Raw genomic sequence first — 51,680 nt, 5'->3', positions numbered from 1 at the left:
GGTGCGTGACGGGTAGACGAGGGCTAGACCGGCTGCTGCAATCCAGCACGCTGTCCAGAGGCCGTGTCCGGGAGTGCTGTCGGCGCTGCCCCATTCGACCCAGAAGAATCCTGGGTCTGCCACAGGGCAGGCGATAACAACTGCTGCAACCGTCGCTACCCCTGCGGGAACCCAGGGAACGAGGCGTGCGACCACCAGAGCTACAACGACGAGAGCGAGGGCGCCCCAGAGATACAGAAGGGGCATGAGGTCGTATGACGACATGGCCTCAGCGCAGGACGGGTTCATTTCATTCCATCTAGCGCCTGTGCATGGCTGCCAGTAGGACGACGTCGTCCAGGTCACCCACAGTGAGATGCCCATGAGCGTACCCGCGCACGCCAACCGGACTAGAGCCTTAGTGTGCTGGCGTCGCCCCATGCTGAAAATGCTAGTCCGCCGACCGTCCCGGTGGACGATCGTTCATCGGTGCACGCAGACGCGACACCGAGCGCCTGTCGTTCCTCACGGTCGCCTGCACAGCTCGTCGCTGCGTCCCAAACCTCGTGCAGATGACCGTGAACGTTCAGGTCTTCGAGTTCGTCTGCACAACCGACGTGAGCGCGCCGGAATCGTCAGCCGCAGTAGTGATGCTCGAGTACTTCACCCCTCGAAGAAGTAGTGCAGCACTCACCCCGCCGACTACAGCCGCCACGACACCGAGACCGACAGCGATCCCCGCCGTCATCGGATCACCCACGACGGCAGCTACGCCGGCCGCAACAACCCACGGAACGCTCGACCCTACGGCCGGCCCAATAGGGCTGATCAGCGGGGACGACTCGGTGGCTCGTCCCGACCGCAGAGTGATCAGAATCGCCACGAATCCTCCGGCGACGGCAGCCAGGGCACTGACCCCACCGATAATGGCGCCCACCATAATCAAGTAGGCGAAGGCGCCCCACCCGCCCTGTTCGCGGAAGTCGGAGTTACCCGTAAGGACCAATCCCAGACCGAGCAGCGCACCCAGCACCACGCCGACGGGTACAGCACAGAGAGCGGCCCTCCGATGAAGATGGACGATCTGCCGCATGTAGCCACGTTAGCCGGAGAGTCTCCCGGTCAGCGCAATGGCCGTCCCGTAAGAGGATCGTTCACCGATGCGGATCTGACCCGAGTGGTCCAGCGCGCTCCTGCCGTTCACCCGTTGGTCCGATAGTGATGTTGTGCAGACGCTGTCGCTCAAGGCTTCCGCAGCGATCGCGGGCGCAATCACTCTCCTCGCCCTCGTCGCGGGCGTCTTCCTCGACGGATTCTCGTTCGCGTGCAACGAGTCCCTTCCGCCTCAGTGCACGGGGTTTGACGTCGCGTGGCCGGCTCTGTGCTCTGTCGCCCTCGCGACCCTTGTTCTCCTGGTCGTAGCGATGCGCGCCAGCAGGCGCTCTCACGCTCGATGGAGGTCGCTGCTGCTCGCCTTGGGCGTGGTCGGCGCCGTCACCAGCTGGGTTCTCGCTCTGCGTACCGCCATGATCATCGGTTGAGCAGCCCACGGCACGGTCGAACGACCGCTTGTTCCGTATGGAGATCGTTCATCGGGGCGAGGGGGCGGTGGCCTTCGCTTCGACCGTGTGGATCTAGCTCAGGTTCACCTTCGAGTTCTATGTTGAGCCCATGAAGCGACTCGCGACGTCAGGCCAGTTGGTTGGATGGACAATCGCCTTGCTCGGGGCTGCTGGTGCCGCCGCGTTCCTGGTGCACTGGAGCTCGTGCCTCGGTGGCCTGAACGAGGGTTGCTACAGCGCCACACAGTCAGACTTCACGTGGATCGCCACAACGATCGTCTGGGCCATCGCCTTCCCGCTCGTGATATTCGGCGCCTTCGTACTCTCGCCAGGACGACCCGTCACGCTGATTGGTGTTGGGCTCCTCATGGTCATCAACCCCCTCACCGACCCTGGAGCGTTCTTTCTCCCGTGGGATGTCGCGGACACCTTGCCCTTTACCGGCGTCGCCACGTCGCTAGCTGCTGTGACTGCAGGTGTCCTCCTGGCCGGATCTTCCTACCGAGCCCGTCGGCCCGATCACAGCCGAGTCGGGAAGCCAGCGCCCGCTGACGTCGCCTACTGACCTTCGATCGGACTTGGGTCGTCCCGTTAGGGGATCGTTCACCGGTCGCGTATCCAGCTACGGGCAGCGGTAGGTCTTCGCGAAGTCGGTTGCCGTGAACTGCCTTCCCTCGGTCATAGAGGTCAGTGACGGGCAGATGTCGTTGTTGTGCGCCGCCGCTACGAAGGGGGTCGCTGCTTGTGGGACGCAGCCGTAGTCCTGGTCGGGCTGGTCGAGGATTCGCAGCTGACCTGTCTCCCCGGCGGCGAGGTGAAGATCGGACCAGGAGCAGGACCAGGTGAGTGAGGCTCCGGTGTCGTTGGTGATGCTGACGTAGTGGGAAGGGCCATGCACTCCGAACAGCAGATCACCCACCCACAGAACCGCGGCCGCCACGACGGCTAGAGCTCCCAGCGCGATCGACAGTCTCACCAACCGTCGTTGGCGGGGTGGTGTCTGCCGGTCCGGCGAGAGTCTGCTCGGGTCCCAACTGTCCAGGCGTTCAACCACGGCGTATCCACCCCTCGGCGCGACGTGAAGCGGCCTCGACCGCCGCCGAGCTCGTTACCTTGAGTTCTCCCACGGGAGAACAGTAGGCGTGACGCGGCTCTCACCACGAGGAGCTACCGACTCGCGACCGAGAGTGTCCTGTAAGGGGATCGATCCGCGGGACGCTTTCAGCGGACTGCTCGGAGGGGCTACTGCTCGTCTTTCCGGGCTGCTCGGCCGACGAAGTGCACGGACCGTCGAGCGTCGACGAGTTCGCGCTTCTCGAAGTGGCGAACGACGAAGGCTCCTGCGACGAACGAGTAGCCGATGCCCTCCGCGATTCGTGTGAGGACCGGGATGGTGCTGATGATCTGTTCGACGGTGGGTGATCCGTTGGCTTGGTAGGGGGCGATCCAGAACGGCACGATCGTGCCGAAGACGATGCCCAGGAGAATCCCGGCGACACCGATCCAGAACATGGAAGTGGACGAAAGTGCTCTGAGCATGGGATCCCCGGAATGTTCGGTGGGCGAGTCGAGAGGCGCCGCTGTCGGACGCGCCGTCCTCGCTCACGGCTGATCGGTCTGGTTACAGGCGCAGGTTGAGCGCGGCGAGGACGGTGACGAGGCCGGCCGCGACGACGACGACCGTCAGTGCAACGCGCCCCGCCGTACGGCGGAGAAGGCCGGTCATCGTGGCGGCGTCCGCCACGCGAGTCGCGATCACGAGGTCAGGAACGCCGGCCGGCGGTTGCGGTGGCGTCGTGGAGTCGTCTTCGCTGGCCGGGACGCTCACGGTCTGCTGAGCCGGCTCGATCCGATCGGGCAGCTTCTTGAAGCGGCCATCATTCGATTCGCCCACAGCGACCTCCCCAGCGGTCGCCGCATCGCGACCCTCCTTCGTGACTGTAGCCGTGCAACTCCATTGCGTCAGCGTGAGCGCGTAGCGGCCTAGAGCTGGAGACTGCTGCGGCGCACGTCTCCTCTCCACTCCTCGAGCGTCCACTGATCGGGTCCCGTAGAGGAACCTGCTGCTTCCCGAGCGCGCTGCTCGCTGCCATAGATTCCAACGACGTCGGTGGCGTCTGCCCAGAGGGCTGTCCTGAGGAGGAGGTAGTGCTCACCGTCACTGCTGTTCTTCACGCCTCGGATCCTCGTCGGTTCCGACGTCGTTCGGTCACCGTGGCGCGAGGTATCACAGTGCTGGCGCGCGTCCCGTATCGGGATCGACCACCGGACGCCTTGCGCCTCCGGCGCGAGGCGGAGGATGACCGGCTGATCGTTGACGTTTTGCACTGCGGCTAGTGCGCCGCGGCGGTCCAGTTCGTACGCTCAGCACATGACTGTTCGAGGGTACGCGCGGAGTCGACGTCGGCAGCTCCTGTTGTGGGTTCTGGCTTCGCTGGTGGTGTTTGCGCTGGTGACTCTTGTTGTCGCCTTCGTGGCAACCCAGCTCAATGCTTCTGCTTTCGCCAGACGCCCGGAGATCGAGAACTGGGCTGACCCGAGCAGGGGAACATTCACGCTCGGGCTGGGGTGGGGCTTGGTCGCCGCCGCAGTCACCGTCGCGGTCGGCGTCACCGTCGATCGTCTGCGGATGCGCAGCGCTAGGTAGAACGACGTCCCGTAAGGGGGTCGTCAACCGGTCGCACGCGAGTTGCGTGCGCCGCCGCGGCGTGGCGCGGGCGGGGCCGTCTCGTTAGACCTGTCCGGTGGTGATTCCGCTGAGGGGGCGTGAAACGGGGCAGGGAAGGCCGAGCGCCAGGCCGGCTTGTCTATCCCGGGTTGGGTGGTTGCGGGGCTGTGTCGTTGAGGCGGCGATAGTAGGCGACGTCGAGCGCGCTGAGGTGGGTGAGGAGGCGTCCGGCGCGGTCGTGCATGGTCATGGAGCCGTCGTGGAGGCTCGCGATGGCGCCGACGCGGTGCAGCATCAGCACTGTGTCGAGGCGTTCGGCGTAGTGCAGTTCCAGGAAATACACCAGCGGCGGATTGCCGGCCCGGCCTGGGGTGAAAAGGGCGGTGGGCTGGTGTCGGGTGACGCCGGTGTCGCGGTTGAGCTCGCGGAAGATGTACCGCTCGCGCAGCCACGGCCCACCGAGGATCATCGCGACGAGGACGACGACCCCGGTGATGACGAAGGGGTTGAGAAGAACGGCGAGGTCGTTGCCGGTCATCATCCGAGCATGTCCCGGGGGCGGTCGCGGTCCTCGGCTGCTTCGGTGTCCGCGGCCAGCTGCGCGACTCGCGCTTCGATGTAGACGGTGCGCATCGTGGCGTCATGGTCGAGTTGCAGGACTTGCAGGAGGCGGTGCAGTTGTACGGTGCCGGCCGAGGTTTTGCCGGTCAGGATGCGTCGGACGGTGCGCGGTCGGAGCCGTGCGAACACGGCTACCTTCTGTGCGCTCCAGCCCTGCGCCTGCACGGCTGTGGTCAGTACCGTGCCGAGCGCGGTGTCAAAGTGCTGGGGCGCCAACCCGATGAAGTCCACTCAGCCAGGCTAGCCATGCGATTCGTACGCGAACGTGGGTTCAGAGGACGGGTGGTGGCGACCCGTCCGGTGGGGAGCCAGGTGGCGGGGCGTCTAACGAAGCAGTTGGAGCCGCTCGTCAGGTTCGGTCGTTCGTCGTTTCGTCGTCGCCTGTTCGGTCTGGCGAGTTGGGGGTGCGGAGGGGCCAGGCGGGCCACCAGCCGTTGTCGAGTTGGCGCAGGGTCGTGGTGGCGTGTTCGAGGTCGTCGGTGGTGAGGTCTCTGTCGGGGGCGCCACTGCTGCCGGTGTAGCCGCTGCCGTCAACGGCGTGGAGCTGGGTGTGCAGCCACCGGCGACTTCCGAGGGGGTACGTCTCGCGGAAGCCGCCCGCGGCGATGGAAAGGACGGCTTCTTCGAGGCGGTCGGCGGCGGTTTCTGCTGATTCGTCGCAGGCATCGCAGGAGCAGTTCGGCAGGGTGGCGCGGAAGAAGACGCCTGCTTCCACTTGGACTGATTCGTCGGTTGCAGTGACGGTGATCGGGGTTCCGGCGCGAGGCTGCAACCGGATCTGCTGTGTCCCGTCGTGGTCGAGGTGGCGGACGTCGACGGAGTACCAGCGGTGGAGGTAGTCGGCCAGGGCGTCGACGTCATGGCGTAGGGGTGCGAAGCGTTCTGGGTGGGAGACGCGGGAGTACGCGTCGTCAGGTGGGTGGTGGTCGGGCCAGCGCTGCCCGTATTCGATGACGTGGCCGTTGTCGTCGCGGAACTCGATGGGAGGGAAGGCGGCGCGTTGGAACGGAACCGGTGGAACCGTGAACGGCGGTGGAGTGACATCGTGAGCGAGCGCGGTGATTTCGCGGTCGTCGAGGTCTTCTTGATCCCAGGTGGACAGCATCTCGAGGAACGGTTCCCGCTGCTCGGGACGCTGCACCATGGTTCGCACGAGGGCGGCGACCGGAATGGAGCGGACGTTCGTCCCGATTTCCGGCTCGTTGGTGACTCGCCAGGTCGCCGCGGGATGCACCACCGCGATCACGTTCCCGACGAACCGGGCTGCGGCGTCGGCAATCTCTGGCGTCGTCAAGGCGGTCGGATGCTTGGCCAGGAAGAGCCACACTCCCGACACGTCACCAGCAAGGCTCTCTGGGTCCACGCCATGGCGTTGCAGGAACTGAACGAAGAGATCGAAGCCGTCGACAAACCGCACAGGAGTCGGAAGCTCTGTTGCGGGCCGGAACGTCGCAATCGCGGACGAACCCAATTCCGGCATCGACCCGATCTCGCCAGGGAACATCTGTGTTGTCATCAGCTTCCTCCCGCGCCATGAACGACTCCGACAGTGCTCACCATGTCAGCGCCCCGTCACTCTTCAGACGCTTGTAGCGCCGATGTCGAGGCGCGAAGGTAGGCGTACACCGTCTCCCGGCTGATGCCATATTTCTTTGCCAACGTCGTCTTCGGCACGCCGGCACCAGCCCGCTCGCGCAGCTCCGCGACCTGCGCGAGGGTAAGCGAGCGGGCGCGGCCTCGGTAGACGCCGCGCTGCTTGGCCAAAGCGATGCCCTCGCGTTGACGCTCCCGAATGAGTTCGCGTTCGAACTCTGCGAACGCGCCCATCATGTTCAGCAGCAGGTTCGCCATCGCGCTGTCCTCACCAGTGAAGGTGAGCTGTTCCTTGACGAACTCGACCCGGACCTTCTTGTCCGTCAGTCGGCGCACGAGCCGGCGGAGGTCTTCTAGGTTCCTTGCGAGCCGGTCCATCGAGTGCACGAGCACCGTGTCTCCGTCGCGGACGAACCCGATCATCTCTTCGAGCTGCGGACGGTTCACGTCCTTGCCGGAGGCCTTGTCCTCGAACACCCGATCCAGCGTCAGGCCGTCGAGCTGGCGCACCGTGCTCTGATCCAACGTGCTCACCCGCACGTACCCGACCCTCTGACCCGACATGCCGCCTCCGACCCCTACTTGTCCAGTTGAAGTCTAAGAGCCGCAGGGGCAAGTGTCAGACAAGGTCCGACACGGCCCTATTCGGACGCGCTTCGGCCATGGTGCCTGACGTCCGGTTGGGGTGTACCTCAGCTAGACGGAGCCCCCGTCACCCTCCGGTGCGGTCGCTCGCAGTGCGTGGCGGGCGCTGCTTCGCGCCTGGGTGGGAGGTGGGCGCTACGTGGCCGCTTCCTCCATTTCGGTGATGGGAGCCGTATGAGTGGCAGCGTGGAGGGTGTTCAAGGGAAGCAAGAAGAGACGAAGGAGTACATCATGCGCACCAGCACGAGCAACGAATTCGACACCAGCTCGGCCAACCGTCAGAACCACCCGGGACACGGCTTCCGCCGGTCCCGCATCGCTGCGGGCCTGCTCGCAGCATCACTCACCGTCGCAGTCCCGATCGTGGGCGCCGCGCCGGCCTTCGCGGACACCACAACTCAGACAACCACCGCCGTCGCTGACTCCGGCCGCGCCACTGGCGTTACCGAGGGAGCGAACAGCGGCGCTGCCGGTCAGTGCACATGGGGTGCGAAGGAAAAGTTCTTCGAGGCGACCGGGCTGCGTCCCGCCATCTACGGCAACGCCCTCGACTGGGACACCAGCGCCGCCGCGAACGGCTGGACTACCGTCCTGGATGCTCAGGCTCGCAGCATCGTCGTCTTCGAGCCCGGCGTGCAGGGGGCGGACCCCACCTACGGTCACGTCGCCTGGGTCGATTCCGTCGAGCAGCGCGCTGACGGCCTCTACATCAACATCACCGAGATGAACGGTGCCGCCGGACCTGGCGTCTACAACACGCGAACTGTGCAGGACGTCGTGGGCATGTCCTACATCCTGGCTCCGTAGGGTCACCGCAAGAGGCGCTCCGCGTCCGCGAGTGTGAAGGCGGGTGACCCATGGGCCGCCCGCCTTCACCCTGTCCGCGTACCTTCGGCCTCCCGATCGGTAGGCGTCGCTTGCACCGTAGAACGATGCGACGACTCGAACTCGGAGCGGATGGCAGGCGGCCTCAATCACTCACTGACGTCGCGATCGCTGTCCTTCGCGCTCTCCTAGGACGGTTCCTGGACTTTGGGACGGTTGATCGTGTCACCGTTCCACGACAGGTCGGAGTCCTCATCGACGGGGAAGGCCTCGAATCGGCCGTCAGTGAGGATCGCGCTTACGAGCGTGTGCGAGCCGGCGACGATGGTGGAGTCCCAGTCGATCTCGGTGGCGAGCACCCAGGCGTGATCTTCAGGCCAGAGTAGTTGCGGCGCTTCCTCGCCGCGGAGGCCAATCTCGGGACCCCATCCGGGTTCGGCAAGCTCCGCCATGCTCGTGGCGGCCAGTATGTAGTCGTATCGGTCAATGCTGACCGGCCTGCCGAGGAGGTTCTGGCCGGTCCCACCGACCCAGTACGCCGCGAGCGCATCGCCGGGCGTAGTGGTCGCCGAACTGAGGATGGGTGCGAGGGCGGCGAGTACTTGCGGATCGAGTCGTCCGACGTCACTTGTGCCGCCGCGCGGCTCGTCCCTGCCTAGGAGCCGTTCCCACTGGACGAGCGGGTGCATGACCTTGCCGGCAGTAGCAGCAACGTCCGCCCACCGCTGGCGTTCCCAAATGTCATCGCCGTCAGGTCGAGGGTGAAGGACACGGGCGTACGCCTCGAACCCGTATCCGGCGACCGAGCCGACTCGTGCCCAGCTTCGCTCTCGCTGCATGCGCAGCCCAAGCCATTCGGCCCGCTCGACATCATCTGTGATCTCCATGGCCATGACCCTGGCAGGCCGGCACGGCCACGCCAAGACGAGTCGTGGTCGACCTGACGCCGATCGGACGCCACGCCATCGAGCTGATGAACCGAGCTTGGCATCGTGGCGCGGCTGAGGGCGCGCCGTTCGGGTCGGCGCACCCCCGCCGGCGGGCTTGGCGCTCTCGCGTCACAAGCCAAAGATCGGCGGTCCAGGTCCCCGCTCAATCCATGCGGAATCATACACATCGGTTCCTGAGTGATCTGCCGAGCATCAGCCAAACGGGGGAGGGCGATGGGGATAGTGCGTGATGGTTGGTCGTTCAGGTCTGGTATCTCTGGTGAGCCGGGGTCGGGAGGACCTGTCGGCGGAGGGGAAGCGGTGGGGGCGTACGACGAGGCGGAGGATCTTCCTTCACCGCCGCGGCACCATCGTGGCGTCACCGTGGTCCTACTCGTTCTGCTGACGTCGGTGCTGGCCGGCGTCGTCGCTGTCTTCATGTTTGCGGTCGGGTCGCTCGATGACTCGACGTCGGGAGCGGTGCCGCCGTCGGGGAGTGGCCAGGAGCTGGTGTACGAGCTCGTGCCCGTGTTGAACGATGATCCGGCGATCGCGAAGCTTCTTCCCGCGAACACCGAGTCAGACAGTGCAGGCTTGCGCGATGCGTGCGGGGCGCTCGCGGACCGCGATTCGGAGTTCACGATCATCGACGGCGCGACACCTGCCACGTTTCGGGTCGCCCTGGACGCGGCCGCAGACGCGCCGGAGCCGCAGACTTGCTGGATTGGGTTCCGCTGGGTCAAGGACGAAGGCTGGCGCGCTTCCGCGATCCGTCACTGACCACAGCTGAGCGTGGACCACCGTCGGCGTCACGGCTTGTAGGGGGACCAGTCCTGTGAGGGAAGTTCGCGCAGCTCCTCGTTCACCCAGACGCGCCAGCACGTGTCGGTGCGCTCCTGAAAAGCGCCGCTGATGGTCTCGTGCGACCAGCCGTCACGCGATTGGATCCAGCGGACGAGCCAGACCATTTGACCGGCCAACGGCTCAGTGTTGCGCGACATGTGCTCATCATCCTGGACGTCTGCCCGCGCAACGTGTGCTCGTCAGTAGTGGAGCTGTGTGCTCCATCCGTCTCGGCCGCGACCGGTCCACTGGGTGTAGTACAGGCCGCGCTTGTTCAAGAACGGCCCCACGTAATCCAGGCCCGCCGGCCGGTCAGAGCTGGCGCGAACGAAGAAGTTCTCGGGGCCGAAAAGCGGAAGCCCGGTCTCGGCCAACGTGGTGCCGGTCCCGTCGAGAATCGTGAGGCGCCACTGGTCCTCGACGTACTCGACTGTCGCCATCTCGGCGGAGCTGAAGTCGATCATGCGCGGAGCATAACCACCGCACGTTACGCCTGGTGTCGTTTCGCTCGGGTGCGGCTTCTTCCCCTGGGAAGCGGCCCGACCCGGCATCCCCCGACGCGGGGCCGGGCCGCTACTCCCGGCTCAGGGGCCGAGCCGCATCCGAGCCGGGAGCACTGGGGCCGGAGCGAACGGCACTCCGTACATGCCCGACCATAGGTGCCGACTGTGCCCACGGGAGGAGGGTTGACGGCCCTGAGCAGCAGCCGGCGAGTGGTGCTCTCGGCCGCGCTGTGTGACGCGGCCGAGAGCAGAGCGACACCGACGACCCCTCGTCGGTCTGCCGCGCGCGGCGTCGAGGTCCCCACTTCTCAACCGCACCGCCACTTTAGACACGAAGTGCCGAGACGGTGAGCGTGAGCGGAGCGAGTCGAGCAACTCCTGTCAGCGCCGCTCGGCATCCTGACGGCTGGCCGCGCTTCGCTTGCGCAGCTCGCTGACTACCGACTTTGAGGCTGCCAGAAGGGCGCGCTCGTCTTGCGCGTCGGCATCGACTGGGACGACGACGAACGCGCTGTTGGCGTTCACCGTCATCCGTACTTCCATGACCTGCCCATCCACGCGCAGCGCGGGAATAGCGATCGACTCGGAGTGTCCGCCGGCGGCGATCGAACCGACGAAGGCGAGGAGGGCCGTGCACACGTCGTCGGTGGACGTGAACGTCGCGGAAGCTCTCATCCGTCGTCATCACCTACGCGATGTAGCGCTCCGGTGAGCGTCCGGCAGGGGCCGCTGATCGGAACTCTTCCCGAGGGGAGCATTCTCTGAGGCCATCCATCCGATAAGCGGCGCGATGCCGGAGGCGGGTGGCCGTCAGGAGTGCCCCGGAGGGGTATCCCGGAGGGACGCGCAGCGCTCTTGACGGTCGGCCGGCGCAGGCAAGAGTGAAGCGTCGGATGGACGGCCGGACCGCAGCCTGCGCGCACGTCGCGGGAAGGCAGAAGCCCCCGCGAGCGTGACTGCTCGAGCGGGGGCTTGCTACTCGACGAGGGCGGTCGTCGTGCGCGATCGACCTACTCGTTCGGCCACGACGCCAGAGCGTCATGGGGGACGATTGTCGGCACTCCGTCGACGGTCTGGATCGTCGTGCCGGGCTCTCCGAGTCCGGCGGCGTGCGCGATCGCCGCGAGGACCAGTCGCGTGTGTTCGAGGTCGAGCCCGGCGACGTCCTCGCGGAGGTCGACAGGGACACCCTGACCGAGCGACGACGCGATCCGCGCGACGCGCTGTTCGCCTCCGCTGAGCGCTCCGATTTCGTAGCCGAGGCGGTCGAAGTCGATTGCGCTCGTGTGCCAGGCGTTGTCGGTCTTCACCCACGGTGCTCCGGCGTACACGAGGCCCGATCGGATCAGCAGTTCGACGGCGGCCGTGAGCGGGTTGGCCCCCTCCGCCCAGGCGCGGACCTGGCCGTGGAGCGCGGCGGAGTCGTTGTCGGTCATGCAGCGTTCTCGATGGACGCGGAGCTGTCGCTCTCGGTCGAATCGGCGGGAATTCCCTCCGCCGACGTTGTGCGTCGCGCGCGGGTGACGCGAGCGCGAGTCTGCTCGGGTCGCGGCACTCCTGCTGCGCGGAGTTCCTTCTCCGACCATCCGGCGGCGAGGGCGTCCGCCCACGCCTTGCTGTGTCGGTTCTGCGCGTCGCTGAGGGTGGCGCGTGCGGTGTCGGTGTCGTTGGCTGCGGAGACGATCGTGCGGACCGCCTCGACGCGCTTCTCGACGCTCTGTTCGAGCAGTCGGCGGGCGGCGTCGGCGGCGTCGTCAGGGTTCCTCGTGTGGTCGCTCATGCGGAAAGGCTAGCCGCCGCCGCCGCCGTCATGCGGAAGGCGCGGACTCAAGCGTCTCGGGTTCGGCTTCGCCAGCCGAGACGCTCGGGTGTCCTTCGGACCCGAGTTACACCCAAGTCGCGCTCGGTGCGAAGATGGTTTGTGGAGCAAGCTATAGGTTTACCCGTGGTAAACCGCTTGCGCCCCTTCCGCTGCGCGGCCGGGTCGGCGCATACTGGTCGTATGGTCCCCGCCTGGGGGCGGGTTCGCTGCGCTGGGCCGGAAGGACGGTGAGGGTCGTGTCGGAGTCGTCACGAGAGGGTCGGTTGTTCGGCCGGCGCCGCCGCGCGAACGTGCCGGGTGTCGCTGCGCGGTCGAAGCGGTACGAGGTGTCGGTCACGCCCGAGGAGGACGCGCACCTGCGCGCCCGTGCCGAGGTGCTGGAAGTGACGGTGCCGCGGCTGCTGTTCGAGTCCGCGATGAACGCCCAGGTGCGCACGGACACGGAGTGGCGGTTGGTGGTTGCTGAGCTGTTCCGGGCGTCGAAGCTGTTGCAGAAGACGTCGGACAACATGAACCAGCTCGCGCGGTTCGCGAACAGCACGGGCCAGTTCCCGGCCGAGGCTGTTGAGGCTGCGGAGGAGTACCGGCGGGTGCGACGCCTGATCGAGGCGACGGCAGACCGGCTCGGTGGACGGTGAGAACGAACATCACGCGCGGCACGCGCATGCGTGGACTGATGGGCTACCTCGTTGGTCCCGGCAAGACGAACGAGCACGAGGAGCAGCACCTGATCGCGGGGGATTCCGCGATCATGGCTGAGTACGGGCATGAGGTTCTGGATGGCGCTGCGGCTGCGGCGATCGCTGCGGATCTGGACCGACCGCGGGAGCTGTTCGGCGTCGAGGTGACGCGCAACAAGGTGCGCACCGACGAGAACGGCGAGGCGGTTCGGGACTCGGCCGGCGCGATCGTGAAGGATCGCGTGGCGGCTGATGTGTGGCATTGCTCGCTGTCGCTGGCGGCCGAGGAGGGCCAGCTCACAGACGAGCAGTGGGGCCGAATCTCGACCGACTTCGTGCAGCGGATGGGCTTCGCGGGCGAGGACATCGGCAAGGCCGATTGCCGCTGGGTCGCGGTGCGTCACGGGCTGTCGAAGAACGGCAACGACCACGTACACATCGCCGTGTCGCTGGTGCGCGAGGACGGCACGAAAGCGTCGGTGCACAAGGACTACGAGCGGTCGCAGACGATCAGCCGTGAGCTGGAGCGCGAGTACGGGTTGCAGGTCTACCAGGCGCCGGAGCGCGAGTTCCCGGAGCGCGGTGTGCGGCCGGGAGCGCGTGAGTCCGCTGCACGTCGCGGGCACGTCGAGCCGGACATGCAGCGCCTCGAGCGCGCCGTACGCGCGGCCTCGTCCGCGTCCCAGGATGAGAGCGAGTTCGTTCGTCGTCTGCGTCAGGGCGGGGTGCTGGTGCGCCCTCGATTCGCGACGGGTCGTGACGATGTGATCGCCGGCTATTCGGTGGCGCTGCGGCCGACGAACGGCGAGAAGGCGATCTGGCACGGCGGCGGCCGGCTCGCTCGCGACCTGACCTTGCCGGAGCTGCGGAAGGGCTGGCCGGACCAGCCGGAGTCCGCGTCGGATGCGGCATCCGAATGGCGCGCGACAGCCAAGAATCCCTGGCAGTACACGCCGGTCAACCCTGGCCGGGAGACGGCGGAGCCGGCCCCCGAGCTGTTCGAGGCGTACGCCGCGGACATGGACCGGCTGCACGACTACATCAGGTCCGTGGACCCCTCCGACAGGGCCACGTGGGCGCACGTTGCGCGCGAGACGGCCGGCGCCTACGCGGCGTGGTCCCGGCGCATGGAGCCCACCCCGGGACCGCTCGCGGACGCTGCGCGATCGCTCGCCCGCTCGGCGCACCTGCGGGCGCACGAGACGCGCCCGCGGCCCGCGATGATGCCCTCGACGGCGGCGTACTCCGCATTGATCATGGCCGCGGCGGGGAATAAGAAGAATGCAGCCGCGGAGCTGCTGCTGCTGAACCAGTTCGCGCGCTTGACGCACGCGGTCGCGTCGGCTCATAAGGCAGCCGGTGATGCGCGACGGATGCGCGAGCTGTCGCAGACGTTGCGGGGTCAGTTGTCCGCTGTTCGCGACGGCTACCAGGTCGTCGTGAAGGCCGAGAAGGTCGCGGAGAACGAGCGGGCCTGGCAGGCGCTCCCGGAGGAGCTCAAAGACGTTCGCCGGCTGTCCCAGACCAACTTCGGGTCGGGCAGTCCCGTACCCACGAAGCTCACCAAGGCTGACCGGGAGCGCGAGGAAGCGATGCTCGCGGACCGCGCCCGACAGTCTCGGCAGGGACCTGACCAGGACCGCGGCGACCGTGGCCGATAGACGATTCACCAAGGCAAGGGGAGGAAGTCATGAGTGACGACGACGAGGTAGGCCAGGAGGTCGGTCAGAACGTCCGGATCGCGTTGACCATCGCGATGCAGATGGGCGAGAAGTTCGCCCGGCTGCGCGAGGAGCTGGCTCGCGACGCGCAGGCACGCTCCGCCGCGCAGGCGCGCGAGCTGTCGGCCCGTTTCGACGCCGAGCGCGGCGCTGCACGCGCGACGTTGCAGGTCGTGGACCGGCCCGACTGGTGGGAGAAGGCGAGCATCCAAGACATCTCGAAGGTCGCGGAGACGGCGCAGGCGTGGAAGAACCACGACCCGATCGCGGAGCGCGCGTCGGCCGTCGTTCAGCGCGAAGTGTTCGAGCGCTACGGCGTCGACACCGCCGTGCTGCGCGACGCCGCAGGTCAGGCGAAGTCGGAGCTGGACCGGGCGAAGGAATGGGCCACCAACTCCGCGCCGGAGCACTACCACCGCCACGACGACGACCGCCTCACCATGGACATACGCGGCCGCGCAGAGCCGGACGTGAACGCGGAGCGCGCTCTGATCACCGACTACCGCGCGGCGCTCGCGGGCGACGCCGGCACCCTCGAACTCTCCGCGGCCGAGGAATGGAAGCGCGACACCGACCCGGCCGGGTTCCAGGACTACCGCGTGCAGACGTCGATCGACTGGAACGACGGAGAGTTCCGCACCGCGGACCCCGCGGCCGTCGCTGCTGCACGAGCCGCGCTGGTCGAGGAGTGGAAGGACACGGTAGCTCCCGAGCGTGCTCGAGCGGGAGCGGAGGTTACGGAGGCACAACTACTGATCGCGGAAGCCGACCGCCTCGACCGCGCGAACGACGCCCGCAACCAGGAGGCCGCTCGAGAAACCCCCGGCGCGTCCGACGTCGACAACGGGCGCGCGGAGATGGCTGCACAGCTCGAAGCGCGCGCGAGCGACTACGACCGCGACGCGGCCGCCGGCGGCACCGCCAACGCGACTCCCGACGAGCTGCGCGAACTGGCCTCCGACGCGCGCGCTCAGGCACAGCTCTTCCGCGACGACGCCCCCGCAGAACGCCAGGAGGCCGCACAGGGCACCGGAGGCCCGTCCACGGAGTCGGCGCCGCCCGCGACAGATCCGCGCGCGTCAGCGTCGCGTGAGGCCGGAGAGATCGCTTACGACAGTGCCGAGCGTCGACAGTCGACCATTCAGGCGATGGAAGCCAAGGGAGTCCCCCCGCACGTCATCGAGGCGCGGATGAGCGCCGACAGCGCGCACGCCACCCCGCCCAGCGCCGCGGTGACGTCGAAGGCTCCGATGAGCACCGTCCCTCAGACGCGGCGCGGTCGTGGCCAGGGGCAGGGCGCCGATCGCGCGGACCTGAGCCGCTAGCCGGAGCGTCGACAACGAAGAAGGGGAGCACCGGACGGTGCTCCCCTTCTTACGTCCTCAGAGCGCCTCTCAGGCGTTTTCTCTGGATGGGCGCTGCGTGTACAGCGGCGGTTGTAGATCGGACGGGAAAGTGCCTTCTACCGGTGCCGTGTAAGGCAGCGGTTCACCGAGCCGGTTCTCGTCCGTCGAGTCCGCGAACGGCCCGTCCGCAGAGAGCAGGACGCTCATGTGCGGATCGCAGTGGTTGATCCACCACGCACTCATCCCGGCCTTCGGGTCGGCGCGTGCGGCCTCCCACGCCCGCCACAGCGCCTCGATGCGCTGCTGCGCTTCCTTGGACTCCCACCAGGCCGCTTTCCACCGCAGACCGCCACCGGAGCCCTGCGCCATGACTCGGCGCCGGTAGGTGCCGATGAGCTGCTTGCGCACGAACTCATCCGCCGACCCGAAATGCGTTGTCGGCTCCTCGCTCTCCGGGGCACTCGTCGCCACATCGTCCGCTGACGTGGGCGCGGCCTCGTCGTCCACGCCCCCATAGAAGTCCTCGCTCATGAGCCCGTCACCGGCGTGAAGCCGTGTCCCTGCTCCGGGGCCGGCGGCGGCGTCGGTGTCGGCGCTGCGCCCGGTCGGTGGTTCGCGATGGAGGCGTTGATCGCGGCCACGAGCGGCTTGGGACCGTCGAACCACGGCACCGTGCGCAGGATCGCGGCACGCGAGCCCGAGGACATCAGGATCGCCCGCCCGATCTTGCGCCCCTTCTTGGGCGTGGGGAGGTTCGCGAGCTCCGCGACGTCGAGGATCAGTTCGCGCTTCAACGCGCTGGTGGTCGAGCGCACGCCCTTGTTCATGCTCGCGGAGGTCGTCTCGCGATCGTAGGTGCCGATCAGCTCCGACACCATCCGCAGAAACCCCGTCTCCGAGATTCCGCCGGCGTAGATCTTCGCGTTCGCGGCCGACCACAGCTTGTCCATGCCCTCCCGCCCGAACACGCTCACGCCCTGCGACCAGGACTGGAACACCGACATGATCGGGATCCCCCGGGAGCCGTAGTGGCTGTAGAGGTCGGGCAGGTCGCGCCAGCGGCAGACGTTCGCCGCCTCATCGAGGACGCCGAGCATCGGGGTCTGCATCCGGCCGCCGGGCGACACCGCTGCCAGCTCCTCCGCGGCCTCGACGGTCGCGGCGGTGAGTGCGAGGACGAGGGGGCCGGCGCTGCCGGCACCCTCCTTGGACAGGCTGTAGAGCGTCCCGGTGGAGCGGACGAAGGCGCCCGGATCGAACTCCGGCCGGGTGTCTTTCTCGCCGGTGCGGTTCACCCACTGGCGGGTCCCGGAGTCCTTCAAGCAGGACGCCATGCGCCGGGCAGTGGAGTACACCGATCCGCGCTCCCGGTGCTCCAACCGCGTCGCGCCCTGCAAGCTCTTGGCCATCAACGGGAAATCGCTCGAGGCCAGAATGTCTCCGGCCGTCTCGTCGCCGGGTTTCGTCGTCCACTCGTAGACGTCCGTGATCGGTCGGCCATCGAGGGCCGCGGCGAGCAGGAAGCCTGCCAGCAGCTCGCGACCGGACGGCTCGAAGTGCGCATCCGAGCGCGCTCCGACCTCGCTGGATCCGGACGCGAAGTGCTGCGCGAGCTTCGCGGCCTTGGTGTCGTCGGTGACGTAGGAGAGCGGGTTCCACCACCACGACGGCGGCTCGACCGCGACGCGCTGCGGGTCGAACACCCACACCTGCCCCCGTGCTGCGCGGAGGTCGCGGGTCGCGTCGAGCACGTCGCGCTTGTTCGAGGTCGTGACCACGGACCCGGGAGCGTTGACAATCGCGGGGATGACGAACGACGTCGACTTGCCTACGCGGGGGCCGGCGAGCAGCAGCACCATGTCCTCGAACGAGGCGTAGATAGGTCGACCGTCGCTGAGGAGGTCACCCAGAGGGACGCCGAACGAGTCGGTCACGCCCAGTCGGGCCGACTTCTCCTTCGCCTCCTTGCCGCGCATGTGGCTCATTTCCGCGGAGGTGGCGGTGTGGCGGGCGGTCCAGTCGATCGGGGTCCGGTTCTTCTTCCCGCCGTTCTTCGCGATCAGGAACAGGGTGCCGAAGAAGACGACCACGGCGCCGATCCCGGCGACGATGAGGGTCGCGGTGCCCGGCCAGACGAGTCGGCCGCGGAACACGTCGACCACGACGGAGAAGAAGTTCGACGGGTCGGTGTCCATGTCGGGATTCACACCGTCGACCTGGGACCCGACGCGGACCGCGATGTAGATGGCCAGGGCGATGATCAGGACACCGCCGGCCGCGAACGCGACCCCGAAGCCGTTACTGGCCTTCCCGGGCTCTTTCCGGCGGTTGTTCGTGAGGCTCATGGTGCAACTCCTTCGGTCGGTGCTGGGCTGGTGAGAGTGGTCTGGGCGGGGATCGCGTGCTGCACCTGCGCGGTGAACGCGAGGGTGGCGGCCGTGGCCACGAGGACCGCGACAGCCAGGAGCCCGGCGACCGCGCCGACCTGGCCGAGCGGACCCCGCAGCAGCGCACCCCCGGCGCGGGCGGCGATCACGACATCGCCCGCTCGAGCAACGGAACAGATGCCGGCAGGAACCTGCGCGGCTCGCATCGCTCATAGATCGGCCCGTCGTAGGGGGCCGTCGTGTCGTCGCTGGTCGCCTGCCGGCTGGTGCCCCAGGTGAGGACGGCCTGGCCGTTGTCGACGTACTCGACCGGCAGGTCCGTCATGTGGTCGGTGTGCGGGAGCGTCGTCGTCATCGAGCAGCCCCAGAGGTAGCCGTCGTAGACGACCGTCGACGTGCAGCTCATGCGATCACCCGGTCCCACTGGTCCCAGGCGACGAAGCCCGCCATGAGGGCGACCCCGGTCCAGCAGCCCGTGAGCAGAAACCGGTCGCGCTCCGCCGCCCCCTGACGGCGGGCGGCGATCACGCTGACGATCGCGGCGCCGGCCGCGCCGAGCGCGACGCAGCTCGCGCCGAGGGCGACGAGGACGCTCACGGCAGAATCTCCACCATGACCGGATCGGTCGCCAGGGGCTCGTTCGCGCGGCCTGCGCGGCTCGTGGTGTGCCAGAGCTTGTTGGTGTCGTTGACGTCCTTCTCCGCTGCGGTCAGGTGGACGCGGACGGGGATGCCGGGACGGCCGCCCACCTTGATCAGGAACAGGCCACGGCCGGGCGGGTCCGCTTCCTTCCCGGAGACGCCATCCCAGGCCGGCGGGTCCTGCCAGCTCGTGAGCATCTCCTGCTCCTTCGCGGACAGCGGCACCGCCGACGTGAGCAGAGGCATCTCCGCACCGGGAAGGCCGCCGCAGATGACCATGCCGGAGCGCTCCACAAAGCCGCGGGCCTTCATCCGGTCCTCTTCGCTGGAAAGCGCGAGGAGGTCGGACATGGTGTGGCTGATCATCGCCAGGCCGACACCGCGGGCACGGTTGAGGCGGGTGAGCGCGTCGACGCGATCGACCATGCCCTTGCCCGCGCGCAGAGCCCGCCACAGCTCGTCCAGGATCACGAAGTAGTGCCGGCGGGGCTCGATCCCCGCATCGGCCAGCGCCGCGGCGACGTTGACCGTCCCGAACCCCGCGGACCAGCACGCGAGGAGGATCGCCGCCTGGAGGTCGCCTTCGGAGTCATCGATCGAGGACACGTCGTAGACCACCGGCCGATCCCGCCGCATCGGGGTCGTCGTCTGGCGGGAGAAGATCTCGCCCAGCCGGCCACCGGAGGTGAGGCCGATGAGCGACGCTTCGAGGTTCTCGGTGATTTCCTTGTACCGCTTGAGGTCGTTGCGGTCGAGCGCGACCTGTCGAATCTCGTCCGGCGCGGCCTGGATCACGGCGAGCAGGTCCGCGAGGACGGGGATGCCCTCGTGGTGCTCGTCCAGGTACTTCAACGCCCGGTCGATGATCGTCTCCTCCCGGTCCGTGGGCGGCTGAGAGCGGAGGATCGTCAGGAGCGCTGCGATCATCGTGTGCCGGCGGCCGTGAGCGTCCGCGAGGACCTGAGCGGCGAGGCGCTGCGCTTTCACCGCACGCAGGTGCAGCTCCTTGGAGTCGCCGCCGCGGGCGTCGAGCTCCGCGGCTTGCTCCAGCGCCTGGTCGGCGTCGTCTCGGAGGCGCTTTGCCGCGCTGGTCGCCTCGCCGGGGTCGAGGATGTTGAGGTAGCCGCGGTCGCGGCCGAGGGTGATGACCTGTCCTTCCATCGCGCGGATGAGGTCCACGTAGTCGGGCTTCAGATCCCCGAGGACCAGCGGGATGGTGCCGTACCCGGCGAGCCCGGTCGCCATGCGGCGGGTCAGCGAGGACTTCCCGAGACCCGGCTTGCCGAGGACGAACATCGACGGGTTGGAGATGAGCTGCGCCCGCTGGAACCAGCTAATCGGGTCGCACAACACGGAGGCCCCGGTGGTGAGGTTCTTGCCCAGCGGTACGCCGATCATGGGCGTGCCGGTGCCGACCGAGAATGGGTACAGGCCGCACACCTGCACAGTCGTCGCGCGGAATTCATCGGCGGGCTGGATCGAGACGACCTGTCCGCCGCCGCGGCCGAGCCATCCCGTCGACGTCGGCCGCATCGGTCGCTTCGGCGCCGATTCCTTCTCGGTCTTCTGCTTCCCGCCCTGGTGCGGGATCGCCCGCTTTTTCCGCGACCGCTTGGACGGCGTCTCGCGGGCGAGCGGCGAGGCCGCGGCGCGGGCCGCGGCACTCTCCTCCTGCACCTTCCGAGCGCGGCGAGACCCGGCCCGGCTGTCCGCCGTTGCTGACGCGGCAGCGTCAGTCGACGGGGAGCCGACCGCGCCCGTGGGCGTGGCCGAGTCGGGGGCGTCGACGTCGCCGGCCTCTTCGCTCTGGTCGACGTCGACGGCGCCGGTGGGCAGCTCGTCCCCGTCGACGTCGGCGGGGACGTCGACGGGCTCGGTGTCGCGGTGGCGGGAGAAGAGCTTGGTGGTGATGCTCACTGGGGGCCTCCAATAAGGGTCGGAACGGCGACAAAGACGGGTGAGGGCTGAGGGTTAAGCCGGGACGGCACCGGACGTGTGTCCAGTGCCGTCCTGGTGGTGGCGGGGTGTGTCACAGGATTTCCCGCATTTCGTTGGGGATGCGCAGGTGCCGAGGCAGGACCAGCCCCAGCGGGAGGGCGGCGGCGAAGGCGGAGTCCTGCGAGCCGAACGCCGGCCGCATCCGCAGTCGGGCGGCTGAGGTGAGGGAGTCGATCGCGGCGCGCGCTTCGGGCTCTTGGCCACGCTGCAGCGTGGTCGCGGTGACGATCAGGCCGAAGTTCATCAGTCCGGCGCCGGAGGCTTCCTCCGCGGCCGTGGCCTGCGCCGAGCGGGTCGAGAGCGTCGAGCGCGCCGTGGGCTTGGTGGACGCGGAGGAGTTGAACTGGGCGGCGTTGAGGTCCGCCTCCACGAGCGCTGCGGCGCGGGCGGGGTCGATGGGTCGGTAGAGCAGGGTGACGCGCTTGCGGGCGATGTCGCGGTGCGGTGCGAGCAGGCGGGCGAGGATGTTCGACTGGACGACGCCGCGCGGCGGGGCGGTCATGGTCCACGACGTCGACACCGCTCCGTCGTGACGGTAGGAGTCCCAGTGCGCTTCGGCGCCCGCGGGGCCGACGTCGGTCCAAGACAGGTCGGCCGTCTCGCCCTCTGCGCGCGCCTGATCGATCAGGAGCGCCGCGTCGGGGTCGTACGCGGTGCGGATGACTTCGCACAGCTCTTGCGCGCTCAGGGGCCGCGCTGCGCCCGCACCCGTCGCCGCGAGAGAAGACGTCAAGCCGGGGATGCGGGCGGAGAGGTCGGAGGCTACTTCCTTCGCGTTGCGGCGCTTCCCGTTGATCCGCGCGGTCGCCGTGAACGTGAGCGCGATGTAGGCGTGGATCGTGGCCGATCCGACCGGGTAGGTCTCTACGACCTCTTGGAGCATCGCTCGCGCGAACAGCGGCGCGTCCGGGTCCATCGACCCCTCGACCTCGCCGCGCAGGCGCGTGCCCGTGTCGGGGGCCGTCTCGACCGTGACCGAGGCGGCCTCGATGCCGGGCTCGTCTCCGAGGTTCGCGAGCCAGATGCCGTACTCCGCGACCTGGTTGTTGATCTGCTCCTGATCCACCAGCGCGGCGCCGTCCGGCTCCGTCGCGAGAACCACGGTGAAGTGCTTCGTCATCGGAGTGCTGATCAGAGCGAACCGGCGGCCGTGGGAGTCCTCGTGCTCGGTGAGCTGCGAAGGTGCGGCCAAGCCTGGGAGCTGGAACGTCCCCCACTTCGCGCGGCCGATCGGACCGGAGCGGTAGACGTTCGCTCCCTTGCTCTTGGTACGCCACCAGTTCACGCGGACCACCATCCTTCCGAGGGCGCTCTGCCCGTGCTTGTCCTTGACCGAGACGGTCAGGAGAATCCCGCCGAAGATCGCGGCGACGATCAGTGCCGGCCCGAGGCCGGAGAACATGGACGCGATGATCGAGGCGACGATGCCCACGAACATCACGAGGGTGGCGAGCTGTCCCAGCCCGCCGAGGCCGGCGGTCTGCGGCTTTCGCCAGTTGCCGTAGGTGCGAGCCTTGATCGGCTCGGTTGCTGTGCTCGACATGGGTTAGCTCCCGCTCTCGTTGCTGCCGGTCGCCTCTTCGGTGCCGGCCTTCACGGCCTGCGCGGCGTGCTTCGCGCCCTCCGCGGCCTTCGTCGCGACGGCGATACCGGCGCCGATCGGTCCGGCCGCGGCCGCGGCGCCGCTCGCGGCTGCCCCTGCACCGGCGCCGCTCGACGCGGCGGCTCCTGCACCGCTGGTCGCCGCGCTTCCGGCACCGGCACCGGCACCAGCGCCGCTTCCTGCCGTCGACGCCGACCCAGACGGGTCTGCGGCCGGCGATGACGCGGGAGAGCCCGGCGTCGACGTGCTGCCGGACGGTCCGTCCGTGGACGAGCTGTTGCCGCCTCCACCGCCGCCATTCCCGCCTCCACCGCCGCCATTCCCGCCACCGCCGCCACCGTTGCTGCTGGCGCGGATCGCGCCCGTCGCGACGTCACCTGCGGCTGAGAGCGCCGCGGCGCCCAGCAGCAGGCCCGCCGCGCCGCCACCGCCGACCGAGGAGACGGCCGGGACGAGGAAGCGCATCAACGCGGGCAGGGCCACGAGCGCGATGAGCATCAGCGCGAGGCCTGTGACGATCTGGAAGAGCCCGGTGCCGTCCGATTTGAACAGGTCGGTGCCGGTCATCCGGAACGCGATCGCGTAGACGATCGCGGCGGCGGGCTTGTAGAGGATGAAGGCGAGAGTCCAGGCCATCGCCTTCTTGAACCACTGCCGCCCGATTTCCGTGTTCGTCGCGGCGGCGGCAATCGGGAAGATCCCGGCGAGGACGACGAGCATCGCGCCGCGGAACACCATCAGGGCGATCTGCACGTAGGTCATGAACACCGCCAGCATGCCCAGCAGGAACAGGCCGATCAGGCCGATGGAGTTCTGCGACGCCATCGTCATCCCGATCATCGCTCCGACCGTCGTGCCGAAGCAGTTCGACTCCCCGTTGGTCACGCTGCAGTCGGTCGAGTTATCGAGGATCCAGACGGAGAACGCATCTCCCGCGGACGTCGCGAGGCGGATCACGACGAGGCCGGCACCGGCCACGGCGATCAGCGTCAGGACCGATCCCGCGAGCTCGCGCAACGGCATCGCGCGCTGCGTCCAGACCATGCGGCCGGCGGCGACGAGGATCGAGAGGATCGCGATACCGCCGGTGTACCACTGCAACTGACCTTGCACCCAGCCGACGACGCTCGAGGACTCGTTGAGGTGCATCGCCAGAGGCAGGAACCCGGTCACGAGCGCTGATGCCGAGGACAGCAGCAGCACGGCCATGATGATCACACCGATACGGCCCATGTGAGCCTCGCCGTCGCCGTGCCGGCGCCGGGAGGCCATCATCACTCCGGCAATGATGAGGGACATGACGGCCAGGCCCGCGGACACCCACGTCACGTAGCCGAGAATCGTCTCGAACGCCTCCGGCTGCGGCGGAGTCCCGCCACCGTTCACTCCGCCGCCCTGGTCCACGACCGTGACCGGCGAAGGTACGCGCACCCAGAGGGTGCCGAGGGAGGCGAGGGCCTTCCCGTAGCCCTCCATGATGTTGTTGACGAACTGCTGCAACGCATCGTTCGCGGCGACCGACACGATGTCGCCGATGCCCTCGTTGAGCTTGCAGGGGAAGTCGAGGAGGCCGCATTCCGATTCGGGCGGAGCGGTGGTGGTGGCGAGGATGCTCATGCAACACCTGCCCATGGCACGTAGCCGCCGAGGCTCTGGAGCCGCACCGGGTTGTAGGCCGACTGGCCCTCATCGGTGAGCTGCATCTTCCAGTCGCCGTCCGACCAGGCAACGTCCGTCGCGATACTCGCGAGGGTCCCGTCGTTGAGCCGGAAGGCAATGTCGATCGTCGCGCTGTCTCCGTTGTAGGACAGCGTCTTAAAGCCCGCGATCTGAGCGCTCAGGCCCGTGTTCGATTGCGCCACGTCCCTCGCCAGTGCTGCATCCCGTCCGGGGCCGGGAACGGTCAGCTTCTCGATGACGGGATCGGACAAGCGTGCGTTGGAGCCCATCGCCCACAGGTTCGCGACTGCGAAGAGTGCTCCGTCGACGGTGTGGGCGTAGCAGCGTCGCACGCCGTCGTCATCAGTAGCTCCCGGTCCGGCCGTGTCCGAGTTCGGAGCGGCCATCGTGCCGACGATGGTCCATTCCGTCGTCGGTGCTGCGGTGAGAGTCCCGGTCTCGTCGTATCCGGAGAGTCCGCACACGCTCGCGGCGTCCGCCGAAATGGTCGAGCTGGGGGTGGAGGCGCCGGGGGTGGCGGCGGTGTTGCCGCCTCCCCCGGCGTCCAGGGACGTCACGCCGAGCACGATGCCGGCGACGGCGAGTGCTCCGACGATGGCGGCTCCGACGATGAAGCCCTTCGTGGTGAATGGGTTACGCGGTTCGGAGTCGTTCATGATGTCCCTTGCCTTTCTGTTGGTGGTGTCGGTTTCCCGGGGACGCTACGCGCCCATCAGGAACCCGACGATCGTGAACGCGGCGGAGATGACGATCACACCCACGAGGAGCCGGCCGAGCCAGCCGCCGATCTCTCCGCCCTCGCCGCGGCGGGCGGAGACGGTCATGGTGACGCCGAGGATGATCAGGCCGACGACGGCGACGCCGAGGCCGACCCACTTGGCCCAGCCCATGACGGTGGTGAAGGCCTCGAACCCGGGGGGCATGCCGCCGGGACCCGGGTCCGGGACGACCGCGCCGAGCGCGCCCGCGGTGGTGAGGATGTCGGTCGTTGCTGCGAGCAGTGCAGACATGGTGTGCTCCGTTTTCTGTGTTGGGTGGTGCGGGGGTGATCGGCGCCGCGGGTGCGACGTCGACGGGGTCCGGTTATCCGGTGGTGAGGGGGCCGTCGGCGTAGGCGACGTCGAAGTGCAGGTGGTTCGGGGTGTCACCGAACTGGGTGATGTGCTGGTACGTGGTCGAGCGGCACTGGATCTGGCCGGCACGAGAGCCCTGGGGTACCTGCGGGTCCAGGACCGTCAGCAGTTGCAGTGCGTTCGCGTCGCAGCCGGTGGTGGCGGTGTTGTTGAAGGAGAAGAAGTCGACGGCGTTGCCGCCGCCGTTCATCCAGTGCGACGAGCCCGTGCCCGCTCCGAGCAGGGAGCCGGTGCACTGGCGGTTGAGGTCCGAGACGCCGACGTGCTCGAACGTGTTGAGCGCGATCGTGATGATCTGGAGAATGCGGACGTCGATGCCGCAGTTCTCCTTGGCGGTCCCGGCGGCCATGTCGCGGATCTGCTGCGCGTAGCGGTCCTCGAGCAGCCGCAGCCGGCCCTCCTCCATCGCCGTCACGAGGCCGGCCGCGAGTGCCTGCGCGTCGCCGGACACGGGGACGCATCCGCCGACCGGCGCGGCCGTCGACGTCGCGGTGCTCGTCGGCGTCGACGGGACGCTCACCGGCGCAGTGGTGGCCGTGGGTGCGGTCGCGCTGCTGCCGAGGCCGTTGAGGTACGTCATGATCGCCACGGCGTCGGCGCGGTACTTCGTGTAGTGGTTCGGGTCGGCGTTGCGCTGCACCTTGTTGATCGCAATGGAGGGCTCCATCGACTGCCAGCCCTCGACCGCGACGAGGCGGTCGTAGAAGAAGCCCGCCGAGGTCGTCGGGTCCATGCGCTGCTCGACGGTGCCCCAGCTCGACTGCTGCTGGAACAAGCCGATCGAGTCAGCAACCGACCCGTCCGGGTTGATCGCACCGTCCCCGTAGTTGATGTTCACCAGCGAGGATTCCCCGATCGCCGTCTGCACGCCGAGCGTCTGCCCATCGGCGCCGAGGCCCTTCGCGGCGCCCGCGTTGACGATCAGTGCTGCGTTCACGAGCTGGTCGTGCCCGTAGGCGCCGACCTTCGCGTCCGCGGGGATCGCGGACACGTTCACCGGTCCCCCGGCTGGCAGGCATGCGGCTACAGCCGCGCCGCCGAAGAGCAACACGTACAACAGAATCGCGATGGCCACCACCGGCACCATGACGAACGCCAGTACCCCCAGTCCCCCCTTCGCCACTGGATTACTCCGATGCCAGAGGAGTGATCTGGTCGACGGCCCAGGGGCCTGCCTCGTCGGTGCGGTGGACGTAAACCGAGTACTCCCCTGCATCCGTGGGCACGAGGATGCGCATCGTGAACGCGCCGTCGCCGTCACGGACGGTCGCAGCGCCCGTGAGGCTCGTGCAGGGCACGTTGGCCGGGTCGACCGTTTCATAGGCGACCGCCGCTTGCTGGCTGAGGAACGGGTACAGCTCAGCGATCCACATGTCGTAGTCCACGGAGGGGCGGCAGAATGCCGCGACAGCGGCCGTGGCGATCGCAAGAGTGTCAGCCTCGACGTTCAGAGCCGGCGCCGGCTCGGCGTCGACTGGTGCCGCTTCGGTCGCTGATGGGACCGGCGCCGGCGAACCCTCGGTGGCGTCAGGACTGGCCAGGACGGTCGGCATCTGAGCTTGCGAGGTCTCCGCCGCCGGAGGGTCAGCGGGTGTTGAGCATGCAGAGAGGAGTCCTGCGATCGAGACGGACACCCCAAGCAGCAGTGCGCGTGCGCGCTGCTCACCTACGGTCCGCTGGTGAACTCCACCCAAGTTGTGCCCCCTGCGAGATGAGCAGGAGCGACAGCCACCCCCACACCTCGAAGATATCACTCTATGGGGTCATAATTGCACGAGTTGACATCCTGAACTCATTCAGTGCAGTCTTGCTTCCACATCGATACCCGAAGATGTCTCGGCGGGGACCCCATACGCCATGATGTTGTGATGACCTCCGAGCCCGGCGCCCCCGATGTGCCTGCCTTGCCACCGGAGGTTCTGTTGACTCAAGCCGTTCTGGCGAAGAAAAACGGCGAAGTCATCCGCGCATTGTGGGGCGAAACCGGCATGTACTTCGGAGATCTGAAACGTTCCGTCGATATGACCGACGCATCACTTTCGCGCTGTCTCTCAACGCTCGAAAGTGCCGGTATCGTCCGCGTGAGTACTCATCTTCCACCCGGCGGACGTCGCGGGGTGTCGGTCATGTACTCGATAGACACCGAGCGATTTGATGAAGTCCTTAACGGCTTCACGTCGTGGATCAAGAGCAATCACACGCCGTAGCTGGCTTATTCCGCTTCAAGCTCCGCAAGGATGCGTTCCATTGCCGCCTCTGCTTCGGGTGAAATCTCCCCGATAGAGCGCATTTCTCTTCGAACTCGATTTCTCCGAAGGTCGAGGATGGCCGGCATGGCCTCATGGAGACGCGGCGGCACATCTTCTTCGGCCCGATAGAAGAAGGTGGAAGGAATGTCAAACAGATCGCCCAGCGCCTCAAACACGCCAATGTCCTTTGCGAGGACGTGAGAGCCGGACAGCATGTAGTGCCATTTGGTGCGAGAGAGGTCGACCCCTGCGGCCTTGACGTGTTCCTCCACCACGGCCCAGGACGGTTGACGCCCGTGCATGGTTTCGTAGCGGTCGGTTGCGAGTCGCAGACGCTGCGCCAGCTCCTCCTTCGAGACGGTGATCCCGCCCGGGCTCGTGGGGGTGCCCGCTCCTGACTCGGAATCAGTCATGAGGTACTCCCTGTCGTTCGTGCACGTAGGCGCGGGCTTCTTCTAACACTCTGTACTGGTCGCCAGAGAGATTCGCATGCAGCAGTAGGGCGTCCTCGCACTCGGAGAGGTAGCCGTACAGCTCGCTGTAGTCATCATCCGGACCACCGTTTCGGCGTCGCGCCGCCGGAACTTGTGTCGTAAGGTCCGTCCAGATTGGCCTCAGTTTGACCAAATGGTATCGCTCGCGCTGGTGCTGCTGACGAGCCCGCCACCGGTCAGTAATCGGCGCGTAGCTGAAGCCGGCCGCGAGGAAGGCACCGCCCGCCAGTGACAGGGTCAGATCCGTCCCTTTGGAGATGTGGTCCGAATCCACCCAGCCTCTAGCAACGAGCAGAGTTACCAGCAGCACTCCGAGACAACCGAGGGCGATCAGGTAGATAGGCAGCCGACGATGGAAACCGGAATGAACACGGAGATTCCTATGGCAGGCAACGAGTCCCATGCTTGCTGTCATGATGAGAGAAAGCCAGAGCACCGATTTGAAGGCGAGCGCCGACGTTTCGTGGTCATAGTGGATGAGTTCGACATCAGTAACGGGCCAGTTGCTGGCTGCGAAAATTTCCACTTGTAGACACGCGCCTGCTAGACCAAGCGAGTAGACAGTGAACCGCCGACGCATCCGATTGTTCGTAGAGCTGACAGAACGCATGATTATGTCATCAAAGATGATGGTTGCTACCAGTCCAGCCATATGCATTAGTAGAACGGCTCGGTTGTAACCACCTAAAGCATGATCGACTCCTGTGTAAAGGAGCGTATTCTTTAGAGCGAGGAGTATCGCAAAGCCCACGCACCCGATCGTCAACAAAGGATATTTGAAGGCATTCCGTGTCGCTATTAGGGCGATGACTGGAAGAGCGCTTGCTGCAACGATGACCCACTCGAGAATGGTCACCATAGCGTTCCGCCAAAACCGATATTGCGTTGCATTGACTGGTCCAGCGCGTCGGCCGCCTGTATCTTCGCGAGGGCGTCTGCGATGGCCTCCGCTAGGTCCTCCCGATCGACCCCAATCGTTACCTCCTGTTGATCGAGAAAGAACCACATCAGCACGTGTCCGTATTCATGTTGCAGATTGTGCTTGCGGTGTAGACGCGTCGTGTCGTGGGGAATATACATGACGTTCTTATTGCTACTTGTCCGCTGCCAGTAGCTCACCACTCCCCCATGCAGGAGAGCAGGAGGTGTGTCACGAAACACGATGTCTCTTCCGCAGAGGTCCTCCATGTAGGCGAGCAGGCTCTCCGCGGTCAGGGGTCGCGGAAGCTTTGCAGCGAGCATCACCCTCGACACGAGGGCGCGTACCTGTTTTGACCACACGGACACATTATGGTTCATTGAACACGTACAACACCGGTCGTTAGCGGCCAGACGGGGGGTGGTTCCATGCACGCATCGCACGCCGCACGGCTCCGTGCGCTCGCGGCTGCGCCGCGCGAGGCATGGGCCGACACCTACCGTCAGCTCGTGATGTTCGATCTGCCTCGCGACGCGCAGATCGGTCTCATGCTCAGCTACTACCGGTCCTTCGCTGTCCCGTCGATCGCCCGGACGCTCCACCGTTCAGGCGCTATCAAGTCGGATCCCAGAAAACGCTCAGTAGACACTGCGCTCATTCTCTACGAGCTCATCGACGGAGAACTTCAGTCAGATCGCGCGCTCGAGATGATCGACCTACTTGTCTCGGCTCATCGCCATGTGAAAGCGCCTAGCGAAGATTTCCTCTACGTTCTCTTCAGTCTTGCAATAGTACCGATTCGGTGGATAGAGAAGCATGGGTGGCGTGAGCTGACGTCGGCGGAGCAGGTTTCAACAATCGACTTTTACGCGAACCTTGGCCGCGTAATGGGTCTCAGAAATGTTCCAGGGGACGTCGACGCCGCGACCTCCTTCTATTGCTCCTATGAGGAGGATCGGATTGCCTGGTCGCGTGAGGGGCAAGAGCTGACCGACTGGACAGTCGGAGTCATCCGCTCCACTATGCCGAAGCCTGTCCGCCCCTTTGCGCGGCTGATCCTCAGCACATGGATTGGCGATGAGCGCGTGAGTCAGGCGCTGGGACTTCCTCGAACCAACGCCGTTGTCTCGGCGCTTTCCGCTGCTGCAATGAGCGTGCGGAATCGCCTCACGGCGCGCGCCCCCCGTCCCGCAAGCCCGCGATTCATGCAAGGCGTAACGGGGTCGGCCCAGTACCCGCACGGATATTCGTTGACAGATTTGGGGGCGCATCGATGATGAGCACGAAGGCCTTTGGCCCCGGGAACGGCACTGATGCGCTTGGAGCTATCCAGACGCTTGTCGAGCCGGACATGACCCGTGTGCTGAGCTTCCTCGCGGACACGGCGGCATCGCCGGCGCTGCTGGCGCGCGCTACTCGCCTGCGGCCGTCCGCGGTGCGCCTCAAAGTCGAAGCGCTCGACCGGTTGGGGCTCCTGATCCATCTGGGCGAAGACCTCCGCGTCGACCCCAACTCGATCGCGTCGTTCGTGGTCGCCGCGCGACGCTCGCTCGACCTGTGACGGCGACACACCGGGCAGCGCGTCTCGCGATCGCTAGCGACAGCGGTATGTTTCCAGGCATGGCTACTCCCAGGCGACCTCGCGGCTCGCTCAATGACGCCGTAGCGACCGGCTGGAAGGTTGAGCGCGCGGCGAAGGATCGTTTCGATCAGCTCGCGCGTCACGCCAACGTGTCGTCGGCTGTGTTCTTCGAACGGCTGGTGGAGAGCATCGAGGTCGATTCTCGGGGGCTGCCGGTGTGGTGGACCTCTGAGACCGAGCCGAACGAGGAGTTGCCGATCACCACGACTTAACGCATTAGGCCCGCCGCTCACGCGACGGGCCTAGAAGCTCTCGCTTCACACCCTCGCTTACCAGGGCTAACAGGTGTGAAGCAGTTCCAGAAGTACCGGTTTCTCAGGCCGGGCCTTCGTCATCCCCACCCGAGGGAGGAGAAGTGACCTCATCGTAAGCCACATTGCTGTGTCTGCGCACGCCCAAAACGCCGAAGTTGACTCCTTCTCGGCGCCCTGGGCACTGACGCGCAGGCTGAGCCCCCGTGCCGCGGTGCGCACGATGCGTCCGGACGCCTACGGGCGCCTGGACGAGAACGCCTATCCGGCCGCGTTCCCCGTCTCCGCCGTCGCGCCGGCCGCGCCGTGGGCGATCTATCTGACCGACGACGCCGGAGCGTTCCGGCTGCTGTGCTTCGACTTCGACGGCAAGGACTCCCACGGCGTCGACGCCGACCTCATGGAGCAGGCCGCAGACGACTGCGACGCCCTCTCTGCCGTCCTCGACGCGCACCAGGTCGCTCACGTCGTGTGCCAGTCCTCCGGCACCGGAGGCCGGCACCTGTGGGTCGCTCTCGCGGAAGGCGCTCCGGCCGAGCTGGTGGCCCGATTGGCGATCGCCGCTCGAGCAAACTTCCGCACCCTGGACCACGGGATGCTCCGCAACCCGCGCACCGGCGCCGCCCGCCCGCCGCTGTCCCCGCACCGCGACGGCAGCTTCTCGAGCGTCCTCCGCGGCCGCGCAGAGGAGCTGCTGGACAAGACCGTCACCGCGGCCGCGATCGAGGCCGTCACGGACGCCCTCGAAGCGTCCCGGCCGCCGCGGCGCGTCGACGCCACTCCCCCAGTACCCACCGCCACCGCACACCACACGCACCGAGCGCTCAGCGCTGCCGGCGCCGCCCACATGGCCACGCCTGGAGGCGGCGCGAATCCGTCGTGGACCGCGTTCATGTGCCTGCTCTCCGCCGCGCACGCCGGCTGGTCCTTGACCGACGTCGAGCACGCCGCTCGCACCGCTCCCGGGATGGAGCACTACCGCACCAAGAACACCGGCCGCGGCCACCGCCGGCCCCGCGCCCGCGACGAGGCCGCCGAGCGCCTGGCGCGGCAGTGGGAGAAGGCCCGCCAGTACGCGGCGCTGCACGCCGTTCTCCCGCCCGAGCGCGAGCCGAGCGACCTGGCGGAGCTGGACAGCCTCGTCGGCGCCGTCAGCGCCCTCCTCGACCGGTTCCGGGTGAGCCCGGGCCGGTGGGGCAGGACCGAGCGGGCGACGTCGGAGAAGACGATCCTCACCGCCCTGGCCTACCTCACCCTGCACACCGGCAAGCGCACCGTCGCCGCATCTATCCGTGACCTCGCCCTCCTGGCCGGCCTGGGCCGCACCACGGCCGCCAGCGCCCTGCGGACGCTGCGCGAGGACGGCTACGTGCAGCTCGCCGTCCGCGCAGACGGATCCAACGCCAGCGAATGGCGACTCTCCGAACACTTTTCCACAGGCTCCCTGCAAGGTCCGGTCACAACCACTAATAACCCCCGCCCCCCCGGGCCGCTCTTCACCGAACGAACCATGCTCCTCACCACGCTCGAGGCCGACCTCACGGACACTCGGCACGACCTCTTCACCCGCGGCGGTCTCGGACACCTGGCAGGGAAGGCGTACGCGCTGCTGCGCCGAGAAGGAACCCTCGCCGTCGACGCCGCCGCCACGCTGCTGGGAGTGACTACCCGCACCGCCGCCACAGCCCTCTCCCGCCTCCGCACCCACCGCCTGATCATCAAGCACACCAACGGCTGGACCCAGGCCAAGCGTGACCTCCGAACCGCCGCCGCTCGCGCGATCGGCGTCGACGGAGCCTTGAAGGATCGAGCGCACCGCTACGACGTCGAGCGCGAAGTCTGGGCCTGGTGGCTAGCCGAGCTCGCCCACCGCTCCTCCTCCCCCAGGCAACGACCGCGACGCCGACACGTGTCGAGCCGTCCCCTTTTCGAGGACAGCACCGCTGGTGAGCGCGTCTGGCCGCTCTACCCCCGCGACGCCGCCGGCCGCGGCGATCACCGCGAGGCGCTGCACTGGGGACGCACCGGCATGCTCGCCCCCGGCTCGCTCTGGTGGTCCTCGACCGCCGCATGACGTCGATTGCACGCGTTCGAACATATGTTCTACTGGCGGCGTGGGAACGAACCGACGCTACGAGCGCCACGTCGGCGCACAGATCGATCGACGCATCGAAGAGACGGCCGGCCGCGGCCACCCCATCGGCCTGACCGACGACGAGTTGGACAAGACCCGGCAGCGGCCCACCTGGGCCGCCACTCCCCTGCCCGTCTGGGCTTGGGTCCGCTACCCCGGCACCCCCGTTCGCGTTGAGGGCTTCGCGATCGCCTGGACCGCCCGAGCCGTCATGGTCGAGTGGCAGGACCGCGACACCAGCCGCCGGCTCTGGGTTTGGGCCTCTGCCGTCGAAGCCAGGTCGGCGCCGGCTGCTCTATAGAGCCTCGACGCTGCGCGTCGTGAGGGACGGCCGGCGAGCCGGCCGACTAAATGCACCCTTCGGGTGCCGTTTCTTTGCCGTGAAGCCTTCGGCGGCTCGGTCGCTGCGCTCCCTCGTAGCCACCTACGGGCTCCGTTCAAGTGGCTCCGCCACCAGCTCCTCCGAGACTTTCGGCACGCGGTCGCTGCGCTCCCTTATTTCGCGCCGAAACTCTCTCCCCCGCCGCCCTCCGGGTTGCACTACGCCCTCCGGTTGCTAAGGCGGAAAACCGCCTCCACGGCAAAAAAACGTGGGGGACAGCGAGAGCTAACAGTACTAATACCATCAACGGAGGTAACCGAAATGGCCCGCAAGATCACCAGCACCAAGACCGCCGAAGAGCGCCGCGAGCAGGCCGAGGCGCTGCAAGCGTCGATCGCTGAGCAGGTCGAGGAGCTGCGCGGCACGGAGCAGTGGACGCGCTTCCTGACCTTCGCGCAGGCGTTCCACTCCTACTCGCTCAACAACGTTCTTCTGATACTCAGCCAGATGCCCACCGCGAGCCGCGTCGCCGGGTTCCGCAAGTGGCAGGCGCTCGGCCGCCAGGTGCGGAAGGGCGAGCGCGGCATCCGAATCTTCGGCTTCCGTCAGAAGAAGGTAGCCGCCGAGGACGTCGCAGAGGGCGAGGAGACGACGACCGACGAGGAGGGGCAGAAGGTCGTTCGGTTCTTCCCCATCCTCTCCGTGTTCGACATCAGCCAGACGGACCTCATCGACCCCGAGGCGGGCGACCCCCAGGCGCTCGCACAGCGGCTCACGGGTGACGACTTGCTCGGCATCACGGCGGCCGTCGAGGATTACCTCTCCGAGGAGGGATGGACCGTCGAGCGCGAGAACATCCCCGGTGAGGCCAACGGCTACACGACCACGGACGGCACGTGCCGCGTCGTGATCGACGCCAACCTCTCCCCCGCCCAGGCCGCCAAGACTGCGCTGCACGAGGCCGCGCACGTCATCCTCCACGCCGAGGAGGACGAGGAAGAGTACATCGAGCACCGCGGCATCAAGGAGACCGAGGCCGAGAGCGTCGCGTACGTCGTCGCTGGGATTCTCGGGCTCGACACCAGCGCCTACAGCATCGGATACGTCGCCAACTGGAGCAACGGCGAGCCCGAGACGATCAAGAGCACCGCCGCCCGGGTGCTGCGCGCTGCACACACCCTGGCCGACGCGCTGACCGCCGACGAGGACGCCGACACCGAAGAAATTTGAGCCCAATAGTACTATTGCCGTTGCCATCCGGTGGCGGCAATAGTACTATTAGGGGTAGAAGGTTTGGAGGACCACATGACCACCACAACAGTGACCACCCGCAAGTGCATGTTCTGCGGCGAGGCCAGCCGCGTCGAGCTGACCGCCAATCAGGCGGCGCTCTACCGGACCGGAACGCCCATCCAGGACGTGCTGCCGGATGTCCCGGCGGACCAGCGCGAGCTGCTCATCTCGGGTACCCACCCCGCGTGCTGGGCTGGCGCCTTCGGATAGCACCGCTCATCCCAGCCGACCTAAATAGTACTTTTACCAGCATTGGAGCATCATGAAGAACCAGCCTCAGACCGACCGCAGCGCGTCCACCGTCGACGGTGGGCGCGCGAGCGCCGACCAGCTCGCGCTCATCTGTGCCACCCACCGCCAGGACGAGCCCGAGTCGTTCGAGTCCGACTCGGATGCGGCGATCCTCGCGCACGTCCGCAACACGCTCGCCCTCCCCGGGGAGGGTGGCCCGGGCGGGTTCCCCGTCACTGACGACGGCACCGCCTACGCCGCCGCGCTGGTCGCGTTCCTCACCCCCGCTCGCGCTTGACTCACAATAACTCGAATAGTACTATTAGTAGTAACAGGAGAGAGGATCACGCCATGACCGCATCGGCACTTACCCCCTACGACACGGGGGAGCGGCTTCAGCCGCAGCTCTGGGAGCCCACAAGCGAGCGCGAGACGTTCGGGCGCGTCGACTTCGAGGACAACGAGGAGCGCACCGTGTTCGGCGCGCACGTCGACCTCACGCCCGCCGGGTACGTGCTGCGCCTGACGAACCTCTACGACCCGTTGACGATCGACGTCGACGACGCGCGGACGCTCGTCGTCTCCGACGATCTGCGCGCGGGTGTGGAGGCGCTGCTGGCTTTCGCTGAGCGCGGTTACGAGGACTTCAAGTACCAGGCCGAGCACGGCGACTACTCACCCCAAGACCAGGCCGCATTGGCCGACCGGTGGGCACTCGCGCAGCAGGCGCAGGCCGCGATCCTTGGCGACGCGGCCCTTATCGCAAACTAACCCGAATGGTACTGTTACCGGGATTGCCGCTAGGCTCCCGGTAACAGTACTGTTCCTCATTGGAGGTACCACCATGACCGCTCAGATATTCGCCCTCTGCAACCAGAAGGGCGGTGTGGGCAAGAGCACCACCACGTTCCATCTAGCCCGCGCCGCAGTGCTGCGCGGACAGCGAGTGTTGGTGGTCGACAACGACCCCCAGGGCAACCTCACCGCCGTGGCCGCCGCCGAGGGCGTCGCAGACGACCAGGCAGGCTTGGCAGACGCGCTCAGCGAGCGCGCGCCAGAGACACTGCGCGACGTCATCGTGGCGGGGGTCTGGCCGGGGCTCGATGTCGTGCCCACCACCGGCGTCACTCTCGGTTACGTCCGCGACGAGCTGGTCATCGCCGGAGCGGGGCGAGAGGGGCGGCTGCGCCGCGCTCTCGCGGCCGTAGCGGACGACTACGACCTGATCCTCATCGACTGCGCCCCGTCGCTGGATCAGCTCACGATCAACGGCCTGACGGCCGCCCAGGGCGTCGTGGTGGTCACCCACTCGAAGCTGTGGAGCACCAACGGGCTCGCGCAGCTCCTCGACACCATCGAGAACGTTCGCGGCTACTACAACGCCGAGCTGCGCGTCGCGGGAATCATCGTCAACCAGCACGAAGAGCGCACCGTCAGTGGCGCGACGTGGCTGGAAGAGCTGCGCAGCGCCGCGGAGGCCCGGGGCCTCAGTGTCCTACTCCCGCCGATCCCCAAGCGCGTCGTCATCGCGGACGCGACCGAGGCCGCCCGCGGCCTGGACGAGTGGGGGAGCGCCGAAGCATCCGCACTCGGCGCCATCTACGCCGACCACCTGGCCAGCATCGAAGGAGAACGCCCGTGAACCGCCCCGCACCCCGTAAGTCCAGCCTGGCCGGAGCAAATCCCATCACCCCGCCTCAGATCGCGGCTGCGGAGCCGGCAGCAGAGCCGCCGGCTCCGCAGGACAGCCCGGCTCGGTCGGCGCCGCCGGCCCCCGCGATCGAACAGCAGGAGACGCCGGCCGCGAAGCCGATGACGAAGCCGAAGTACCCGCCCAAGGTGAGCTTCTACCAGGACCCCGTGGACACGTCTCGAGTACGCGGCGCGATCCGACACACCCAGGTCCAAGAAGGCACCCGCACTCTCTCGCAGTTCATCAATGACGCGGTGATGGAGAAGGTGGCGAGGCTCGAAGCTCAGTACAACGGAGGCCAGCCGTTCCCGTCCGTTGGAGCGCGCGAGCTGCCCCAGGGCCGACCGATGGGGGAGTGACCCACCGAACATGCAGGGCCGGCCCTCGTCGGACCGGCCCCGAGGAGGAGAGCCCCCTCGACCGCTCGCCGCACGCCCGGAACGGCCAGGCGCGCCCGAACGGCCGTCAGCGGCGGGGTCGCGGCTTGTAGGTCTTCCCCGCTCGAATGTTCCGGTTCTCGATCACGCCGACGACCGCCAGGCCCACGGCGACGGCGACGATCAGCACCCAGCCCAGGACGTTGAACCACTCACCGCTGAACGCCGCGTAGGTCTGCTCGCCTGCGATTCCGAGGAACATCAGCGACAGCCCGCCCCACACCCCGCCGTTCGCGATCGACGCGGTCCACGCCAGCGGCGTCCGAGGAGTCCGGGGAGTACTCATGTCGCCAGCGTGCCACGCTCGGCTGAGGGGCGCGCGTCCTCCTCCGTAAAATCCGAGGATGGTTTCGGCACTTGTTTGCAAGATCGTCAACAAGCACGAGCGCGACATCCGCGCGATGCAGCGCACCCTCTTCACCGACGCGGGGGAGCGGATAGCCGGCGCCGGCATGACCGACGCCCAGGCGATCGCCGCAGCGCGAGCGCGCGCGTCGAGCCTCCCGCGCCTGCGCGGTCGCTCACTGACCAACCGGCGTGCAGAGGTGTCGGTCATTATGGACCGCGGCCCAGCCGCGCAGCTCGAACCCGACTCCGGCGTCGACCCGGCACTCTCGCTCGTCAGCGTGTCCGTGAAGGGCTCGAATCTCCTCGTCGGGAACTCAGAGATCCTCGACACTGACGAGTACGCCGCATGGGCGCAGGCGGCCGTGGGGGAGTCGTGGGCGAGCCGGCTCTACTCGGCCGGCGCCCTGTCGGGCAACAACGACAAGCGGCTCTCGACGTTCTACTTCTACGTGTTCACCGACCGCGACGGCCAGGCCGTCGACAAGCCCGAGGGATGGAGTCTCCCGCTCGAACCTGTAGGCCCGTGAGACACCACACAGGCGCTTGAACTCAGCCGCCACTGGCTTTGCCTAGTCCACGTAAGAACTTGGCAAGTTCGGTCCAGCTCCTCTGGCTTTCTCTTTCAGGCGCGAGCTTTGCCCGCGCAGCGGTGACGGAGCACCGCCAAGAGGAAGCCGCTACGCGGCTCTTTTTCTGTTTTCTTCACCTCTCCGCGGTTTCAACCTATTTCGCTCCGCCGGCTGCGTGCCGTCTCTCTCGGACGCGGTCGCAAGCTCCCTTATTTCGCCCGAGAGAGCCAGCACTCCGCCAGCTCCACTCAATTGGTTTTCACTCGCCGGAGAGGCAAAGAAAAACGATCAGTAAGGGAGAGCAGAGATGGATGCCATTCGCATCACGGCCGATGAATTCGAGACGGTGAGCATTGCGGACCCGGGAGAGGAAGCGCACGTCGCTGAGTTGCAGGCGGCGATCGGCTGCCACTGGTTTGACGTGATCCGCTGCAAGCACGGGATCGATCTATGGGTCGATGACGAGGGCATGATCAACGGGAGCACCATTAACCGCCCCGCGACGTTCCTGGCCAACCTCCTCGGCTACCCCAGCCCCGTCTACGGGAGCGCCGTGGTCCTCGGCGGGAACGCCGACACGGGAGACACCGTGCCCCTCACCCCGGAGCAGGAAGCGCGCGTGCGCGACCTCCTCGGCCTTCCTGCGACGACCGAGACGGACGCCTGATGAGCGCTCAGCGGAACAACCCGATCCTGCGCGACCTCCGCCAGACTGCCCGACTCCTGCGGAAGCCACAGGCGCAGGTCGCCGCAAACTGGCTCCGATCGCCCGGATTGCTCGACTACTCCCCGACCAAGAGCGTCGGAATCACCGCCGAGCAGCACGCTCACGCCCTGCAAATCATCCGCCGCCTTGCCGGGACCATCGACGCTTCGAGCGCCAGGTCGCGCCAGTGAGCGGTGCGGGCCGGCCTCCCGGGCCGGCCCGTGAGGGGCGACCCCCTCACGCTCCCCCGACACCAGTCAGGACGACGGAAGTTGGTCGGAGTCGTCGTCTGAGATGTCGATGGCGAGAGGAGGCTGTGACGGGCGGGGAGGTGGGACACGGTTGCCGTGCTCCTCCATCCGTTCTTTGATTTCCCCCGCAATTTCATCCAGTACTTCATCCAAGGTCGTAACCCGGGCAGCGGCATCGGTCGAAACTGTCACCGGAACGTACCGCTGGTTGAGGTCGTCGGGTTTGAATGCGTAGATACCCACTCCATCGGAGTAGGTGGCGGTCAAGATCTGTGCTTCTTTCACCATGCGGGCGTACTGCTTCGCCTCATCATGGTTACCGGTGACGCTTTCGAGTCGCGCGGCCCACAGGGTGTATACCCGAGGATCGGCTTTCTTCCTCCACGCGTTCCAGTTGTGGATGCTGGTGCTGTGCCGAGCAAGTTTCAGGTCCGTTGCCTGGAACTTCAGTTCTTTGCGCCGGTTGGTCCAGTCGGCGAGACCACCGCGGGGCTTGCCGCCCTTCACTCCAGGTGCTCCGGTGAGCTTCGCTTCACAGCAGATGAGGGGATCGCGTAAAACTGCTGTGTCGCGGTCGGGCCAGGCGATGTCGATCTGGTGGTTCTGCGAGAAGCCGGCGATCTTGCTCCTGGACGCGAGGACGCTGGTGGTCTTGTTGCCGAGGATCAGGGCCATGATTTCGGAGAACCAGTTGCCTTTGCTGCGGTAGAGGCCTTCGCCGGTTTCGTCCTTGTCGACGGCGGCTCCGACCGCTCGCGGGGTGCGGGGGATGACGTGTTCGCGCCGGTAGGTGTCGATCGACCACAGCAGGTCGAGGAAGTCGACCTCGACGCGACTGAACTCGCGAATGTGCTCGTCCTGAATCCGCTCCTTGAGGAGGAGGAGCTTCTGGGCGGGATTCCCGACCAGGGCCTCGACTCGCGCTTGATCAGCAGGGTCCCGGGATGCGCGCCGCGCGTCAGCCACATCTCCTGGCGCGTCGAGGTCTTCGGGGGAATCGATGTCCGCGATGGGGTCACTCTCCTCGGTTGAGTCGGCGGGATCGAAGCTGCCGTGCTGCTTCGAGGAGTTCCGCGATCTCGGCCTCGGCCAGTCCGACGCCGGTACCCAACACTGCGGCGTCGACGCGCTTCGCGACTTCGGTCCACTCACCGGCGGCGAGCTGCTTCTCCAGTTTCGACTTCATCGGTTTCAGTTCCGCCCATGCGGCGGCCAGGACGCTCGCGTTGGGGACGGGGAGACTGGTTGCTTCGCGCGGCTCCATTTTCAGGATGCCGCCGCCGTAGGAGCGGCCGTTGATTTCCGCGCCGAGCATGGTCGCGGAGTTCAAGCACAGCAGGGGCAGCGCGGCCGCGGCGTCCGCCGAAGCGTCAGCGTGGAGCCGAATGCCGTGCATGGAGTTCAGGAACCCGACCTTCGCCGTGTTCGTGATCAGCCGCGGGTAGTTGTGGCTCATGTAGGTGAAGAAGAGGTCCGGCGGAGCCGCGACCGGAGGACGCCACCACGGCGATCGGATCTGGCACTTGTACGCCTCGTTGACGTGCAGGGATTCGCCGTAGGCGGTGTACGCGCGGCGCGCATCGGAGTCGTCGGTGGGCGCGGGCCGGAAGAGCCACACGCGCTCACCGCGCTCGCGCAGCTCCTGCCAGTGCTTCGCGGTGAACACGGACGAGTGGAAGTGGCGAGTTCCGGGTGGGCTGATCTTGACGAGCTGGCTCTCCGCGAGCCCGTATTCAAGCCGCGTCGCCTCAGTCAGTGCGAAGAACGAGTTGCCGCCGGTGACGGCACCCAACTCGACGCGCCCGTAGTCACCGAGTGCGGAGAAGTGGCTGCCGATGACCTCGCGGTACAGGCCCCGCTGCTTCTTGGGGATGAGGATGTCAGTCCACTTACCCGACGTCGGCGGGGTGACGTTCGTGTGCGTGTACGGGCGGAGCTGAGCGAGGTCGTCGGCGGAGTCGACGTGATACAGCGAGAACGAGTCGCAACCACCGCGACCCTCGGCCAGCAGGAGCACGACGTCGGCCAGTGCACCCTCGAACTGAAGTCGTTCGAAGAGCACAAGGCTCACGCGCTCGAATCGGCTCCGCAGCCACGCGCGGATCGGTTCGGCGTATCCGACCGTCAGCAGCTCCGCCGGCAGAACCATCGCCAGCCGTCCATCGGGCTTTAAGAACCCGGCCGAGTGCACCAGGCTCGCCGCCCATGAGGACGCGAGGCCGCTGAGGCGGACGCCGCCTCGCAGAGCCGCCTCCGCCGACAGGCGCCGGGACACGCCCACGTGCTCCTGGTAGCGCACGAACGGCGGGTTTCCGATCACCGCGTCAACGAACGGGACGGTCGCGCCGAGCATGTCTGGGGTCTGCACGGCAAAGAAATCAGACGCGATCAGCGTCCCGTCCAGCCCCTCGTCCTCCAGTAGCGTCATCGCTTCAACGAGGGACGCTTCGTGAAGATCAACGCCGAAGAGCTGGCTGTCGAGGTCGCCGGCGGTCTGCCCGAGGCGCTTCAACTCCTGGCCTGCGGCGATGAGGAACACCGCTTCGCCGCAGGTGGGATCGAGGACACTCGCGCCCGCATCCCCACGGATGGCCCACTCGGCCAGGTGTTCAGCAATCGCAGGCGGCGTGAAGAACGCGCCCCGCGCCTTGCGCAGTTCCGCGGAGTCGCCGGGCAGCAGTTTCACTTTCCCACCCTAGGTTCGACCGCGGACATTGCTGGCTACGACGGTACCCCGCGACGCGCAGGCACGAGATCCGAGGTCAGTCCTCGAGCATCTCTCGGCGCGCGCCTTCGCCCATGCTGTCGTAGTCCTCAGCAATGAGCTGGTCGAGGTAACGCTGCTTCGGAGACTCCGAACGAGGACCCCTCGTGCTCGACGTCGATCCGGTCAGCGTTTCAGGTGCGTCAGTTCCATCAGGCTCGTCGCTCATGCAGCTACGGTAGCGACCCTCGACGCGCGCTGAGCAGGTGTTTTGGCTTTGGCTTGCGCCTTAGGCGAGGAAGGCCGGAGCCCGAGCGGACTCCGGCCTTTTGGCATCGCGATCAGGCTGCCCTAGATGCGTTGTGACGGCGCGCGGGCCGCCCATCGGTTGCCGTACTCGTATCTGCGGTCTCCTGAAGGGCCGCAACGAGCCTGGGGTCGTTGAGGAAGTTTTGTTCAGCGACGGTCAGGACAACAGCCGGCTCAAGAACGAGGCGCCCACCGGGCTCCTCGGTCACGAGGTACTGGCCGTGCTGCGCAAGCTTGCCGAGGCTCACGCGCTTCCTTCCGTCGACCTGGATGAGGGTGCTCATGGTCGCCTACTTTTCAGTTCTTGTGTCTGTGTCTGTGTCTGTGTGGTCCGCTCTGGGACCGTCTTGTGCGTGCCAGTTTACCCCTAAACCGTCGCGCCGCAAGTGGGAGCTGGGGTAATGGGGCAAACGGGTGTAGGATGAGTGAATGCACCTCAAGATGGACCCGCGAGTAACAGCGCAGTTCGCCCTATACGATGCGCAGGATCCCGACCTCGCGGACGCGTTCGATGAGATTTTTGACCTCCTCGAACGAGATGACCCCGCCGATCCGGGGCACTGGCGTCTGCGCAACAAGCTCATCCGCCCAGCAAACGCCTTCGTTGTCACTGTCCGAGTGCGGGGCCGAGATCAGGCGTACTACCTGTTCTGGCAGCCCCAGGACATGCAAGAAACGGCCGTCGTTCGCTTCATTGGAGACGGCGCGGCCGACCTCTCCTGAGCGCACTATCCGGACGCGACCCCGGCTGGTTGACTGCAAGCGCAGGCTCGGCCCACCCCAGCCGCAATGCCGTGGCGACGCGGTCGGCGCCGACCGTCACCTCAAACGTGCGAAGTCGGAGAAATCTCCGCCACCTGAGGCGGACAGGTAGTCCGAGCTGACGTGGGTGATGAGGCATCCTGCTTGTTGCAGTCGATCCCGAAGCGCCTGTCGGCGCTCAGGGGAGTTGTCCATCGCCACGCGGTGTCGACCGTCGATATCGCTCCACAGATCACTGTCCCCGTAGGTGACGATGATGGTCCGGCTCGGAACACGACCGAAAGCAAGCCCGGCTTCGAAGATCACGTTGGGTCGAGCTTGAAGTCGTCGGATCGACACGCCGAGGTCTGGGTGAAGCGCCGCCCATTCGTCAGGCGTGATGAGCGCGACGATGGCCTGAGCCCGAGTGAACGCCAAGTCGATCGCGGCCCCGGTGAAGGGGCTGCCCTCTCCTGAGTCGTTGACGATCGTCTCGAACTCCAACGGCACCAGGTGCAGCGCTCGCAAGAAGGTGAACATCGCCGTCCGCGCCCTCTGATCCTGCCCGTAGATCACCGCTACGCGTTTGCGAGCATCGAGGTCAGTTGGAGCGGTTGGCCGAGGTGGGAGGGGAAGGGTGGCGGGCGGCGCCGGTTCAGCAGCGGACGCGGGAGCTGCGGCTGTCGGCTGTCCCTGGTCGGGCAGGACGTACCCCTGAGACGTCCGCGTGACACCGTGGCGGTTCAGCACTCTGGTTTCGAGAGTGCGGTAGGCGTCAGAGTCCATCCGGAACTCGGAGGCAGGATGATCGACGTAGAGCGCGTTGAGCAGATCCAGAACGTACCGATCGGTGTCTGCTTCGTTTTCGAAGATGTGCCTGATGATCGCGGCGCTGCGAGTAGGCAGATTGCCAGTTGTGTTGAGGTTGAACGTTTCCTGATAAGTGTTCATGTTGCCGTGCGTCATGCCGGCCTGCAGCGCGTGAGCTAGATGCCGGCGGTCGTCACGATCGAATGTCTGCGAAGGCATAGGCAGAGGCTAGGTCCTGGGGGCTGGTCGCCGGTTACGCAGGTGCGGGGCGCGTCCCGTATGGGGATGGTTGACCGGACAGTTGCGAAGCGGATCTCGTCTGAGACGATCGGCTCGGATCGGACACCACTGAGCATGAGCACGCCACCAGAAGCAGCAGCACTCGCGCGAGACGCTGCGGCGCGCACCGATGACGCCGCCCTGATGGACGGCGCGCGCCGAGGCGACCGGGCGGCGTTCGGCCGGCTCTACGACCGGCACGCGGCGACGACCTACCGCTATGCCCTCAGTATCGTCCGCGCGCCCGCCGACGCCGAAGACGTCGTGCAAGACGTATTCCTCACCACGTGGACGCGGATCAACGACGTCGCGATCGTAGACACATCCGCCCTCCCGTGGCTGCTTACCACCGCACGGTTCACCGCCCTCAACCTCATCCGAACCAAGACCCGTGCACGGAACCGCACCGAGGACGCGGACCTGTCCCTGCACCCGGATCGACGCGGCACCCCTGACGAGGAAGTCGCGAGGCGCCAGCTCGCCGCGGCGATCAAGGAAGCCGTCTCCGAGCTCTCCGACACCGATCAAGCGTTGTACTACCTGTGCATCGAGCAGGGCAGCAGCTACGCCGACGCCGCGAAAGCACTCGGCTCCACCCACGGTTCCATCCGTAACCGGCTCAGCAGGCTCCGGGCCTCACTCCGCACCACCCTGCGCCCCTTTGAAAGGGAGAACTGATGACCCACGACCTCGGCCCGACCACGGAACAGCTCACCAGGATGCGCGCCACCATCCTCACCGACATCGCTGCCCGCCACCGCTCCACCAAGCGCCGCCGCCTCGTCGGTCTCGGCCTCGCGGCCGTCGTCGCGACCGGCACCAGCGCCGCCGCGATTGCCGTCACGCAGGCCAGCAATGACGAAGCGAACACGAGCTTCGACTGCTACTCCGTCGCCGACGTCCGCGCGGACCACGGCACGAGCAGCCTCGTGGACGATGACCGCAACACATTCGAGCTGCTTCCACTGTCGGAGCGGGTCGCCGCCGCCCTCGAACGATGCGAAGCGAGCTGGAGCGCCGTCCCCGACGAGCCCTACCCGGGAAGCGGACCCATCGACGTACCCAACCCGACGGTCTGCGTCCTCGCGGACACCAGGCTCGGCGTCTTCCCGAACAGAGCGGGCCAGCCCACCGGCCCCTTCTGCGAAGGACTCGGCCTCGAACCGCCGACAGTCGCGGCATCTGCCGACTGAGCCATCCCACGGAAGGCGTTACGTCCCGTAAGAGGATCGCTGGCCGGGCGTCTGGGAGGATCAGCGCATGTTGCTGGACGCCGAGCTTGCCGCAGCGCTCGAGGCTGTCGGGATGCGGCGGCGTCATCCGGTTTCGGAGTACGACTACCGGATCGATGACGTGCGGCTGGTCGCTGGTCTGCTCGACTTTCGGCTTGTGCAGGTCGGCGGTCACACGGCTCGGATCAGGATCGCGTTGCCGTCGTCGGGAAATGATCAGCCCTGGATCTATGCCACCCCGCGAGATGCTGCGGACTGGACTTCGCAGCTGCTCGTGTGGATCGATGAAGAGGTGGGGACCGGTGGGCTTTCCGGCGGACGACTCCGAGTTGAGGAGGGCGGCGTGACGTACCTGGTTGTCGCGCCCTACGGCTGGCGGAGGGCCAGCGAGGAGGAGCACATAAGACTGCTTGACGGGACACGCGCGTAGAGGGCGTGCTTCCGCGGCTCGGAGGGGCGGATCAACCCCGGTGACCCGCCCATCCCGAATGGGGATCGTTCATCGGGCCGGTGAGCCGGCGGGTGCTGCTCTCGGCCGCGTTACGGGTCGCGGCCGAGAGCAGGGCGACACCGGCGGCCCCCCCCCGCCGGTCTGTCGCGTGCGGCGTCAGCGAAGTCCCCACTCCTCGACCGCACCGCCCCAGAGGAGCCACCCGCGCACTGCCCGAGCGTCATCCGAGCTGGATGCTGCTGCGCAGCTCACCGCCACTCCGCGTCTCGAGCGTTCACCGGTCAGGTCCGGGCGATGCTCCTGGGGAGTGATGCCGTGTCAGCTGGCGGGGGAGATGTCCGGTGCGACGGTTTCCGGGAAGTCTGCCGGGGTGTGCGCCGTCTCGTGGGTGAGGGTGTCGACTGACCAGGTGCCCGCGTGTAGGCGCAGGGTCGCCTCCTGCGGGAAGGAGTAGGCGTACTCCGGAGCAGCTTCTCCGGTCTCGTACGGGCTCCGCTGAAGGGTCGTGCTCTCGGTGAACGTCACCGTGGCCGAGTCGCCCGTGATCTGCACCGAGTCCAGCGACACGTCGGTCTCGAACGCCGTGAAGGACTCACCGAGCTCGAGGTAGCGGTCTCGCTGAACGCGCAGCCGGGCGTCATCCTCCATGATCACCGCAAGCCGCCCCGGCGTCGAGGTCGATTCCGGGACGCCGAGGCCGGTGAGCTGCGGCGATCCTTCGACCAGGCTCTGAGCGTTCCGGTGCTCGAGGTCTGGGATCAGTGCCGTCGCGATCGCCTCGTTCTGCGACGACGAGGATGTGAGGCCGGCGATCACCGCTGCGCCGGCTCCCGCGACGCACACAGCGCTCAGGGCTAGGACAAGCACTCTGGCAGGGCGCACAGCTCTCTCCTCACAGGAAGCCAATGACCGGCTGCCGCGAGCCTATCCACCACGGCATGACTACCCGAAACGGCATGACTACCCGAAGAGGGACAGTGTCGACCGGCCGATGAACGGGCAATGACGACGTCGGTTCGGAGGGCGTACGGTGACCGGCGTGGACGACGCCAGCGACCGAGCGAACCGGTGGGCGGTCGGCCTCGGTGTCGTCGTGCTCCTACCTGCCGCTTTGTGGACGATGGTGAGCAGCGTCCTAATGGGCTTCGCGACGGACTCGTGCGCAAGCGCGAGGCCCTGCGACCGCGGACTGGCTGATGCGGGCATGGCGGTCGGCTTCTTCGGCGCCCTCGGCGTCTCCGTGGCTGTGATCGCGGCGTTCCTCTTCAAAGTCGGGCCGCGCGGGGTCAGCGCGTGGATCCCGTGGACGGGCGTCGGGCTCATCGTCCTCACTGGCATGGCTGCCCAGCTCCTGGTTCAAGCTGCCACCTGAGCATTGTCGCGGCCTTGAATGTGCACGCTGCGGTCCCTGCCTGCCCTAGCGTTGCCTCATGGTCGCGTCTCGGCCTGAAATGCGCAGCGCCGTTCCGAAAGGGGAGTGTCTGTCGCGGGTCATCAAGAAGCCCACCGGCTCTTAGGCTGACCCGATGAGTTCCCCGGCACCGACCCGCCCGTTCGTGGGCGCTGCTCGCGTCGCCGTCGGTGCAGCGGCGATCGCGGTGATCCTCCACACCTACGCCTTGAGCATCGCGGCCGGCGATCCGAATCCGTTCGACTACTTCGGCTACTTCACGAACCAGACCAGCCTCCTCGCGAGCGCGGTGCTCATCGTCGCCGGATCGGTCGCGCTCGCCCGCCGTCCGACGCCGGTGTGGCTGAGCTACGTCCGCGGCGCGGCGACGGCCTACTCGATCGTCGTCGCCGTGATCTACAACACCCTCGTTCCCGGTACCGGAACGGCTCCGCCCTGGGTCAGCGCCGTCCTGCACGTGGTGCTCCCCGCGCTCGTCCTCCTCGACTGGATCGTCGTCGCCGACCGCGGACCGCTCTCCTGGCGCCGGCTGTGGGTGGTCCTGCCCTACCCGATCGTCTGGGTCGTCGTCGTGCTCGTCCGCGGCGCAACCGACGGGTGGGTGCCGTACGGTTTCCTGCTCCCCGAGAACGGAATGCCGTCGCTCGTCCTGCACGTCGCCGGGCTGACCTGCGCGGTGCTCCTCGCGGGCGCGCTCGTCTGGGCACTGAGCCGACGCCGCACCTTCCACCTCATCTAGTTGATGTCCCAGCGGAGTAACTTCTTGACTCAGCTCAGTTCACAGATCAGACACTCACCCGCAGGTAGGGGCGCTGACCGGCCGCGGCGATTGAGGCGAGTGTCGAAGCGAGATCCTCGACGAGGCGGTGCACCTGCTCGGGTGACCATCCCTCGAGCTCGGACGACGCATCCTCCCACTGCCGCGCTGCGGCGGCACGACCCGTCTCACCTGCGGCGTCTAGCGCGCCACCCAGGCCGGTGCTGACTGCGATGACGAAGCTCTCGTAGTCATCGGTCGCCGCAACCGGCTGGTACTGCGCCGCGGGAACCTCGAGCGCTGGTGTCGAGGTCAGGATGCCTTCGAGCTCCCAGAGTCCGGTCGGATCTATGTCGCAGACGAGACCGTCCGATCCCGACAGCGCCGCGCCCGCCTCTTCATCGGAACCAGCACCAAACACACTCGCAAGAATTCCCATAGCAGTCAGCGTCTCACATAGCACCCAGCGTCTCACGTAGCACCCAGCGGTGCGCATGTGGCGGGGGACACGCGGTCGTGCGGTGCTACCTCACCTACGCCGAGGAACCAGGTCCGCAGGCTTCGCACGGCGGCTAGCGGAAGCGGTGACCCACCGTTCGTAGCACTGGAACAGCTGAATCGCGCCGACGGCTGAGACGACAAATCCGATCAGAATTCCCACGAGCAGGACTGGGCTGAGCTGGCCCCCTGTCTGATTCAAATCTGCACGAACGCCGGCCTGAAACTGCAACAGCGAGCAGATCACGGCGATCACAACACCCGACGCGAGCAGGCTCGAGCCCTTGAGCACTTCCACCATGACCACCCTCGGTCGTGAAACTACCGCAGAGTCTCCCACCCGACACCGCCTCGACCCTTATGGAGATCGTTCAATGGGCCGCTGCCGGCGGGTGTTGATCTCAGTCGCGCTGTGCGTCGCGGCCGAGAGCAGGGCGACACCGCCCCCCGCCGGGCTGTCGCGTGCGGCGTCAGCTCAGCGATGCCAGGATCTGGCTGGCGAGTGGCAAGCGCGCTAGGTCTCAGGCGGGTATTCTCCGCGCGTGGACCTGAATGACCGATCGAGCGCGGAGTTGGAAGAGATGATCACGGCAGTGTGCCGTCGAGTGCGTCGACGAGCGCGGGCCAGTTTTGACTTCGGTCTGGCGGCCGGTCTCGCGGGAGGCCTGCTGCTGGGCAATCTTTTCTTCGGGGGCCCCTCCACGCAGGCTCTTACCCCGATTTCCGTCGGCTTGCTCGTCATTACGGCGCCGCTCGCGGTAATCGCTACCTACATGAACACGGTGAGGCGTGCCCCGGACTTACAAAGCATCCATGACCTGCAGGAGATTCTCTTGCGCCGAGAATCTGCTTCCTGAGCGCGCCAGGTCCACATCGAATCGTTAGGCTTCTCACCTGCTGTCTGGCGACCCTCCTCTCGGCCGCGGTTGTTAACCAGTAATAGGGTCGGCTGGTGGTCGTGCCGTGCCGTCATACTGAGCACGTGTCCATCAGTTCGCGGGTGTTGCGTTACGCATCCGCCTATGCGCTACTGCTCGTCGTCGTCGCGATCGTGTTGCTGAACACGTGGCCCGACTTGTGGGACGAACCACTCGTTCTCGTCGTCCTCGTTCCACTCATGATCATGGCAACGGCTTACCCGAGCTTGCGTCACCAGCTTCCTCCTGAGAGGAGCGTGCGCGAAGGGCAACAGGAGGGCCGTTCCATCCGCGCCGCTGCGTCCAAGGGCGCTCACTCCGCTGACCTAGAGCCGGACGAAGCGCCGGGGCTTTTCGACTCGCCCGCTCGCCAAGCACTCATGGCAGCAACAGTCACCGCCGCCGTGGTGATCGTGCTGGCTCTCATCAGCGTCGTGCAACCGGCGCTAGATCGAGGGTGACGTCACTGTCGCTCCTGGAGCCAGGAACGTCCAGTTACGGGATCGTTGACCGGCAGAGGGGGCGCTGCGCTATGTCGTCGCTCGTTCTTCCTTCGACTCGGTGATGAGCTCCTGCTTGCGTTCGGCTCTGAGCGCGACGACGGTTCCCGCGAGAGCGAGTGCGGCGGCTGCGGTGAAGAGGGCGGTGGCGTCCCACCTGTAGTGACGGATGGTGATGCCTGGTGAGGTCTCGCTGGCTGCGTAGGTGCAGGACAGGCCGAGCGGGTAGAGGATCTTCTCGCCCGACACGCGGCTGGAGTAGAGGTCGATCCCGTCGGGGTACTCGCTGTGCTGGCACTGCACGGCGGCCGGGTCCCAGCCGGTCTGGATCCAGCCGATCGTGTGGGTGAGGAGGGCGACTGGGGTGCCGATCACCATCGCGAGGATGCCGAGGGTCTTCGCGGTCCGCAGTTCCATCCCGTCAGAGTAGGGCGGACGCTACCCACCACGCGCGTCCCGAAAGGGGATCCCCATACGGAAGGGTCCGCCGGCACCAGGCCCGTTGGGAAATCGGGCTCTAGTCGAAGAGGATCTTTCGCACGTCCTCCACGAGGTTCTCGACTGCAAGCTCAGGCAGCGCTCGGCTGAGAAGGTCGCCCCGCCTGATGACGATCATGGGTACGACGACCTCTCCAGTCGGCCCCTGAGCAACGAGCTCGATCACGCGGTAGATCCGGGCCCCGTCCTGCAGCAGACCAGGCCGAACCGCCATAACGCGCTCTCTCCGCAGGACAATCACGGCGCGAGGACGAGAGGCACCCATGAAGAAGCGGACCGTCGAGCTCTGATCGATGGCCATCGTCGCGGAAACCCCTGGGATGATCCGGCTCCGAATCCCGAGGTCGCGAGCCGCAACAGCGAGGGACGTCTTGGTCACGATGGGAACGAGCAATGATCCCGGACGCCTGCGGAGGATCTCGCTCTCGCGTTGCACAGTCCGTCGAGAGACGACCGATCCGCCCACTGCGATGATCGCCATCGCCCCGATGATTCCGCCGATCATCGCCAGCCACGTGCTGCCGGTTCGGGAACTGTGGGTCAGCGCATAGGCATTGACGATCAGCCCCACGACGACGACGAGGAGCGGCAGGAGGAGGACCCGCGGCCTGCCCTCAAGAGGTCGGCGCGTCAATCGACACTCCTTCGGGATCGGCAGCACTGGTCAGACGATGCGATGTCCGTCACGGCCGGAGGGGAAGAACGAGTGAATCGCGGATCGACTCTAAACCGACCCGGCAGGAGGTCTAAGCCGCCCCGCTGCGCGATCCGCTGGCTGGCCCCGCGCCATCGTCGCAGCGCTTCATGCCAGGGCCACTGCGGCGTCCTGCGATCGGCGAGGATCCGTGGCGTGAGTATCAGTATCGACGGCGAGCACTACGTACTTCTGCGGAGCGCCTTCTGGGCCGAAACGTCGGTAGTCAGTGGGGTCTACGGCTGCGCGGAGCGGGCCTGGGAAGCGGCACGGGCCATGGCGGACGCACCGCCCCGACCTGATCGGTGGGTTCTTGAGACGTGGAGCGGCGGTGAGCTGCGCAGCAGCGTCCAGCTCGACTGACGCTCGGGCAACGCGCCGGGGGCTCTACTGTGGCGGTGCGGTCGAGAAGTGGGGACTTCGCTGACGCCGCACGCGACAGACCGGCGGGGGGCCGCCGGTGTCGCCCTGCTCTCGGCCGCGACGCACAGCGCGGCAGAGAGCAGCACCCGCCGGCTCAGCAGCCCGCTGAACCATGGTTCACCGGCACGCAGGGTTCTAGTTGTCCTTGACTCTGCGACCCGCGCCGCGCCCGTCTCCGCCGGCAATCCAGTCGTTGACCGCTCGAGCTACGTGAGTGTTGTGACTTGCGGCCCATGAGGGATCGTTGGATGCGGATGTGAAGGCGATCATCGGTGTGTGCCGGATGCGGCCGTGACGGTCGCGCCAATGCAGGACCATCAAGCCGGCTTTTTGGCGCACTCGGATGGTCTGGTCGCGAGGGACGCGTCGGGACCACCAGACCCCGTGGACGGTGAGGTCGTTCTCTCGCAGGCTGACACCGCTGAAAACAACCCACCGCGCAGCGAGCGATATGACGACCGCGAAGATGACGATGAAGACCAGCTGCTCGTCCAGCGCGAGGCCGGGCTTCCATACTGTCGCTGCCGGCACGCAGATCAGAGCTGCGGGCAGGAGTATGCCGAAACGGAGCTGGATATTCGGGCGAAACCGCACGAGCGCTGATTTTAAGGGGCGCCCGCCCGTTCGTCGTCCCGTACAGGGATCGTTGAGCGGTCACCCGAACGCCGATCAGTAGACCGATGCACGCCGCATTGCTACGGCGAGACGATAGAACCCCTGAGAGTCACCGTCTGTCAC

At 66.9% G+C, this 51,680-nt stretch carries 74 protein-coding genes; 32 read left to right on the top strand and 42 right to left on the bottom strand.

Annotated features, from left to right (window positions below; genetic code table 11):
- Positions 1–565 precede the first annotated feature (565 nt).
- The gene (locus C5B93_RS14580) at positions 566–1,072 is read right to left on the bottom strand and encodes a hypothetical protein (protein WP_146076974.1); all 507 of its coding nucleotides are present in this window, start codon (positions 1,070–1,072) and stop codon (positions 566–568) included.
- 133 nt (positions 1,073–1,205) lie between these two features.
- On the opposite strand from C5B93_RS14580, the gene C5B93_RS14575 reads away from it, so the two are divergent.
- Both C5B93_RS14575 and C5B93_RS14570 read left to right on the top strand, forming a co-directional pair.
- Positions 1,206–1,520, top strand: coding sequence for a hypothetical protein (locus C5B93_RS14575; RefSeq protein WP_104263611.1), 315 nt, complete (start codon positions 1,206–1,208; stop codon positions 1,518–1,520).
- Between the two features lie 130 nt (positions 1,521–1,650).
- Positions 1,651–2,106, top strand: a complete 456-nt coding sequence (locus C5B93_RS14570; RefSeq protein WP_104263612.1) for a hypothetical protein — start codon at positions 1,651–1,653, stop codon at positions 2,104–2,106.
- Between the two features lie 57 nt (positions 2,107–2,163).
- Here C5B93_RS14570 and C5B93_RS14565 read toward each other — a convergent pair whose 3' ends face one another.
- The 4 genes from C5B93_RS14565 to C5B93_RS17015 all read right to left on the bottom strand — a co-directional run bounded on the left by C5B93_RS14565 (position 2,164) and on the right by C5B93_RS17015 (position 3,716).
- Complete coding sequence (locus C5B93_RS14565) at positions 2,164–2,439, bottom strand: hypothetical protein (RefSeq protein WP_146078503.1); 276 nt, start codon at positions 2,437–2,439, stop codon at positions 2,164–2,166.
- A gap of 344 nt (positions 2,440–2,783) precedes the next feature.
- Positions 2,784–3,053, bottom strand: a complete 270-nt coding sequence (locus C5B93_RS14560) for a hypothetical protein (RefSeq protein WP_104224259.1) — start codon at positions 3,051–3,053, stop codon at positions 2,784–2,786.
- Positions 3,054–3,162: 109 nt separating this feature from the next.
- Positions 3,163–3,300 (bottom strand): hypothetical protein, encoded by a 138-nt coding sequence (locus tag C5B93_RS17350; RefSeq protein ID WP_181068408.1) that lies wholly within the window; start codon positions 3,298–3,300, stop codon positions 3,163–3,165.
- A 224-nt stretch (positions 3,301–3,524) separates the two neighbouring features.
- On the bottom strand, positions 3,525–3,716 hold the full coding sequence (locus C5B93_RS17015) for a hypothetical protein (RefSeq protein WP_146076965.1): 192 nt from the start codon (positions 3,714–3,716) through the stop codon (positions 3,525–3,527).
- A gap of 196 nt (positions 3,717–3,912) precedes the next feature.
- On the opposite strand from C5B93_RS17015, the gene C5B93_RS14550 reads away from it, so the two are divergent.
- Positions 3,913–4,188: a hypothetical protein gene (locus tag C5B93_RS14550; protein WP_146076966.1), complete on the top strand. Its 276-nt coding sequence runs from the start codon at positions 3,913–3,915 to the stop codon at positions 4,186–4,188.
- 160 nt (positions 4,189–4,348) lie between these two features.
- Here the strand turns inward: C5B93_RS14550 and C5B93_RS14545 are convergent, their stop codons facing one another.
- The 4 genes from C5B93_RS14545 to C5B93_RS14530 all read right to left on the bottom strand — a co-directional run bounded on the left by C5B93_RS14545 (position 4,349) and on the right by C5B93_RS14530 (position 6,987).
- On the bottom strand, positions 4,349–4,747 hold the full coding sequence (locus C5B93_RS14545; RefSeq protein ID WP_104227088.1) for a hypothetical protein: 399 nt from the start codon (positions 4,745–4,747) through the stop codon (positions 4,349–4,351).
- The gene (locus C5B93_RS14540) at positions 4,747–5,061 is read right to left on the bottom strand and encodes a helix-turn-helix domain-containing protein (protein WP_104227089.1); all 315 of its coding nucleotides are present in this window, start codon (positions 5,059–5,061) and stop codon (positions 4,747–4,749) included. The genes C5B93_RS14545 and C5B93_RS14540 overlap by 1 nt, the downstream gene beginning before the upstream one ends.
- 118 nt (positions 5,062–5,179) lie before the next feature.
- On the bottom strand, positions 5,180–6,346 hold the full coding sequence (locus C5B93_RS14535; protein WP_104227090.1) for a DUF6226 family protein: 1,167 nt from the start codon (positions 6,344–6,346) through the stop codon (positions 5,180–5,182).
- 56 nt (positions 6,347–6,402) lie between these two features.
- Positions 6,403–6,987, bottom strand: coding sequence for a recombinase family protein (locus tag C5B93_RS14530; RefSeq protein WP_104227091.1), 585 nt, complete (start codon positions 6,985–6,987; stop codon positions 6,403–6,405).
- 312 nt (positions 6,988–7,299) lie between these two features.
- On the opposite strand from C5B93_RS14530, the gene C5B93_RS14525 reads away from it, so the two are divergent.
- On the top strand, positions 7,300–7,875 hold the full coding sequence (locus tag C5B93_RS14525; RefSeq protein ID WP_219812207.1) for a CHAP domain-containing protein: 576 nt from the start codon (positions 7,300–7,302) through the stop codon (positions 7,873–7,875).
- A gap of 206 nt (positions 7,876–8,081) precedes the next feature.
- Here C5B93_RS14525 and C5B93_RS14520 read toward each other — a convergent pair whose 3' ends face one another.
- Complete coding sequence (locus C5B93_RS14520) at positions 8,082–8,780, bottom strand: hypothetical protein (protein ID WP_146078502.1); 699 nt, start codon at positions 8,778–8,780, stop codon at positions 8,082–8,084.
- Between the two features lie 363 nt (positions 8,781–9,143).
- On the opposite strand from C5B93_RS14520, the gene C5B93_RS14515 reads away from it, so the two are divergent.
- On the top strand, positions 9,144–9,602 hold the full coding sequence (locus C5B93_RS14515) for a hypothetical protein (RefSeq protein ID WP_104227094.1): 459 nt from the start codon (positions 9,144–9,146) through the stop codon (positions 9,600–9,602).
- A gap of 29 nt (positions 9,603–9,631) precedes the next feature.
- On the opposite strand, the gene C5B93_RS14510 is transcribed toward C5B93_RS14515, so the two are convergent.
- From C5B93_RS14510 to C5B93_RS14490, 5 genes are all read right to left on the bottom strand, one after another.
- The gene (locus C5B93_RS14510; RefSeq protein ID WP_104227095.1) at positions 9,632–9,823 is read right to left on the bottom strand and encodes a hypothetical protein; all 192 of its coding nucleotides are present in this window, start codon (positions 9,821–9,823) and stop codon (positions 9,632–9,634) included.
- 42 nt (positions 9,824–9,865) lie between these two features.
- A complete protein-coding gene (locus C5B93_RS14505) occupies positions 9,866–10,129 on the bottom strand; it encodes a hypothetical protein (RefSeq protein ID WP_104227096.1) in 264 nt (87 codons plus the stop codon).
- A gap of 420 nt (positions 10,130–10,549) precedes the next feature.
- Positions 10,550–10,843, bottom strand: a complete 294-nt coding sequence (locus tag C5B93_RS14500; protein ID WP_104227097.1) for a hypothetical protein — start codon at positions 10,841–10,843, stop codon at positions 10,550–10,552.
- A gap of 335 nt (positions 10,844–11,178) precedes the next feature.
- Positions 11,179–11,604: a hypothetical protein gene (locus tag C5B93_RS14495; RefSeq protein ID WP_104263457.1), complete on the bottom strand. Its 426-nt coding sequence runs from the start codon at positions 11,602–11,604 to the stop codon at positions 11,179–11,181.
- Positions 11,601–11,948, bottom strand: a complete 348-nt coding sequence (locus tag C5B93_RS14490; RefSeq protein ID WP_104263456.1) for a hypothetical protein — start codon at positions 11,946–11,948, stop codon at positions 11,601–11,603. Before C5B93_RS14490 ends, C5B93_RS14495 begins: the two co-directional genes overlap by 4 nt.
- A 368-nt stretch (positions 11,949–12,316) precedes the next feature.
- Between C5B93_RS14490 and C5B93_RS14485 the strand changes: the two genes are divergently transcribed.
- The 3 genes from C5B93_RS14485 to C5B93_RS14475 are packed head-to-tail and all read left to right on the top strand — an operon-like array spanning position 12,317 to position 15,716.
- Positions 12,317–12,628, top strand: a complete 312-nt coding sequence (locus C5B93_RS14485) for a plasmid mobilization relaxosome protein MobC (protein WP_236553717.1) — start codon at positions 12,317–12,319, stop codon at positions 12,626–12,628.
- Positions 12,625–14,331 carry a relaxase/mobilization nuclease domain-containing protein gene (locus tag C5B93_RS14480; RefSeq protein WP_104263455.1) on the top strand — a complete coding sequence of 569 codons (1,707 nt, stop codon included), beginning with the start codon at positions 12,625–12,627 and terminating at the stop codon, positions 14,329–14,331. Before C5B93_RS14485 ends, C5B93_RS14480 begins: the two co-directional genes overlap by 4 nt.
- A 29-nt stretch (positions 14,332–14,360) precedes the next feature.
- On the top strand, positions 14,361–15,716 hold the full coding sequence (locus C5B93_RS14475) for a hypothetical protein (RefSeq protein ID WP_104263454.1): 1,356 nt from the start codon (positions 14,361–14,363) through the stop codon (positions 15,714–15,716).
- Between the two features lie 69 nt (positions 15,717–15,785).
- Here the strand turns inward: C5B93_RS14475 and C5B93_RS14470 are convergent, their stop codons facing one another.
- The 12 genes from C5B93_RS14470 to C5B93_RS14410 all read right to left on the bottom strand — a co-directional run bounded on the left by C5B93_RS14470 (position 15,786) and on the right by C5B93_RS14410 (position 26,732).
- Positions 15,786–16,244 (bottom strand): DUF4913 domain-containing protein, encoded by a 459-nt coding sequence (locus C5B93_RS14470; RefSeq protein WP_219814049.1) that lies wholly within the window; start codon positions 16,242–16,244, stop codon positions 15,786–15,788.
- A 20-nt stretch (positions 16,245–16,264) separates the two neighbouring features.
- Positions 16,265–18,082 carry a type IV secretory system conjugative DNA transfer family protein gene (locus C5B93_RS14465; protein WP_104263452.1) on the bottom strand — a complete coding sequence of 606 codons (1,818 nt, stop codon included), beginning with the start codon at positions 18,080–18,082 and terminating at the stop codon, positions 16,265–16,267.
- Positions 18,079–18,273: a hypothetical protein gene (locus C5B93_RS14460; protein WP_104263451.1), complete on the bottom strand. Its 195-nt coding sequence runs from the start codon at positions 18,271–18,273 to the stop codon at positions 18,079–18,081. Before C5B93_RS14460 ends, C5B93_RS14465 begins: the two co-directional genes overlap by 4 nt.
- On the bottom strand, positions 18,270–18,530 hold the full coding sequence (locus C5B93_RS14455) for a hypothetical protein (RefSeq protein WP_104263450.1): 261 nt from the start codon (positions 18,528–18,530) through the stop codon (positions 18,270–18,272). The genes C5B93_RS14460 and C5B93_RS14455 overlap by 4 nt, the downstream gene beginning before the upstream one ends.
- The gene (locus C5B93_RS14450) at positions 18,527–18,721 is read right to left on the bottom strand and encodes a hypothetical protein (RefSeq protein ID WP_104263449.1); all 195 of its coding nucleotides are present in this window, start codon (positions 18,719–18,721) and stop codon (positions 18,527–18,529) included. The genes C5B93_RS14455 and C5B93_RS14450 overlap by 4 nt, the downstream gene beginning before the upstream one ends.
- Positions 18,718–20,298, bottom strand: coding sequence for an ATP/GTP-binding protein (locus tag C5B93_RS14445; protein WP_219812664.1), 1,581 nt, complete (start codon positions 20,296–20,298; stop codon positions 18,718–18,720). Before C5B93_RS14445 ends, C5B93_RS14450 begins: the two co-directional genes overlap by 4 nt.
- A 496-nt stretch (positions 20,299–20,794) precedes the next feature.
- Positions 20,795–22,306: an SCO6880 family protein gene (locus C5B93_RS14435; RefSeq protein ID WP_181065711.1), complete on the bottom strand. Its 1,512-nt coding sequence runs from the start codon at positions 22,304–22,306 to the stop codon at positions 20,795–20,797.
- 3 nt (positions 22,307–22,309) lie between these two features.
- Positions 22,310–23,983: a hypothetical protein gene (locus C5B93_RS14430; RefSeq protein WP_104263448.1), complete on the bottom strand. Its 1,674-nt coding sequence runs from the start codon at positions 23,981–23,983 to the stop codon at positions 22,310–22,312.
- On the bottom strand, positions 23,980–24,702 hold the full coding sequence (locus C5B93_RS14425) for a hypothetical protein (RefSeq protein ID WP_104263447.1): 723 nt from the start codon (positions 24,700–24,702) through the stop codon (positions 23,980–23,982). Before C5B93_RS14425 ends, C5B93_RS14430 begins: the two co-directional genes overlap by 4 nt.
- 45 nt (positions 24,703–24,747) lie before the next feature.
- A complete protein-coding gene (locus tag C5B93_RS14420; protein ID WP_104224227.1) occupies positions 24,748–25,056 on the bottom strand; it encodes a hypothetical protein in 309 nt (102 codons plus the stop codon).
- Between the two features lie 73 nt (positions 25,057–25,129).
- On the bottom strand, positions 25,130–26,170 hold the full coding sequence (locus C5B93_RS17345; RefSeq protein WP_181065710.1) for a hypothetical protein: 1,041 nt from the start codon (positions 26,168–26,170) through the stop codon (positions 25,130–25,132).
- A 136-nt stretch (positions 26,171–26,306) separates the two neighbouring features.
- The gene (locus C5B93_RS14410; protein WP_104263446.1) at positions 26,307–26,732 is read right to left on the bottom strand and encodes a hypothetical protein; all 426 of its coding nucleotides are present in this window, start codon (positions 26,730–26,732) and stop codon (positions 26,307–26,309) included.
- Between the two features lie 315 nt (positions 26,733–27,047).
- Here C5B93_RS14410 and C5B93_RS17010 point away from each other — a divergent pair, with 315 nt between their 5' ends.
- Positions 27,048–27,386, top strand: a complete 339-nt coding sequence (locus C5B93_RS17010) for a helix-turn-helix transcriptional regulator (protein ID WP_146076968.1) — start codon at positions 27,048–27,050, stop codon at positions 27,384–27,386.
- A 5-nt stretch (positions 27,387–27,391) separates the two neighbouring features.
- Here C5B93_RS17010 and C5B93_RS14405 read toward each other — a convergent pair whose 3' ends face one another.
- Genes C5B93_RS14405 through C5B93_RS17000 form a run of 3 tightly spaced genes read right to left on the bottom strand, consistent with a single transcriptional unit; the run spans position 27,392 to position 29,203 of the window.
- A complete protein-coding gene (locus C5B93_RS14405) occupies positions 27,392–27,841 on the bottom strand; it encodes a hypothetical protein (protein WP_104263445.1) in 450 nt (149 codons plus the stop codon).
- Positions 27,834–28,781 (bottom strand): hypothetical protein, encoded by a 948-nt coding sequence (locus C5B93_RS17005; RefSeq protein ID WP_146076969.1) that lies wholly within the window; start codon positions 28,779–28,781, stop codon positions 27,834–27,836. The genes C5B93_RS14405 and C5B93_RS17005 overlap by 8 nt, the downstream gene beginning before the upstream one ends.
- On the bottom strand, positions 28,775–29,203 hold the full coding sequence (locus C5B93_RS17000; RefSeq protein ID WP_146076970.1) for a hypothetical protein: 429 nt from the start codon (positions 29,201–29,203) through the stop codon (positions 28,775–28,777). Before C5B93_RS17000 ends, C5B93_RS17005 begins: the two co-directional genes overlap by 7 nt.
- Before the next feature lie 147 nt (positions 29,204–29,350).
- Here C5B93_RS17000 and C5B93_RS16995 point away from each other — a divergent pair, with 147 nt between their 5' ends.
- The 11 genes from C5B93_RS16995 (at position 29,351) to C5B93_RS14360 (ending at position 36,766) form a co-directional block, all read left to right on the top strand.
- Positions 29,351–30,118: an oxygenase MpaB family protein gene (locus C5B93_RS16995; protein ID WP_146076971.1), complete on the top strand. Its 768-nt coding sequence runs from the start codon at positions 29,351–29,353 to the stop codon at positions 30,116–30,118.
- Positions 30,115–30,402 carry a hypothetical protein gene (locus tag C5B93_RS14400; protein WP_104263444.1) on the top strand — a complete coding sequence of 96 codons (288 nt, stop codon included), beginning with the start codon at positions 30,115–30,117 and terminating at the stop codon, positions 30,400–30,402. The genes C5B93_RS16995 and C5B93_RS14400 overlap by 4 nt, the downstream gene beginning before the upstream one ends.
- Positions 30,403–30,461: 59 nt before the next feature.
- Positions 30,462–30,695: a hypothetical protein gene (locus tag C5B93_RS16990; RefSeq protein ID WP_146076972.1), complete on the top strand. Its 234-nt coding sequence runs from the start codon at positions 30,462–30,464 to the stop codon at positions 30,693–30,695.
- 262 nt (positions 30,696–30,957) lie between these two features.
- A complete protein-coding gene (locus C5B93_RS14395) occupies positions 30,958–32,808 on the top strand; it encodes a hypothetical protein (RefSeq protein ID WP_374953064.1) in 1,851 nt (616 codons plus the stop codon).
- A 40-nt stretch (positions 32,809–32,848) separates the two neighbouring features.
- Complete coding sequence (locus C5B93_RS14390; protein ID WP_104263442.1) at positions 32,849–33,169, top strand: hypothetical protein; 321 nt, start codon at positions 32,849–32,851, stop codon at positions 33,167–33,169.
- A 342-nt stretch (positions 33,170–33,511) separates the two neighbouring features.
- Positions 33,512–34,420 carry an ArdC-like ssDNA-binding domain-containing protein gene (locus tag C5B93_RS14385; protein ID WP_104263441.1) on the top strand — a complete coding sequence of 303 codons (909 nt, stop codon included), beginning with the start codon at positions 33,512–33,514 and terminating at the stop codon, positions 34,418–34,420.
- Positions 34,421–34,495: 75 nt separating this feature from the next.
- Positions 34,496–34,693: a hypothetical protein gene (locus tag C5B93_RS14380; protein WP_104263440.1), complete on the top strand. Its 198-nt coding sequence runs from the start codon at positions 34,496–34,498 to the stop codon at positions 34,691–34,693.
- 52 nt (positions 34,694–34,745) lie between these two features.
- Complete coding sequence (locus C5B93_RS14375; RefSeq protein WP_104263439.1) at positions 34,746–35,012, top strand: hypothetical protein; 267 nt, start codon at positions 34,746–34,748, stop codon at positions 35,010–35,012.
- A 53-nt stretch (positions 35,013–35,065) separates the two neighbouring features.
- Complete coding sequence (locus C5B93_RS14370; protein WP_104263438.1) at positions 35,066–35,485, top strand: hypothetical protein; 420 nt, start codon at positions 35,066–35,068, stop codon at positions 35,483–35,485.
- A 73-nt stretch (positions 35,486–35,558) separates the two neighbouring features.
- Entirely contained in the window at positions 35,559–36,356 is a 798-nt protein-coding gene (locus C5B93_RS14365) for a ParA family protein (RefSeq protein WP_104263437.1), read from the top strand.
- On the top strand, positions 36,353–36,766 hold the full coding sequence (locus tag C5B93_RS14360; RefSeq protein WP_104263436.1) for a hypothetical protein: 414 nt from the start codon (positions 36,353–36,355) through the stop codon (positions 36,764–36,766). Before C5B93_RS14365 ends, C5B93_RS14360 begins: the two co-directional genes overlap by 4 nt.
- Positions 36,767–36,872: 106 nt before the next feature.
- Here C5B93_RS14360 and C5B93_RS14355 read toward each other — a convergent pair whose 3' ends face one another.
- The gene (locus C5B93_RS14355; RefSeq protein WP_104263435.1) at positions 36,873–37,130 is read right to left on the bottom strand and encodes a hypothetical protein; all 258 of its coding nucleotides are present in this window, start codon (positions 37,128–37,130) and stop codon (positions 36,873–36,875) included.
- Between the two features lie 58 nt (positions 37,131–37,188).
- Here C5B93_RS14355 and C5B93_RS14350 point away from each other — a divergent pair, with 58 nt between their 5' ends.
- From C5B93_RS14350 to C5B93_RS14340, 3 genes are all read left to right on the top strand, one after another.
- Positions 37,189–37,719: a hypothetical protein gene (locus C5B93_RS14350; RefSeq protein WP_104292760.1), complete on the top strand. Its 531-nt coding sequence runs from the start codon at positions 37,189–37,191 to the stop codon at positions 37,717–37,719.
- A gap of 349 nt (positions 37,720–38,068) precedes the next feature.
- A complete protein-coding gene (locus C5B93_RS14345) occupies positions 38,069–38,428 on the top strand; it encodes a DUF3846 domain-containing protein (RefSeq protein ID WP_104263433.1) in 360 nt (119 codons plus the stop codon).
- Complete coding sequence (locus tag C5B93_RS14340; RefSeq protein ID WP_104263432.1) at positions 38,428–38,658, top strand: hypothetical protein; 231 nt, start codon at positions 38,428–38,430, stop codon at positions 38,656–38,658. The genes C5B93_RS14345 and C5B93_RS14340 overlap by 1 nt, the downstream gene beginning before the upstream one ends.
- A gap of 66 nt (positions 38,659–38,724) precedes the next feature.
- Here the strand turns inward: C5B93_RS14340 and C5B93_RS14335 are convergent, their stop codons facing one another.
- The 4 genes from C5B93_RS14335 to C5B93_RS14325 form a co-directional block, all read right to left on the bottom strand.
- The gene (locus C5B93_RS14335; protein WP_104263431.1) at positions 38,725–39,684 is read right to left on the bottom strand and encodes a hypothetical protein; all 960 of its coding nucleotides are present in this window, start codon (positions 39,682–39,684) and stop codon (positions 38,725–38,727) included.
- A gap of 49 nt (positions 39,685–39,733) precedes the next feature.
- The gene (locus tag C5B93_RS14330; protein ID WP_104263430.1) at positions 39,734–41,404 is read right to left on the bottom strand and encodes an N-6 DNA methylase; all 1,671 of its coding nucleotides are present in this window, start codon (positions 41,402–41,404) and stop codon (positions 39,734–39,736) included.
- 76 nt (positions 41,405–41,480) lie between these two features.
- Positions 41,481–41,651 carry a hypothetical protein gene (locus C5B93_RS17340; RefSeq protein ID WP_181065555.1) on the bottom strand — a complete coding sequence of 57 codons (171 nt, stop codon included), beginning with the start codon at positions 41,649–41,651 and terminating at the stop codon, positions 41,481–41,483.
- Positions 41,652–41,763: 112 nt separating this feature from the next.
- A complete protein-coding gene (locus tag C5B93_RS14325; protein WP_104263429.1) occupies positions 41,764–42,015 on the bottom strand; it encodes a hypothetical protein in 252 nt (83 codons plus the stop codon).
- A 145-nt stretch (positions 42,016–42,160) separates the two neighbouring features.
- Between C5B93_RS14325 and C5B93_RS14320 the strand changes: the two genes are divergently transcribed.
- Positions 42,161–42,454, top strand: coding sequence for a hypothetical protein (locus C5B93_RS14320; protein WP_104263428.1), 294 nt, complete (start codon positions 42,161–42,163; stop codon positions 42,452–42,454).
- Between the two features lie 96 nt (positions 42,455–42,550).
- On the opposite strand, the gene C5B93_RS14315 is transcribed toward C5B93_RS14320, so the two are convergent.
- Positions 42,551–43,501 carry a TIR domain-containing protein gene (locus C5B93_RS14315; RefSeq protein ID WP_104263459.1) on the bottom strand — a complete coding sequence of 317 codons (951 nt, stop codon included), beginning with the start codon at positions 43,499–43,501 and terminating at the stop codon, positions 42,551–42,553.
- A gap of 66 nt (positions 43,502–43,567) precedes the next feature.
- On the opposite strand from C5B93_RS14315, the gene C5B93_RS14310 reads away from it, so the two are divergent.
- The 3 genes from C5B93_RS14310 to C5B93_RS14300 all read left to right on the top strand — a co-directional run bounded on the left by C5B93_RS14310 (position 43,568) and on the right by C5B93_RS14300 (position 45,223).
- A complete protein-coding gene (locus C5B93_RS14310; RefSeq protein WP_181065556.1) occupies positions 43,568–44,239 on the top strand; it encodes an RNA polymerase sigma factor in 672 nt (223 codons plus the stop codon).
- Positions 44,239–44,754, top strand: a complete 516-nt coding sequence (locus C5B93_RS14305) for a hypothetical protein (RefSeq protein ID WP_104263426.1) — start codon at positions 44,239–44,241, stop codon at positions 44,752–44,754. The genes C5B93_RS14310 and C5B93_RS14305 overlap by 1 nt, the downstream gene beginning before the upstream one ends.
- A gap of 67 nt (positions 44,755–44,821) precedes the next feature.
- Positions 44,822–45,223, top strand: coding sequence for a hypothetical protein (locus tag C5B93_RS14300; RefSeq protein WP_104223337.1), 402 nt, complete (start codon positions 44,822–44,824; stop codon positions 45,221–45,223).
- A 339-nt stretch (positions 45,224–45,562) separates the two neighbouring features.
- On the opposite strand, the gene C5B93_RS14295 is transcribed toward C5B93_RS14300, so the two are convergent.
- A complete protein-coding gene (locus C5B93_RS14295; protein ID WP_146078501.1) occupies positions 45,563–46,060 on the bottom strand; it encodes a hypothetical protein in 498 nt (165 codons plus the stop codon).
- A 223-nt stretch (positions 46,061–46,283) separates the two neighbouring features.
- Here C5B93_RS14295 and C5B93_RS14290 point away from each other — a divergent pair, with 223 nt between their 5' ends.
- Positions 46,284–46,616 (top strand): hypothetical protein, encoded by a 333-nt coding sequence (locus C5B93_RS14290; RefSeq protein ID WP_146078500.1) that lies wholly within the window; start codon positions 46,284–46,286, stop codon positions 46,614–46,616.
- Between the two features lie 154 nt (positions 46,617–46,770).
- Positions 46,771–47,394 (top strand): Pr6Pr family membrane protein, encoded by a 624-nt coding sequence (locus tag C5B93_RS14285; protein ID WP_104292757.1) that lies wholly within the window; start codon positions 46,771–46,773, stop codon positions 47,392–47,394.
- 46 nt (positions 47,395–47,440) lie between these two features.
- Here C5B93_RS14285 and C5B93_RS14280 read toward each other — a convergent pair whose 3' ends face one another.
- Both C5B93_RS14280 and C5B93_RS14275 read right to left on the bottom strand, forming a co-directional pair.
- The gene (locus tag C5B93_RS14280; RefSeq protein WP_104248174.1) at positions 47,441–47,851 is read right to left on the bottom strand and encodes a hypothetical protein; all 411 of its coding nucleotides are present in this window, start codon (positions 47,849–47,851) and stop codon (positions 47,441–47,443) included.
- Positions 47,852–47,941: 90 nt separating this feature from the next.
- Positions 47,942–48,211 (bottom strand): hypothetical protein, encoded by a 270-nt coding sequence (locus C5B93_RS14275; RefSeq protein ID WP_104248173.1) that lies wholly within the window; start codon positions 48,209–48,211, stop codon positions 47,942–47,944.
- A 241-nt stretch (positions 48,212–48,452) separates the two neighbouring features.
- On the opposite strand from C5B93_RS14275, the gene C5B93_RS14270 reads away from it, so the two are divergent.
- Entirely contained in the window at positions 48,453–48,767 is a 315-nt protein-coding gene (locus tag C5B93_RS14270) for a hypothetical protein (RefSeq protein WP_146076581.1), read from the top strand.
- A gap of 125 nt (positions 48,768–48,892) precedes the next feature.
- Entirely contained in the window at positions 48,893–49,288 is a 396-nt protein-coding gene (locus tag C5B93_RS14265) for a hypothetical protein (RefSeq protein WP_104250057.1), read from the top strand.
- A 69-nt stretch (positions 49,289–49,357) separates the two neighbouring features.
- On the opposite strand, the gene C5B93_RS14260 is transcribed toward C5B93_RS14265, so the two are convergent.
- Both C5B93_RS14260 and C5B93_RS14255 read right to left on the bottom strand, forming a co-directional pair.
- Positions 49,358–49,744 (bottom strand): hypothetical protein, encoded by a 387-nt coding sequence (locus C5B93_RS14260; RefSeq protein WP_104250056.1) that lies wholly within the window; start codon positions 49,742–49,744, stop codon positions 49,358–49,360.
- Positions 49,745–49,844: 100 nt separating this feature from the next.
- A complete protein-coding gene (locus C5B93_RS14255; protein WP_104292755.1) occupies positions 49,845–50,459 on the bottom strand; it encodes a hypothetical protein in 615 nt (204 codons plus the stop codon).
- A 216-nt stretch (positions 50,460–50,675) separates the two neighbouring features.
- Here C5B93_RS14255 and C5B93_RS14250 point away from each other — a divergent pair, with 216 nt between their 5' ends.
- Positions 50,676–50,882 (top strand): hypothetical protein, encoded by a 207-nt coding sequence (locus C5B93_RS14250; RefSeq protein WP_104248267.1) that lies wholly within the window; start codon positions 50,676–50,678, stop codon positions 50,880–50,882.
- A 195-nt stretch (positions 50,883–51,077) separates the two neighbouring features.
- Here C5B93_RS14250 and C5B93_RS16985 read toward each other — a convergent pair whose 3' ends face one another.
- The gene (locus tag C5B93_RS16985) at positions 51,078–51,536 is read right to left on the bottom strand and encodes a hypothetical protein (protein ID WP_146078499.1); all 459 of its coding nucleotides are present in this window, start codon (positions 51,534–51,536) and stop codon (positions 51,078–51,080) included.
- Between the last annotated feature and the right edge of the window lie 144 nt (positions 51,537–51,680).

Source organism: Rathayibacter sp. AY1A2 (assembly GCF_002930935.1).
Lineage (GTDB): Bacteria > Actinomycetota > Actinomycetes > Actinomycetales > Microbacteriaceae > Rathayibacter.
This window is presented reverse-complemented; position numbering and strand designations above follow the sequence as displayed.

Bases quoted from the DNA above. Each gene is read 5' to 3' on its own strand.
- C5B93_RS17005 (WP_146076969.1), bottom strand. From the start codon at position 28,781: ATGGTGACCATTCTCGAGTGGGTCATCGTTGCAGCAAGCGCTCTTCCA.
- C5B93_RS14325 (WP_104263429.1), bottom strand. From the start codon at position 42,015: ATGAGCACCCTCATCCAGGTCGACGGAAGGAAGCGCGTGAGCCTCGGC.
- C5B93_RS14395 (WP_374953064.1), top strand. From the start codon at position 30,958: ATGCGTCCGGACGCCTACGGGCGCCTGGACGAGAACGCCTATCCGGCC.
- C5B93_RS14365 (WP_104263437.1), top strand. From the start codon at position 35,559: ATGACCGCTCAGATATTCGCCCTCTGCAACCAGAAGGGCGGTGTGGGC.
- C5B93_RS14535 (WP_104227090.1), bottom strand. From the start codon at position 6,346: ATGACAACACAGATGTTCCCTGGCGAGATCGGGTCGATGCCGGAATTG.
- C5B93_RS14375 (WP_104263439.1), top strand. From the start codon at position 34,746: ATGAAGAACCAGCCTCAGACCGACCGCAGCGCGTCCACCGTCGACGGT.
- C5B93_RS14420 (WP_104224227.1), bottom strand. From the start codon at position 25,056: ATGTCTGCACTGCTCGCAGCAACGACCGACATCCTCACCACCGCGGGC.
- C5B93_RS14380 (WP_104263440.1), top strand. From the start codon at position 34,496: ATGACCACCACAACAGTGACCACCCGCAAGTGCATGTTCTGCGGCGAG.
- C5B93_RS14310 (WP_181065556.1), top strand. From the start codon at position 43,568: ATGGTTGACCGGACAGTTGCGAAGCGGATCTCGTCTGAGACGATCGGC.
- C5B93_RS14315 (WP_104263459.1), bottom strand. From the start codon at position 43,501: ATGCCTTCGCAGACATTCGATCGTGACGACCGCCGGCATCTAGCTCAC.
- C5B93_RS14465 (WP_104263452.1), bottom strand. From the start codon at position 18,082: ATGAGCCTCACGAACAACCGCCGGAAAGAGCCCGGGAAGGCCAGTAAC.
- C5B93_RS14570 (WP_104263612.1), top strand. From the start codon at position 1,651: ATGAAGCGACTCGCGACGTCAGGCCAGTTGGTTGGATGGACAATCGCC.
- C5B93_RS14545 (WP_104227088.1), bottom strand. From the start codon at position 4,747: ATGACCGGCAACGACCTCGCCGTTCTTCTCAACCCCTTCGTCATCACC.
- C5B93_RS14260 (WP_104250056.1), bottom strand. From the start codon at position 49,744: ATGGAACTGCGGACCGCGAAGACCCTCGGCATCCTCGCGATGGTGATC.
- C5B93_RS14370 (WP_104263438.1), top strand. From the start codon at position 35,066: ATGACCGCATCGGCACTTACCCCCTACGACACGGGGGAGCGGCTTCAG.
- C5B93_RS14560 (WP_104224259.1), bottom strand. From the start codon at position 3,053: ATGTTCTGGATCGGTGTCGCCGGGATTCTCCTGGGCATCGTCTTCGGC.
- C5B93_RS14400 (WP_104263444.1), top strand. From the start codon at position 30,115: ATGATGAGCACGAAGGCCTTTGGCCCCGGGAACGGCACTGATGCGCTT.
- C5B93_RS14520 (WP_146078502.1), bottom strand. From the start codon at position 8,780: ATGGAGATCACAGATGATGTCGAGCGGGCCGAATGGCTTGGGCTGCGC.
- C5B93_RS17010 (WP_146076968.1), top strand. From the start codon at position 27,048: ATGACCTCCGAGCCCGGCGCCCCCGATGTGCCTGCCTTGCCACCGGAG.
- C5B93_RS14475 (WP_104263454.1), top strand. From the start codon at position 14,361: ATGAGTGACGACGACGAGGTAGGCCAGGAGGTCGGTCAGAACGTCCGG.
- C5B93_RS14495 (WP_104263457.1), bottom strand. From the start codon at position 11,604: ATGACCGACAACGACTCCGCCGCGCTCCACGGCCAGGTCCGCGCCTGG.
- C5B93_RS14490 (WP_104263456.1), bottom strand. From the start codon at position 11,948: ATGAGCGACCACACGAGGAACCCTGACGACGCCGCCGACGCCGCCCGC.
- C5B93_RS14275 (WP_104248173.1), bottom strand. From the start codon at position 48,211: ATGGTGGAAGTGCTCAAGGGCTCGAGCCTGCTCGCGTCGGGTGTTGTG.
- C5B93_RS16990 (WP_146076972.1), top strand. From the start codon at position 30,462: ATGGCTACTCCCAGGCGACCTCGCGGCTCGCTCAATGACGCCGTAGCG.
- C5B93_RS17340 (WP_181065555.1), bottom strand. From the start codon at position 41,651: ATGAGCGACGAGCCTGATGGAACTGACGCACCTGAAACGCTGACCGGA.
- C5B93_RS14385 (WP_104263441.1), top strand. From the start codon at position 33,512: ATGGCCCGCAAGATCACCAGCACCAAGACCGCCGAAGAGCGCCGCGAG.
- C5B93_RS14410 (WP_104263446.1), bottom strand. From the start codon at position 26,732: ATGCCGACCGTCCTGGCCAGTCCTGACGCCACCGAGGGTTCGCCGGCG.
- C5B93_RS14405 (WP_104263445.1), bottom strand. From the start codon at position 27,841: ATGACTGATTCCGAGTCAGGAGCGGGCACCCCCACGAGCCCGGGCGGG.
- C5B93_RS14550 (WP_146076966.1), top strand. From the start codon at position 3,913: ATGACTGTTCGAGGGTACGCGCGGAGTCGACGTCGGCAGCTCCTGTTG.
- C5B93_RS14530 (WP_104227091.1), bottom strand. From the start codon at position 6,987: ATGTCGGGTCAGAGGGTCGGGTACGTGCGGGTGAGCACGTTGGATCAG.
- C5B93_RS14430 (WP_104263448.1), bottom strand. From the start codon at position 23,983: ATGAGCATCCTCGCCACCACCACCGCTCCGCCCGAATCGGAATGCGGC.
- C5B93_RS14505 (WP_104227096.1), bottom strand. From the start codon at position 10,129: ATGATCGACTTCAGCTCCGCCGAGATGGCGACAGTCGAGTACGTCGAG.
- C5B93_RS14510 (WP_104227095.1), bottom strand. From the start codon at position 9,823: ATGTCGCGCAACACTGAGCCGTTGGCCGGTCAAATGGTCTGGCTCGTC.
- C5B93_RS14425 (WP_104263447.1), bottom strand. From the start codon at position 24,702: ATGAACGACTCCGAACCGCGTAACCCATTCACCACGAAGGGCTTCATC.
- C5B93_RS14350 (WP_104292760.1), top strand. From the start codon at position 37,189: ATGGTTTCGGCACTTGTTTGCAAGATCGTCAACAAGCACGAGCGCGAC.
- C5B93_RS14580 (WP_146076974.1), bottom strand. From the start codon at position 1,072: ATGCGGCAGATCGTCCATCTTCATCGGAGGGCCGCTCTCTGTGCTGTA.
- C5B93_RS14300 (WP_104223337.1), top strand. From the start codon at position 44,822: ATGTTGCTGGACGCCGAGCTTGCCGCAGCGCTCGAGGCTGTCGGGATG.
- C5B93_RS14355 (WP_104263435.1), bottom strand. From the start codon at position 37,130: ATGAGTACTCCCCGGACTCCTCGGACGCCGCTGGCGTGGACCGCGTCG.
- C5B93_RS14525 (WP_219812207.1), top strand. From the start codon at position 7,300: ATGCGCACCAGCACGAGCAACGAATTCGACACCAGCTCGGCCAACCGT.
- C5B93_RS14280 (WP_104248174.1), bottom strand. From the start codon at position 47,851: ATGGGAATTCTTGCGAGTGTGTTTGGTGCTGGTTCCGATGAAGAGGCG.
- C5B93_RS14455 (WP_104263450.1), bottom strand. From the start codon at position 18,530: ATGAGCTGCACGTCGACGGTCGTCTACGACGGCTACCTCTGGGGCTGC.
- C5B93_RS14285 (WP_104292757.1), top strand. From the start codon at position 46,771: ATGAGTTCCCCGGCACCGACCCGCCCGTTCGTGGGCGCTGCTCGCGTC.
- C5B93_RS14500 (WP_104227097.1), bottom strand. From the start codon at position 10,843: ATGAGAGCTTCCGCGACGTTCACGTCCACCGACGACGTGTGCACGGCC.
- C5B93_RS14320 (WP_104263428.1), top strand. From the start codon at position 42,161: ATGCACCTCAAGATGGACCCGCGAGTAACAGCGCAGTTCGCCCTATAC.
- C5B93_RS14340 (WP_104263432.1), top strand. From the start codon at position 38,428: ATGAGCGCTCAGCGGAACAACCCGATCCTGCGCGACCTCCGCCAGACT.
- C5B93_RS14345 (WP_104263433.1), top strand. From the start codon at position 38,069: ATGGATGCCATTCGCATCACGGCCGATGAATTCGAGACGGTGAGCATT.
- C5B93_RS14435 (WP_181065711.1), bottom strand. From the start codon at position 22,306: ATGTCGAGCACAGCAACCGAGCCGATCAAGGCTCGCACCTACGGCAAC.
- C5B93_RS14305 (WP_104263426.1), top strand. From the start codon at position 44,239: ATGACCCACGACCTCGGCCCGACCACGGAACAGCTCACCAGGATGCGC.
- C5B93_RS14445 (WP_219812664.1), bottom strand. From the start codon at position 20,298: ATGCGGCCGACGTCGACGGGATGGCTCGGCCGCGGCGGCGGACAGGTC.